The organism is Agrobacterium sp. RC10-4-1 (assembly GCF_014138475.1).
Lineage (GTDB): Bacteria > Pseudomonadota > Alphaproteobacteria > Rhizobiales > Rhizobiaceae > Agrobacterium > Agrobacterium pusense.
In genome coordinates, this window is the sequence record NZ_JACJIT010000013.1 from 1 (window position 1) to 46,750 (window position 46,750).

The window sequence follows — 46,750 nt, forward strand, 5'->3', positions numbered from 1 at the left end:
ACTCGAGCGCCTCGCAAATGGCTGGCCTAGTAGCGAAATCGATGTCCTTATGCCGTGGAGCTACAAGGCCTGAACGGCCTCAGCTTGCCGCTTACCTTCGAAGGACTTCCTGAACTCGCGCCTGCTCGATCGAGAACAACATGTTTGTGGAGCGGAACGCTGAAAGAACGGCCTCGGGATCAGCGTCTCCAACCAGGGCCTGCTGAAGCGAGCCAGACTTTTCTAATACCTGCTTGGCTTGGATCTTATAGGGGCGCTCACTGAACGCATCGCTATGGAAGCCGCCTGGATAATAGTGCAGGAAGAGCTTCCTGGCCCCGTCCATCCCGACATAGCGGCCCATTGCTTCACCAACGCTCTGAAGCAACACACGCCATGCTGCGTCAGGATCAGGTTCCTCAGAAACTCTCTTTCTGTTGGCTAGGCCGAAAAACCGGCCGTCTCGTTCGACTAAGTCGAAAGTCACCTTCCCGATTTTCTGGGATCGGATGGTCCTAGGTGGTGCCATCTGCTGCTAGTCACTTTCGTGATCGTTTGTTTGTGCTTCTTCAGACGTACGATCGGGACCGCTTCTGCCCGCTGCGCAGTCTGTGCCACGATAGTTCGTCACGAGGCACAAGGAAAGCCCGGCCACAGGACTACAATCAGGACTTATCGGACCCTAAAGGATTACCAACATTGAAAACCGGCCGCTTAACCGTATGGTTGTCGGATCCACGCGATTCGAGCTCATGCCGCCCGAGGTTTTACGTGCTAGCCGACACATTCGAAACTACGCAATCCGCCGCACGAAGTCCACGCCTTCAGAAGGTGGGAGGAAAAAACGGGATCGAAGGCGAGTTTTTCATTCCTGCCTATCAACGAGGTTACCGCTGGGGGGGCCATGAAGTTGAAGCTCTGCTCAGCGACATTTACGCCGACGGCAGCCGCGCGCCAACCGACAATTACTGTCTGCAGCCCGTAGTGGTGAAACGGCGTGCTGTCGACGGAGCCTATGAACTGATCGACGGCCAGCAACGTCTAACGACCCTCTACTTAATCTATCGCTATCTCAACACCGAAGTCGGGTTGGAATCTGGTCACCGATTTTCCCTGATGTACGAAACGCGGCCAGCGAGCCAGGAATATCTGCGGTCTCTCGATGCGGAGCGGATGAGCGACAACATCGATTTCTACCATATGCACGAAGCCTATGAGTGCATCCGGGGCTGGTTTGCCGCGACGGCGGCTCGCCTGGGTACGTCCTCTAAGCTTATCGCGTTCAAGGTCCTAGACTATCTCGAAAACCTGGTTTACGTCATATGGTACGAGCCCGACAACATCGATGCGACCACTCTCTTCATTCGCCTGAACGTTGGACGCATTCCCCTGACCAATGCAGAATTGGTCAAGGCGCTGCTGCTTTCGAAGGATCTTGACGCGCACAATTTTCAGCGGCGTGTAGAGATTGGGTCGCAATGGGACGCTATCGAGCAGGACCTTCAGCAGCCAGAGTTCTGGGCTTTCCTGAGCAATAACGATGGTGGGAACTACCCGACGCGTATCGAACTCTTGTTCGATCTTATGGCGAAACGCCCGCCAAATGAGAAAGACCGCTTCTTTACGTTCTTGCATTTCAAGAACGCATTGGACGGAAGAATCAAAGGCAACTCGTTGAGCGTGTGGGCGACAATCGTCCAGTGCTACCAAGTCCTCCGGGAATGGTTCGAGGACCGCGATCTTTACCACAAGCTAGGCTATCTCATAACAACAGGGACTTCTCTGCGGCAGCTGCTGGATCTGTCGGAGCTGGAGAAGACGAAGTCGGCATTTGGCCGTGCCGTCGACCGACTTATTATCAGCTCGATCGGGCTGTCTCCCGCAGGCATCATGGAGCTGAACTATGAAACCGACGCCCGGAAATGCGAGAGTGTACTGCTCCTGTTCAACGTCGAGACCGTAAGGCGACTTAAGCATTCGAGCGAGCGGTACCCATTTCACGCCCATAAAAATGAGAAGTGGTCTCTGGAGCACATTCACGCTCAGAATGCGGAGTCGCTGACCACCGCCGAGGAATGGCGTCATTGGCTAATGGATGGGAAGGCGGCGCTGGAGAAGGCGCGCCTTGACGAAAAGGTTTCGGACTCAGAAAGGAAGGATGTCATTTCAGAAGTGGATAAAGCGCTGTCCGTCCAGTTGACCGAAAGCAGATTCACTAGGCTTTCCCGGAGGGTGACGGCTCTGCTTACCCCGGAGGGTGACGACGACTCAATTCATGGAATTGCTAACCTCGCTCTTCTTTCGAGGCCCATCAACAGCAGCCTCGGCAATTCAGCCTTCGCCGTGAAAAGATTGAAAGTGGTCGAACTTGATCGCAAAGGAGCGTTCATACCGATTTGCACCAGGCAGGTTTTTCTGAAGTATTACGTCGACGCTGGAAGCGAACAGATGCACTTGTGGAGCCGCGACGATCGGCAAAGCTACCTGGAGGCATTGATCTCAACAGATCGGGGCGTAGGAAACTATCTGGTTGGTGCTCAATGACAAAAATTTCGTTCCGCAATATGCTTCGTTCTTCGGACATCGCGACCATCGAAATCCCTATAATTCAGCGAGACTTCGCGCAGGGAAGGCAAAACATCGAGGTCAAGCGGATACGACGTTCCTTCCTTGATGTCCTTAAGCAGGCACTGACAGGAGAGGAAGAAATCAGCTTAGACTTCGTTTACGGAGACACTAAGGACGGGTGCTTTATTCCGCTCGATGGGCAACAGCGGCTGACATCGTTGTACCTATTGCATTGGTATTTGGCAGTCCGCTGTCGTGTCCCAGATGGAGAGCGGGATTTCATCCGGCGATTTACCTATCACACACGATTTTCGTCACGCGACTTTTGCGCGAAGATCGCAACGATTTGCCCTGTACTGAACGACTGTCGAATTTCTGAATGGCTTCAGGACCAGCATTGGTTTGCCGGATCGTGGAGGAAGGACCCTACGATCCAGTCGATGCTGGTTGTGCTCGACGACATCCAGGCATTGTTCGCCGACGTCGGTGATGACGCCTGCCATTTCGCATGGACCCGCCTGACGTCCGAAGACAACCCCTGTATCACATTCGAACTCCTCTCGCTCAAAGAGATGGGACTGACCGATGAGCTCTACATAAAAATGAACTCGCGCGGGAAGCCGCTCACCGAATTCGAGCACTTCAAGGCGCAATTCGAACAGGTGTTAAAAGAGTTCGAGGAAGCGTTGCCTGCGACAAGTAAACAAGCCGGCCGGTACGCGGAGTTCACGAGAAAGATCGATCAGGAATGGGCCGATCTGATCTGGCCTTTCCGAGGTGCAAATGACAATGCCGATGAAGAGTTCTTGCGCCTTTTCAGGTTCATTACTGACATTACGATTTGGCGTCTTGGCCTTGAGGACCGCCCTGCGGATGAGGATCTAGAAGCCACTGCCAAGGCGGTCTACGGAGGCCCCGAAACAGAAGTCACGCTTGCTGCCCAAAATGGTCTGTTCTCAGCACTGGACGGCCTCCATGCGGAGCTCGCTTCCGCAACGACGATGACAGATATCGACAAGTGGTTTCGAGAGCTTTTTGCGGACGACAAACATAAGGCGGGTGCCGTAACTATCTTCGGTGACGTCAATCTCCTCGAGGACTGCTGCAGAAGCTACGGGCTAAGCCAGGGGCGTAATCGAGCCTTCAGCTTGCCGAGAACCCTCCTACTTCATGCGGTCATCGAGTACATCGTCGCCGATCCTAGGCCTTCGCGAGGCGAAATAAACAAGAGGATACGTTGCCTACGAAACGTAATCTTCGCGTCCCAAAACGAAATTCGCGTGGAGATTTTCCGCGCGCTTCTTGATGAGGTCTCTGCCTATATTGTCACGGGAGATTTGGCGGCGCTCAAGAGCTTCAATCGAGCGCAGGTCGATGAAGAGGTTGCAAAAGCGTCTTTTCTGTTGGCGAACCGATCGGTCGAACTGGACGAGACGATGTACAGGCTCGAGGACCACGACCTTCTTCGCGGCAATCTCGCGATGTTTGACCTGAATGTAGACGAGGCGGTGTTTATTAGGCGCGCCCGCGCATTCGACGCTGTTTTTGCGGGGAAGACGTCTTACGAGGAGATATCCCAAGCACTTCTGGCGTGCGGCGACTACTCGCAGAAGATTGCTGGCGACCGTTTTCAATTCGCAAGTCCATCGCTCCCGAGTGTCTGGCGCGACCTCTTCGTGGCTCGGAGCAGACCGGGAGTTAACAATACTAAGGTTACGCTTACGAAGCTCTTAGACGCAGTGAACTACGAAGGCCACGTTGATATCGGAGCGGCGCTTCGCAAGATCTCGGAAGACTATCTGCGCGAGGCTGTGGCGTCGAAGAAGTACGACTGGCGATATTATATGACGAAATACCCGGCAATGCGCTCGGGGAAGAGCGGCATCTTCATTTCATCGAGCTATCAGATGGGCTTCGACCTTTGCATGATGGAGCAAACGCGGCTGAGCAGTTATTACTCCGACCCCTATGCGCGCGCAGTCCTGGAACTGGCTGGCGTGCCGCAAGATAAGCATTTTTCAGTCTGGCATTATGGTTATGCTGGGTATGAGGCGGATAGTCGCTGGAGTCTTTACTCATTGAACAATCGGCACTTTATGCGGGTCACCCAAGAAGGTTTCGAGATCAAATCCGGTCGAAAGTCGAGGATCCAGGCGATTTTGGAGGAACACGGAGTTGGCGCCGACGGGAATCTGACCGTTCGCCAATCAACAATCGCTGGTATCCTGCTCGACAGAAAGGACCGCATTGTGATGGCTGCCGATCTGGTACGGCAAATAGTCGAAGGCGAAGACTAGACTCGGTGCGAGCACCGCAATGACTAGATTTCTGTACGAGCGGCGCGCCCTTTGGGAAACCAACGCAGATGGCTGCTATAGAAGGTAGCCTATTCAATATCTTAGGCTACGGAGTGTGAGGGTTCTAGGTTCGATTCCCTTCAAGAGCTTCACCGCCGCACCCATTCTCAGGCGGCTTTTGCCAGCCGCCGGATCGTCTGCGGCGGGTGTCCGTATTGGCGCATGAACGCATCGCGCATTCGCCTTAGATCAACGAAACCGCTTTCCTGCGCAATCTTCTCCATGGGATGACGGGTCTCCTCGATCATCAGGCGGGCGGCCTCAAGGCGGATTTGCTCGACCGCCTTGGCAGGCGTCTGGCCGGTTTCCGCATGGAACGCGCGGCTGAACTGGCGAGGGGAGAGTGCCGCAACCTCGGCCAGTTCCTCCACGGTCAACGGGTTTGCGAGGTGGGTTCTCGCGTGGATCAACGTCTTTTGAATGCGGTCGCTGCTGGGGGCGAGCTGAAGCAGTTCCGAATGCTGCGACTGGCCGCCGGCGCGGCGATGATGCATCACCAGCCGCCTGGCGATGGCGCTTGCCACGTCGCGTCCTAGATCTTTCTCGACCAAGGCCACCGCGAGGTCAAGGCCCGCGGTCAGGCCGGCCGATGTCCAGACCGGTCCCTCGTTGATGAAGATGCGGTCGTCCTCAACCCGCACATTTGGAAAGGCTCTGCGCATCTCTCTGGCATAGGACCAATGAGTGGTCGCGCGCCGACCGTCGAGAAAGCCCATCTGCCCCAGCAGAAACGATCCGGTGCAGAGCCCCGCGACCCGTCGCGATCCCTTGGCCATTGCGCGTAACGTCTCAAGCGTTGCCTCATCATGCTGCGGAGGGGGTACGAGACCCGCCATTAGAAGCAGCGTATCCACCTGTCCCACATGGTCGAGCTTGGTCGTCGGCACGGCAAAACCACTGGATGACATGACAGGTCCGCCTTCGACCGAGGTGATCGAAAGGGTGTAATAAGTTTCATCCTTCAACACATTAGCCAGCTCGAAAGCGGCTTGCACGCCGAGCGCCAGAAACTGGAAGCCCGGCGTCAGTACCATGGAAACGTGAGGCATTCACCCCTCCAAGTTCTATGTCCGAAAAACGTAGTTTATACGTCATATCGGACAAATGTCATTTGGTCCATAACGTCCTTGTCGAAAGCGATGGCGCTTTCCCCGCAAACAAGGAACAGACCCATGACCACCAAGGGAACTGCACTCATCACCGGCGCCTCCACCGGCATCGGCGCGATCTATGCCGACCGCCTTGCCGCGCGCGGCTACGACCTGATCCTCGTCGCCCGCAACAGGGACAAGCTTCAGACGCTTGCCTCGGCGATCTCGGACAAGACGAACCGTGCCGTCGAAGTGCTTGCCGCCGATCTGGGCGACGCGGCCGATCTTGCCGGTGTCGAGAAGGTGCTGCGCGAAGACGCCAGCATCACGGCGCTGGTCAACAACGCCGGTATCGGCACCCACACGACGCTGCTGGAAAGCGATGTCGATCGCATGGAAGCCATGGTCCGCCTCAACGTGACTGCCTTGATGCGTCTGACCTACGCGGCAGTGCCCGGCTTCGTGGCGCGCGGCGGCGGCACGGTGATCAATATCGCCTCGATCGTGGCGGTTGCGCCGGAACTGCTCAACGGCGTCTATGGCGGGACAAAGGCTTTTGTGCAGGCGTTCACCACTTCGCTCAACCACGAACTTGCTGATCGCAACATCCGCGCCCAGGCCGTTCTGCCCGGCGCGACACGGACCGATTTCTGGGCCCTTGGCGGCCTGCCGGTCGAGCATCTTCCCACCGAAATCGTGATGCAGGCAGAAGACATGGTCGACGCCGCCCTTGCCGGCTTCGATCAGGGCGAAACCAGCACCATTCCCGCGCTCCGGGATATCGAACTGTGGACTGCGTATGAGTCGGCACGTCTCGCCCTTGGCCCGCAGCTCTCCGCCACCCGGCCTGCTCCGCGATTCACGACGGCAGCCTGAACACGTTCGAACCCTCTCCAGAATGAAGGAATGATCCTATGAAACTGACTGGCAACACCATCTTCATCACCGGCGGCACAAGCGGTATCGGGCGGGGCCTTGCGGAAGCTCTTCATCGCCTCGGCAACAAGGTGATCATCTCCGGGCGGCGCACCGCGTTGCTCGACGAAGTGACCTCAGCCAACCCCGACATGGCGGCGATCACGCTCGATGTGTCGAGCCTCGACAGCATCCAGTCCGCCGCGCGGCAACTGATCGAAAACTATCCCGACCTCAATGTGGTGTTCAACAATGCCGGCTTCATGCCCTTTGACGATGTGTCCGGCCCGGTTGACGACGCCGTCGCGCAGGACCTGATCGCCACCAACCTGCTCGGACCCATCCGTGTGACCTCGGCGCTGATCGAACATCTGAAGACGAGGCCAGAGGCAACCGTGTTGTACACCAGCAGCGTGCTTGCCTTCGTTCCGATCGCTACAAATGCGATCTATTCGGCGACGAAGGCGGCGCTCCATTCGTTCGTCCTGTCGCAGCGTTTTCAGCTACGCGACACCAGCGTGCGCCTGCAGGAAATCGCCCCGCCATGGGTGGATACCGACCTGATCTATAAAAGCGGTGACCCGCGCGCCATGCCGCTCCCCGATTTTATCGAGCAGACGCTCGTCGCGCTCGCCACAGATGCCCCCGAAGTGATCGTCGATGCCATCAAGCCTCTGCGCGACAACCCGGGCGCGAACGAACATGGCTTCTTTGAAGCGTTCAATCGCAGCATCGTCGATAACCCAATCCCGGTCGGTGCCTGAAACAAAGGCCGATGTGGTTCCACTCGATCGACATCGGCCAGAATCTTGCGGCGAGCATGACTTCACTGAAAAACGCCACCTCTAAAAGACTACCTGGGCAAAATATCCTTGAGAACCATTGTCTTGTCTTTCGGTACTGAAGTGGTTGAAACAGGTTTGTTTCTGTTGACCCAGAAGATGGAGGAAAAAGGCCGAACACAGTAGTCACTCACTGTTCTCAGGATTTACGAGGCGAATTTCTGAATGTCCGGTAAGAAGTCCCCAACGGCGGTCACGCATGTCGAATTTGACGGCGGTTGTGGGCCGGCGCTCGTAAGCGGGTTATGATATACGTAAGCCGACATGTTCCCCGAGATGAACTGTGTGATATTTCAATCATTTTCGGAGTGTACGTCCGTCGCCTTCCTGAGGAAGTCGAGAAATTCGCGCATTCCCGCTCCGATATGGCGGTGTCTCGGATAATAAAGGCAGAGGCCAGGATAGGGCGGCGTCCACTCGGCTAGCACCTGCCTAAGTCTCCCGTCGGCGAGTGCGTCAGCCGCCATCCATCGCGTCACATAGGAAAGCCCGCAACCGTCCAGAGCTGCGGCCAGTAGAAGCCGGGACTGGTCGACGACGAGATTGCCTTTCGTCGACACGACGACATCCTCGCCGCGGCGCTGGAACTCCCATCGATAGATCGACCCGCCCGCCATTCGAAGCTGGACGCATGGGTGAAGCGCGAGGTCCGACGGCGTCGTGATCGCAGGAGCACCATCGAGATAGGCAGGCGATGCCACGACAATGTGTTGCTGGTCCGGACCGATCGGGATGGCAACCATTTCGTCAGGAACGAGTTCGGCCGCCCGGACGCCGCAGTCGAATCCTCCTTCGGCGATGTCGACCAACCTTCCCTCGGACCTGATCTCGAACCGCATTGCGGGCTGAAGCTTCATGAAGCGGGTGAGCAGCGGCATCAGCACCTGCTCCGCGGCGTTGGCGTCGCAGTTGATCCGCACGAGCCCGGACAACGACGTAGTCTGTTCGTGCAGTTCCTCGACTGCGAGGCCGATTTCCGCAAGCGCCGGCATCAGTCGCTCCGCAAGTCTACGCCCCGGTTCGGTCAGCGATACGTTCCGGGTCGAACGGTGGAAGAGCTTCACCTTGAGACGTCTCTCAAGTCCGGCGACTGCATGGCTCAACGCGGACGCGGTCTGGCCGAGCGTTCTTGATGCGGCACGAAACCCACCGTGCTCGGAAACGGCAAGAAAGGCCGCAAGCTCGCCGGGGGGGAGCGAGCTCACTGTACGAATTATCTCATCATTGCGTGTAGTGTTGGGCATCTAGTTCACGAATGCCACGCGCTTATCTTCCGGGCAAGTCGAATGTCTGAAGGAGCATGACCATGACTTCACCCATCCCATTCGGGTTTTCATCGACCGCGGCCGACGTTCTGGAAGGCGTTGACCTTGCCGGGCGAAACGTTGTCGTGACCGGAGGTGCTGCGGGCATCGGACTGGAGACGAGCCGCGCCCTCGCGGCCGCAGGCGCGGCTGTGACGATTGCAGCCCGCCGCCCGGACGAGGCCGAGAGAGCTGTCGCCGAGATGAAGCGCGCAATGCCCGAGGCTCGGCTGCGCGTTCGCCGCCTCGATCTCGCCGATCTTTCTTCCGTGCGGGAATTCACGCTGAGCTGGGACGAGCCTCTGCACGTCCTCGTCAACAACGCAGGCGTCATGGCCATCCCGGAGCTGCAGAGGAGTGCGGAAGGGCGGGAGATGCAATTCGCAACCAACTACGTAGGCCACTTCGCGCTCGCACTCGGCCTGCGGAAGCATCTGGCCAGAGCGAACGGCGCCCGCGTCGTTTCCGTCGCCTCGACCGGCAACCTGTTTGCGCCCGTGTTCTGGGACGATCCGGACTTCCGCTTCATTCCATACGATCCGCTGCTCGCCTATGGCCAGTCGAAGACGGCCTGCATCCTCATGTCCGTTGGGATCAAGCGGGCGTGGGCATGCGACGGCATCACGTCGAACGCTCTCAACCCCGGAGCGATCGCCACGGGGCTACAGAAGCACACCGGCGGCCTTCGGACGCCCGAACACCTGCGCAAGACGATAGAGCAGGGGGCGGCCACGTCAGCTTTGCTCGCGGGATCGCCGCTCGTGGAGGGAATTTCCGGCAGATATTTTGACGACTGCCAGGAGGCGCCGGTCGTTGATGAGCGCGGAGCCGGGCCGTTCAAGGGCGTAGCAAGATACGCGGTTGATCCACAGAATGCTTTTCGTCTCTGGGAGATGGCGACGCGGATGATCTTATCGCCGCTGTAGTTGAAGTAACTGCCGGACCGCGAACGGACCGGCAGGTCGGCTTTTTCGGAGCGTTGCGACGCGATCAGGCCTTTGCCGCCACCGGAAGACGGAACGGCGCACCAAGCCGATTGAAGGCGTTCATCGCGGCGATCGTGATCGTCAGATCGACGAGGTCCTTGGGTTCGAAGGCGGCCGCGGCGGCGGCATAGGCCTCGTCCGACGCATGGGTCTGGCTGACATTGGTCACTTCCTCCGCCCAGGCGAGTGCGGCCCGCTCCTGGTCGTTGAACAGGTGAGGCACCTCGTCCCACACCGGAACCAGCGTGATCTTGTCGACGGACATCGTCTTGCGCAGATCACGGCTATGCATGTCGATGCAGTGGGCGCAGCCGTTGATCTGCGACACGCGCAGAAAGACGAGGTGGATCAGCTCGGTCGGCAGGTTGGTCTTGGCTGTGACATAGTGGTGGACACCGAAAAGCGCCTTGGCACCGTCGGGGGCGACTTCGGACCAGTTCAAGCGAGACATGTATCTTTCTCCTTCATTGAGGGCACGGTTTTCCGTTCGCCGGAGAACCGCCGTTGCGTGATGTATGGTTTAGCGAATGGTTGCCGGAGGACGCGCTACGGCTTGCGCGGCGTCGTCAGGACGGTGTCGTCGGTATCGACGACGAAGACGGCGAGCAGCTTCGCCGGGTCGGTCTTGCTGGCATTGGCGCTGACGTCGTGGCGGTCGCCCGGCAGCTCGGTGAAGTTCTGGCCGGCGGTAAAGGTCTTCGTCTCGCCACCGTTTACAGCGCTCTGGATCGCTCCCTCGAGAACTGTGGCGTAGATAAGCGCGGACTTCGCATGCGTGTGAGCCGAGCTGTAGCCGCCGGGGCCGTATTCGACGAGGACGCCCTTGACGCTCTTGCCGGGGACGTCGGGCAGGGGGTGCTCGTAGACGAGCGTCACCTTGGCATCCTTCGTGTCGTATGCGAGTCCCAGCTTTGCAACGTCATGAGCTGACGCGGTGGCAAGGGAGGCCGCAAATGCCGCAGCCGCGTATGAAATGGTCTTCATGATCGTAGGCTCCTTCTATGCCTTTAGCCATTCGGCGACCGTGACACCGCCCTTGATGTAGTCTCCACCGGGAACCAGAGAGCCTTTGGCGACAGGTGCGCCGAAGTATTCGACTGCGGCGTCTGCGGTCACCGGACTGCCGTCGCACTTCGAACCGAGATACGCCCGGATAAAGGATTCGAACGGTGCGCGCTCGGGTCCGGCAAGATCGACCGTTCCGTTCTTAGGCTCGCCGAGCGCGGCCTCCACCAGGGCTGCGGCGACGTCGTCGGCAGCAATCGGCTGGAAGTCGATATCCGGCACCTTCACCATTCCGTCGGCGGCATATGCGCCGGCCAAGGTTTCGATAAACTCGTGGAACTGCGTTGCTCGAACGATGCTATAGGCCTGGCCCGACGAAGCGACGGCCTCTTCCTGCGCCAGCTTACCTGCCATGTAAGGATTGGCCGCGAGCTGGTCGGCATTGACGATCGAAAGGACGACGTGGTGGCGCACGCCTGCAGCGAGCTCAGCATTCGTCAGGTTCCGGCTCGACGTTCCAAAGAAGTCGGTGATCACGGCCTTGTCGAACGACATCATGTTTGAAACGTCGATGACAGCGTCGGCGCCCGCAAGCGCCTCGGCCAGCCCTTCGCCCGTGTAGGCATTGATCCCGTTGCGGGAGCTTGCGACGACGGCTTCGTGGCCGGCGTCCTGTAGCAACTTCACTGCCTTCGAGCCGATCAGGCCCGTGCCGCCGATGACGGCGACCTTCTTTAACGTACTCATTTCTGCTTTCTCCTATGACGAGGCGCGATTGCCCGTCTTGCGTTCGTGGAGTTTCAGGAAGGCGCATCCGCGGGCGGCGATCCCGCCGTCGTCGTCTGCGCCGAGATCCGCCAGAAGGTCCGCGACGGATACCTTGGCGAGTTCTGCGCGATAGGCCTTTTCAGCCTTCAGCATCGCGGCGTTGATCTGGCAGGGCTTTGTGAAGTAGCGCTGCGGCAATGGGTTCGGTCCCCGCTGGCGGATCTCGGCGCAGCGGAAAGCGGGCGCCGGTCCTTCGACCGCGAGGACGATGTCGAGAAGGCTGATGTCCTTTGGCGTTTTCGCCAGCCGATAGCCACCCTTCGGCCCCGGCGTCGTCGCAACGATGTCTGCGCCGGACAGCGCCTGCAGGTGCTTCAAGAGATAGCTGGTCGACACGCCGTGCAATTCGGCAAGTGCCGACGCTGACATGACGCCGTCTTCCGACAGACCCGCCAGAAATGCGGTGCAGTGAATGGCCTGCTCGACGCCTTCGCTCAATTTCATGTTGCATCTCCTAATCGTGGATATAAAATGTCTATGATTGTGATCGGAGTCAACCCGTGATCACATCAAGTGCTCGAAATTCCGAATTTGAGATCAGAAAACGGAGTTTCGACCCCTTGATGCCTCGCCATAGTCAGGACGCTCGCAGGGGCAGAACAACAACGAAGGACATTTAATGACTACCAAGCTCGCACTCTCCTCGACGCCGGAAGGTATCGTCCCGGCGCTCCTTGCACACCTGAACTCGCTCGACGTTGACACCATGCTCGGTTTCTACGACCCGGAAGGATTGATCGTAGACGCCGCAGGGGTCGCTCATGTCGGCAGGGAGGCGATCGGCAGGGAGCTCTCCAAGTACTTCAGCCTCGGCCTTCAGATGTCGATCACGCAGCGTCACCTGTTCGTGGCGGGCGACATCGCGTCCCTCATTCTCGATTGGTCGTATATCGGCACGGCGCGGGACGGCACGGAGATCAACATGGGGGCGACCGCAACCGACATCGCCCGCCGCGGCCCCGACGGTCTGTGGCGCTACCTGATCGACAACCCTTTCGGCTCGATGCAGAGGAGCGCCAGCTGATGACGGAAGCCGCGGAAGTTCTGACCGAAGCGACAACGCTCGCATTCCGCGGCGTCCTCACAACCGGCGTCTATTGCAGGGTGACCTGCATCTCCCGTCCTCCCCGGCCAGAGAACATGCGCTGGTTCGGGTGCGTCTCCGACGCACAAAGAGCAGGCTTTCGACCGTGCCTGCGATGCCGTCCCGACGACGAGGAATTCGCAAGGAGGAATGCCGATCTGGTGGCTGAGGCGTGCAGGCTGATTGATGCCGGAGACAGCTCGCAGACCGTCGCGGCGCTCGCGCATGCGCTCGGCGTCAGTGAAGGGCACTTCCACCGAACGTTCCGTGCACACACTGGAATGACCCCGCGAGCATACATGCTCGAGAGGAGGGCTCAACTCGTCCGGGAAGGACTAAAACCGGGCAGGACCATTACATCGACGTTCTATGACGCAGGATACGGTTCCAGCGGAAGGTTCTACGCGGTATGCAGCCGCGCGCTCGGAATGGCTCCGGCAGACTACAGGGCGGGCGGGCGCAGGGAAACGCTGCACTTTGCAGTCGGCCAGACATCGCTTGGGGCGATCCTGGTTGCATCGAGCGCCAAGGGCGTTGCGGCAATTCTCCTTGGGGATGATCCTGCCGCCCTCCTGACAGATCTTCAGGATCGATTTCCAAACGCGAACTTTGTCGGAGGGGACGAACGATACGAGGACACCGTCGCCAAGGTTGTTGGAATGGTTGAGCGCCCAGAGGTCGGCTTCGACTTGCCGCTCGACCTGCGTGGGACTACCTTCCAGCGTCGCGTCTGGCTTGCGTTGCGAGATATTTCTCCGGGCGAGATCATCAGCTATGAAGATCTCGCTGCTAAGGTCGGACGTCCGAAGGCGGGTAAGGCTGTAGCCAGTGCCTGCGCGAGCAATCCTCTCGCCATCGCTATTCCCTGCCACCGTGTTGTAAGAAAAGATGGAGCGTCATTCCGCTATACCTGGGGAATTGAGCGGAAGGCTGAGCTGCTGCGAAGAGAGGGACGGCAGTAAATTGAAATTATGTTCCCGGACGACTGCGCCACGGTGGCTGGCCCTAAGTGGGAGTGAGTTCCCAATATCTCTACGAACGGGAGCTGAGGACGGCACCTCATTACTGATCTCGCGAGAGATTGATGAAGACATTAGTCGACTTGCCGCGTCGCTTAAGGCGGCGCGACCTCAGACGACCCGGAATATAAGGAGCGAGGAGTGGAGGGTTCTTGTCCGAGATTGGATCGGACCCGCGCTCGCTTCGACAAAGCTGTCGCAGCAAGCCGACATTGCGGCTTCCGAAATCCTGGCGGCGGTCACCGTGGCAATCGACGACCATCTGACGGGTCTCGCCGGCCAGGAATACATCTTCGGCACGACGCTCTTCTCAAACCGGGATGTACCGTCATTCCGAATTGGCCCTGTGCGGATAGAGCCGCGAGATGATTGGCTGACGCGCAAAGTCGCAGACGGCGACATTCCGAACGTCATCGCAAGAAGAGTTCGCCGGGTCTGGTCGGGAGGCCGGAAGCCAGCACCTTTACGAAAGGCGCTCGATAATCATCGCGAAAAAGACATCTACAATGTTATCGGGCCGTGCCCTTACGTGTGCAGCGTCAGTGTCAAAGGGTTCGAGCGGAAGGCCGGATTGCAGGCCGCCGCAAACGCCGCTCGGTTGGCTTTAACGTGCATAGCTATGATGTGGGAGCCTGCCTCCCGGGCACTTGATGGCTTCCGCATGCGCTATGATGGTCCACTGTTCCTTCAGTACGCTCTCCGCTATAGCGCTGGGAAGATCTCGCTGGCGGGTCACGATTGAAGGGGACGCCGTCAGGCCCACAGATCGATCCCGCGGATTGGGCAACCTTATTTACAAACTTTCAAACCCTCGTCATCGCGACCGAAGGTGTCCTCGACTATTTTCTGCATCCGCAAAGCATCAGTAATCGTCCGGTTATGTTGAACACGCTGCTTCAGTCGCTTCTTTGGTTCCACGAAGGTTGCAAAGAACCGGATGATCTCAGAGCCGTAGTGGATTTTGCCGCAAGCCTTGACGCCCTGGGAAAAGGAAGGAAGGTCGGCGGCATCCTGACAATGCTTGAGGCTCGTCTCGGAATTGTGAGAACGGACCCGATTAATGGCAATCTAGATGCGCCAACGTTCAAGTCTGTTGTCCAAGACATCTATGAGGACGGCCGAAGCCGAGCTATCCACGGAACGAACAACAAAATCGGTCACGATTGGGAGCGTACTAGGGCTCTGTCCGAAACCATCGCGAGAATGGCTTTGATAGCGTGCATGGATTGGTCCGTGGCGAACCCGACATCGAACGAGCCGGACGATTTCAAAAAGTGATCTTGAAGTTCGTTTGAACGGTCCCTGAGAACCGTGTTGCACAGATTGGCGGTTCCAGCGAGGTTTATACGTGGAAGGATCTGCCGACGCGGGACGACATCACCCCGGCGATCGCTATCGGTACAACAATTTCAACCAAAACTACCGAGGTTTTTGCCGACGTCGATATCACGAGGGCCGCCAGCGCGGCCAAGATTGGTTCACACCGGATCGTCATATCGATATGGCCGTCATTCAGCAGCGTGTGGTAACCATACCGACACGGAATCATGGAACCGCTTCCTCATGCCAATCTATAGTAGCTGGCACTCTAACGTGAATGCAGTAGCTGGATAGTGCAACCCAACGAACGGTCGGTTTGCCTCCCATCAAGCCTAGGCCGAGCAAGACGTTAGAAAATGGCTTTCCGTAGCGATCTTCAAAGCCCGCGTTTGGCGACGGTGCGGTCTCAGTTCCCTTGCTAGCGGGAAACTAACTTGGAAATGGAGGTTTCGACAGCGTTGCAGTGTTGAGTTGCTACAGAGCTGTCGTTGCCACGATTGTAACGTACACGCATCAACCCCAACGGCCGAGAGTCCGGGCCTTTTAGGATAACATCATGCCCCGAAGGCAGCTTCTTGAAGCCGATCTCCATCCATTCTCCCGGCTCTACATTGCCCAGATAAACGACATTCCGCGAGGCGATCATCCCGGTATGCGTCTCTCCTGCTTGGAACAATCCCCGGTCGGCTAAAGCGCTGTAGCTCGGGAAATAGAGAAGTCCTGCGGCATTGAAGTCGGTCGTGGGGCACGGCAGGACCTTTTGCGTTCCCGACATTCCGGAGAGGTCTAGATGGCCGTTACGAATGTCGCGGGTGGTGGCTGAGGCTTTCTCGGCAACGCGACGAACCTCGAGGGGAGCCTCAGGCGGCATCGCCAACGCTCGCGGGCTCCGCCGGACGACAGATCGGTTGATCCCCGGTTCGGAGCGTCCCACAAAGGTCGAGACCAATATCATCCGGCCTACACTATCGCCGCCAGCGGTGATGCGGATAAGTGACGCCAGACGCCCGTGCCCGACGCGGTAGAGATTGGCGACCAGTGTCATCTCCCCGCCCAGGCGGGGGAGATGGGGTCTTACCAGTCGCAAGCTGGTCGCACAAAAAGCCGCATAGAGTGGCTCGCCCTCTGAGCAAGTGAAGACCGCATCCCGCTGTCCCATGGCGCGCGCAATCAGCCGCCAGTGCAAATCACCGGCACGTCGCTTGAGCCATTGCTCCGAAATGCCGCTGTAGCCCATTTCCGCCATTCCAAGCACGTGGCGTTCAATGACCTCTGCCCCGTCGTATTTGGTGAGTGGGAACGTGCTCATGCAGCGAGCCTGTCTTTTTGGAGAGCAACTATTTGTTCGGCGAGATACCGGCTGTCCTCGTCGATGCCAAGAAATCGGCCGGAGCCCCATGTGTTCAGCCAGCCAAGACCAATAAAATACAGACCAGGTGCATCGGTTACACCGCGACGGAACACCGGCTTGCCTCGCTGATCCAGGCAGTCGACCTTCAGCCACGAATAATCCGGGCGGAAACCGATCGCCCAAATGATCGACGTTATGCCTGCCTCCGCCAGATCAACTTCGGTGATTTCTTGAGCGGGACGCCAGACCTTTTCAAATGGCGGCTCCTCTGGCACATCGATTGCTTGCGCGGTAATCCAGGCATCGATCTGCTTACGTATACCCAGGTAGCTCCGGTCAGCATCATCGAGGTTCTTCTCGAGGTCGGGCAGGAACGTCATCGTTGTGCCGGAGCCGCCCGCGACCGATCCGTATAGCCGAACGCCCTCCAGGGCGTATTTGCGCAGATCGATCTCCTTCCCACCGTCGCGGCCAGACATGTAATGGTTCGTCTGGGTGAGCGCTTTTACCGGATCGGGATGGCTATCGATCGTGACGGCATAGGTGCCGGCATCGTAAAGCCAATCTGTCGCGTCGCGCCCACGATATTTGCGCGGGCTGCGCGGAGCTGGCCCTACAGCAAGATGCGCGGGTCGACCTTCCAGATGGAAATCGTCCATGATCTGCACGCCGGATTGTCCTGTACCCACGATCAGGGTCCCGCCATCGGGCAGCTGCGAGGGCCGCCGGTAGTCGCGCGAGTGCATCTGGAAAACCGAAGTGTCCAGATCGGACGCGTAGGGAGGCACGATCGGGTTGTCATAACCGCCTGTCGCGATAACGACCTGGTCCGCAGTCATGGTGCCGATGCTCGTCTCGATCCGGTATCCGCCCCCTTCGCGCGGGGTGACCTCGCTGACATCTACCCCCTCCCGGAGTGGCGGGTTGAAGCTTTCGAAGAAGCCATCGAGATAGTCGACGATCTCTTGCCTGACCATGAAGCCATCCGGATCTGCTCCCTTATAGTGCCAGCCGGGCAGCCGACACTGCCAGTTTGGTGTAACCAGACAGAAACTGTCCCAGCGGTTGTTGCGCCAGCTTTCGAACTTCCGGTGGCGCTCGAGGACGACATGTTCGATGCCTTCCTGCATCAGATACCAACTGACAGAAAGACCGGCCTGGCCGCCTCCGATGATGAGAACCGGTACGTGTGGTACAGTATCGTTCGTCATAACAAACCCTTTCATGACATCGAGAGGCAGGTGACCTTGGCGTCAGCCGGCTGAGCGGCAGCTGTCGTTTCGATCTTTGCCAGTTGGTCGAGTGCGGAGGAGCAGGCGAAGCCGAATTTAGCCGTGACGCGGTCCGATGCTTCGTTTAGACCGGTGCGCGCACGTTCGACAAATTCAGTCAGCGGATACGTGCATCCGGCTTCGAGATGGCGCGTTATGGCGGTCGAGGGCGAGTAGCAGCTCTCCTCCATGCCATCAGGCCATCGAATGGTAAAGCGTACTTCAGGCATGGGCGATCTCCTTTGCGAGCGCGATATAGGGGGCTGCCGCGTAGTCCCAGAAAGTTGCCCGGGCGCCACCGCTCGTTAGATCGATCCGGGAGCTGTCCGTTGCATGACCGATGGCAGCTGCGCTGATGCCCCGAGCAGCAAACACGTCGCAGACCTCTTCTGCCCGTTCCGGGCGGACCGAAAGGAGAAAGCCGAAGCTCGGGAAGCTGCGCAGCCAGCGTTCGAGTTGAACGCCTTGCGGAAGCGGGATGTCGGCCAGCGCGATATCGAAGCCGCAGCGTGACGATTCCGCTAGCATCAGCGCTGTGCCAACAATACCGCCCTGACTGATGTCTTTTCCTGCATCAACCAGACCGGCCTCGGCGAGCTCCGGCAGGATCTCGTAGTCGCGGCGCAGCCGTTCATGGGGCGCATCAAGGGCGGCGCACCAGTTGTCGAAACTTGGCCGATACTGCCCGCGATGATCGATGGCTGCGATAAGCAGATCTCCAGGGGCGGCCGCAAAGCTGGAAATCAGCTTCTTTGCACGTCCCATCACCGAAACGGCGAGATTGAGATCTTTGCTTCGGAGGTTCGTGTGACCACCGACAATCGGCACGCCGTAGGTCATCGCTGCATCCCGTAGCCCGGTGAGCAGGGGCTCGGCAGACGCCGCGTCCGGTGCCCACACGGCATCGAGCAGCGCGGTCGCACGCCCTCCCATGGCAGCGATGTCCGAGAGGTTCACCATCACGCCGCACCACCCGGCGAACCACGGATCGTCTTGCACGAATTGCGGAATGAAACCTTCCCCCGCCAGCAGATCCCAGGTCCCATCCGGAGCCGCAATTGCGGCGGCGTCGTCGCCCGGCATTCCCGCCGTCCCGGCTGATATCGAGAGCGCTCGTGTCGTGCCTGCTATGCCAAGTTTGCTGCGGATCGAGGGGTGGGCTGCGAGTGCTGCCGCCAGGGCATGTACGTCCATCATGGCCTCCGTGCTCTGGCGGACCAGCCGATGGTCGGGTCGCATATGGGGGGATAGTGATCGAGTGAAGCCAGCATGTGCATGTGGCGCACGCCATGCAGTTCGATCTCTCCTTGCGGCTCCCAATGCAGCCGGCGAAAAAGAGGTACGTTCTGAAGCTGGACATGGGCGTGAAACTCACTGCACCCGAGGCCATTCGCGGTACTCACCGCCAACCGGATCAGCTCTGCTCCCAGCCGACCGACCCTGCGGTATGCGGGAGCGACCGCAAGGCGCGAGCCCCACCAGATACCGGGCGTGGGCTCGTGGATCCTGACAGTCCCCACAACTTCTGCAGGTTCGGCCGCCAACGTAGCGATTGCCGCAAGGGGGAGGGCGCTAGCGTCGATTTCGTCGCGGTCATCGCCGACGAAAATACGCTGTTCCTCGACAAACACCTGATGTCGGAGACGAGAAACCCCTTGAAGTTCCCAGGGCTCGGATGCTGCCCGGATCAGGAACTCCGGGCTGATAAACTCTGAATCATCCATGTGGCTCATGCCGGGATCCTCAGCTTTTCATAGGTCGAAAGGGCCGAGCAAGCGCCGCATTTGCCGCAACCGGCCTTGATGTCCGAGGCCTTCAACCCGCCGTCGATGACGATCTGGGACAATGGCGCAAGGATGGATGCCATAAAATCGGATTTCGGTGCGGGGTGACTTTCGAGCGGCGTTCCGGAGATCGGTACGAACGGTACGACGAATGGGTAGACGCCCATTGCAACCAGACGCGTGGACATATCGAGGATGGCTTCACGCGTATCGCCGAGACCCGCGAGGATATATGTCGAGACCTGCCCCCGCCCGAACACTTTCACTGCTGCTTCGAAGCTGGAGAAATACTTTTCAAGCGGAACGCTGGCCTTGCCCGGCATGATCCGCTCCCGGACTTCGGGTGTCACCGCTTCAAGATGCATTCCAAGCGCGTCCGCGCCCGCATCCTTCATCCGTTCATGCCAGATATCGTCTTCCGGCGGCTCGCATTGCACCTGGATAGGCAGGTCGACGACGGCCTTAACCGCGCGCGCGCTCTCTGCCAAAACGGCAGCACCACGGTCCTTGCCCGCAGGCGTGCCGGTGGTCATCACCATGTGCTTCACGCCGTCGAGTTCGACGGCCGCCTTTGCGACTTCCGCCAGTTGCGCGGGAGTTTTGTGCGCGACAGTCCGGCCGGCTGCAAGGCTTTGGCCGATCGAACAGAACTGACAGGTCTTCTTGCGGCTTTCATAGCGGATGCAGGTCTGCAGAATGGTCGTGGCGAGCACATCACGCGAATGGAGAACAGCGATCTTGTTGTACGGAATGCCGTCTGCAGTCGTCAGATCATAGAATCGCGGACGATTGGGAAATCGAATTCGGGCGACCTCGGATCCTTCCCTGGTGATGCGCGCACGGCCGTCGGCATCGGGCGCCTCCACCAGATAGGGACTGTCGAATGCAGGTGCGGTATGTACCGGGACCATGACGGTTGTGTCGCCGAAATTGACGGCCTTATGGTCCGAGGGGCCTGCGCCGCCGCGCCTGCTCTCGTGGCCGGCCCGCGGATCGACGAGACGCATTCCTCGCGTCTGGAGGTCGTTGATGAGTTCCGGATCTATCGATGGCCCGTCACGCATCCTGAGCCTCCTCAAATGGCTTGTCTTGCTCTGCGTCCAAAAAATTGCCTGAAAGGCCGATCTGCTCGAGTGCGCGTGCAGGCCTTGTGTCATGGACAAGGTGCAGTAATTCGGGCCGTGCATAGTGCCCGACCGAATCCATCATCCGCTTGCGCTTGGTGATGAGCCGCATGTCCAGATCGCCGATCAGGATGCCTTCGCCCGAGGTCAGGGGCGGAGCGACGTGGCGGCCTTCCGGTGTGATGATGCAGGTCATGCAGCCATCGCGCAGCCCCTTCTGCAAGGTGGGATCAGGGTGAATGGACGCGATCTGCTCTTCGCTCAACCAGCCGGTGGCATTGACTACGAAACAGCCCGATTCCAGCGCGTGGTGCCGCATCGTGACTTCGATCTGTTCGCCAAAGATCGGGCCGACCAGAGAGCCTGGAAAATGAGAAGCGTGAATTTCCTCGTGCTGCGCCATTAGCGCGTATCGGGCCAGGGGGTTGTAGTGCTCCCAACATGCCAAGGCACCCATGCGGCCGACGGCGGTCTCGACCACTTTCAGACCGGCGCCATCGCCCTGTCCCCAGATCATCCGCTCATGATAGGTCGGCGTGATCTTGCGGCGCTTGAGTTTCAGGCTGCCATCCGCGTCGAAGATCAGCTGGGTGTTGTAGAGCGAGCCGTGGTCGCGCTCATTGACGCCAAGGACGATGACCGCATTGCGTTTGCGCGCGGCGTCGGCGACGGCCCGTGTCTCTGCTGACGGTACCGTCACTGCTTCTTCATAAAGCCGCAGGTGCTCGGGTCCCTGCTGGACAGGCGGCAGAACGAAGCTGAAATACGGATACCAAGGCACAAAGGTTTCTGGAAATACAATCAGCTCCGCGCCTTTGTCAGAGGCTTCGGCAATCGCATTCAGGACCCGCTCGACGGTGCCAGCGCGTGATGTCAGGTCGGGCGCGATCTGGACTGCGGCTGCGCGTACTATTTTGGGCATGACTGGCTCCTTCGCATTGCCTGGAACGAAGCACCCCGTTCGCTGCGGAACGGGGTGCCGAGGTCAAATCAGACGGTCCATGTATCGATGATCAGGGCGTTGGCCTTCTTGTGCAAAAGCACGCAGTCCAGCACGTCCTGTGGCAGGATCGGGATGATGCCGGGGATCAGAGCCGGTTCGCCGTGCCCATAGAGGGCTTGGAGTGCGAAGCGACATGCGTAGACCTTGCCGCCTTCCTTCATGAAGCGCTCGAGGTTCTTGTTGAAGTTCAGATGACCGGGAAAGGCCTCGTCGCCGAGCTTGGGGAAGCCGCGCTGGATCCCCAGTGTCACGCCCGGGCCGTAAAGAAGGATCGAAGTCTCGTAGCCTTTCCGCTGAAGGCGAATCGCGTTGAGGATGTTCACGAGCCCGATAGAGCCTTCGAACGCCACCGTGTGGAAAGTCACGAGCGCCTTTTCACCGGGATCGGCTTTAACATCCTCGAAAACCTTGGACTCGTAGTCGACAAAGAAGTCGCCATCCTTGTGCGGCGGCTGCGTTACTTCAGGCATGTCTGCATCTCCTTACAGCGGGGTTGATGCAGCAACGATACGAATGAAATTGTATGAATCAATAAGCAGTTCAATATGCATACAATAATTTATTGGCGAAAGACAAAATTGCAAATATCCTATGCAGCCTGCTCATTAAATATTCGCATTTTTGGCCATTATGAACGATTTGTAGGCTAAGATACTTTGGCAATTTGCTGCTTGAACAGTCGGCTTTATATCCATACAATATGAAACAATTATCAATAGGGCATATTAATATGTTAAAGTGGCTCCCGGAGCTTCGCCCAGACGGCAAGCCTCGATATCTTCAGATTGCGGACGCCATCGAGCTGGCAATCAAGCGGGGCGATATCGCTGCCGGTGACCGACTGCCGCCGCAGCGCAGGCTCGCTGAGCGTCTGGGCATCGACTTCACGACGGTCAGCCGCGCCTATGCTGAGGCGCATTCTCGTCGTCTCGTTGAGAGCCATGTCGGGAGAGGAACTTTCGCACTCGGCCGGCCGAAGGAGGAACATCGGATCGATCCACGTCGGGCCGGCGACGAGGATTTGTCAATGAACATGCCTCCCGAGCCGCAGGATCCCGATCTCGTGGGACGGATGCAGGAGGGGCTACAGACAGTTTCGGCTAACCTTATTTCCCTTCTCCGGTACCAGTCGACGACCGGAGGTGAGCAGGACAAGGCCGCCGCCTCCTCCTGGCTCTCGAAAAGGGGGATGGTACCGAGCCTCGAGCGGATCGCAATCACGCCGGGGGCGCATGCAACGATGACGGCGCTTCTTTCAACGATGACCAGACCGGGTGACGTCATCTTGTGCGAGGCATTGACATATCCCGGGCTACGAGCGATCGCAGCACGCATGGGGCTGCAGCTTGTAGGCATCCCGATGGACGCTTCCGGCATCCTCCCGGATGCGCTTGATGCCGCTATCCATTTGCACCAGCCGAAGGCTCTGTATCTTAACCCGACGGTCCAAAATCCCACGACGCTGACCATTCCGCGCGCGCGCCGAATGGAGATCGCCGAAGTTCTCTTGCGACACAGACTGCCCTTGATTGAAGATGATGCTTACGGTTTCATACCTGCAGTCGCGCCCGTACCCTTCGCCACGCTTGCTCCCGACCTAACCTGGCACATCGGGGGCTTGGCCAAATGTCTCGGCGCAGGCTTGCGGCTTGCCTACACCGTTTCCCCAAACGCTAGGGCTGCATATTCTCTGGCCCAGGCAATGCGAGCGAGCGCCGTCATGCCGTCGCCGATCTGCATGGCGCTCGCTACACGGTGGATCGAGGATGGCACCGCCGACGCCATTCGCCACTTCGTCCGGTCGGAAAGCGCAGTCCGGCAGAAGATTGCCGCCGACGCGCTTCCGGGACTGGACATCGAAGGCGAACCGGAGGCCTTCAACATATGGCTCAAGCTACCCAAGGGCGCCAGCAGGGCGGAACTCATGGGGCGGATGGCTGGTCGCCATGTCGGCCTAATGCCGTCGGACGCATTTACCGTTCTCGGCACACCCGACGAGCATGTTCGGGTATGCCTAGGCGGCGTTATCAATCGCGAGCAACTGCGCGCCGGATTGCTTTTTATGGCGAATTCGCTGTCCGAAGCTGGCTGGATGGGCTGAAAGTGCTCGTCAGCCTCCTTTAATGCCATTGGTGGAGGATGTTCCTTTCGATCTGATTGATTATAGGCGCATCCGGAAACCGGAGCGACAGCTATTGGGCGGCCGAATGAGTGATGGGGTGCGTCCAGCAGTGTCTTCCGCTTTAACGCCATTCGACCATGCACGGCATTGAGGTACCCGCGAGGCTGTCGCGAGTTGCCAGGTGCGTGGTATGATTGACAACCGAGATTACAGTCGCCAGGCTTCTCGGATCGGCCAAGGCCCGATCAGGATCACCGCGGATCCCAGGAAAATTCCATCCGGCATCCCCCCGGTTCATAGATCATGAAGTGGATTTTTGGCCCGGCGCCAGAAGGTTCTGGACTAAATTCGGTGCTAACGGCGGGCCACTCCCTGGTCTTGTCGTAAAGCAGTTGAAGGTCCTCAAGGGTACCCACCTTCAGAGCAAGATGATGAAGCCCGACATTTTGGCGACGGTCGAAACCGTTGCAGTGGGATTGATCTTTGACCTGCCAAAGCGTGACTTTGAGGTGGCCGTCTGTAACGAATGCCGCTGGATAGTCGGGCTTTTCGCCGAATAATCTCCAGCCAAGGCAGTTCGTGAAGAAGGCGAGGGAAGCGCTCAAGTTCTTAACGGTTAGCCCGATGTGATCGACGCCGGTTGTTACACTTACCGTTGGACTGATATCGCCCATCTAAAATCTCCTTTTGTTGGCAGCATTATATGAGTATTAGGGCCCTTAGGCTTCGGTCCGAGGAGGTTTAGCTTCCCAGCGGGGTGGTCTGGACGCTTCGGCACAACCTCGAGTTATTGTTTGGGCTCTCGGCCCAATGACCAGTATCCGGATAGCCCGTGGATTTATAGGAGCTTTCTTTCCTGATTTTGCGGCTCGAAGAGCACCGTGATCATATCGGATGATAACCAAGCGTTTCAGCACGATGCGCTTCCTCGGGCCATGGAGCGGTGGAGGCAATCCGCAGCGAGCCTGAGTTAGTCTCCATTCACCCTCCCATATCCACCATTTCGTGTGCGAGGGCGTTTGCGGTACAATTCCCGCAGTAATGTCGTGGCCGCACTGGCGGTACCGTCGTGCCTTTCGCCACCAAAAACCATCGTCCAACGCCCATAGTTTTTACTGAACGGCGGATACCCAGGCGCTGCTGAGGTTGCCGACAGTATCCCAGCGGGGCGGCCGCACGCGTTGCCTGCTTTTGTCCGTCCGTTTCGAACGCCGGCGCCTCGGTTCGCGACCATAAAAGCCCGTCGGAAAAATTCCACACCGCGCAAAAAAAGTCGTTGACACCCAACATCACCATAGCTACTGTACCAATCAGTCAAGAGTTGACCGAGCAGTACACATCAACGATTTACAAAGGAAATCCAACATGTCACGTCCTCCTCTCCCACCGTTCACTCGCGAGACCGCAATCGAAAAGGTCCGTCTGGCCGAAGACGGCTGGAACAGCCGCGACGCCGCCAAGGTCGCGCTTGCATACACCGTCGACACCCGTTGGCGGAACCGTGTCGAATTCGCCACCAACCGCGAAGAAGCTCAGGCTTTTCTGGAGCGTAAGTGGAACAAGGAGCATGAATACCGCCTCATCAAGGAGCTCTGGGCTTTCACCGGCAACCGCATCGCAGTACGTTACGCCTACGAATATCGCGACGATAGTGGCCAGTGGTTCCGTGCCTATGGTAACGAGAACTGGGAATTTGCAGAGGACGGCCTGATGGCGCACCGCCACGCATGCATCAACGAAATGCCGATTGCTGAAAGCGAACGCCTGTACCATTGGCCGCTCGGCCGTCGGCCGGACGACCATCCCAGCCTCAGCGATCTGGGCCTCTAATCATGGCCCGCATGGTCGCTGAAAGATCCGACGCCATCGCCTCCCTGGCCGAAGTTTTTCGCGAGCATGGATACGACGGTGCGAGCCTTGCCTTGATCGGCAAGGCCACCGGCCTGGGCAAGGGTAGTCTGTATCACTTCTTCCCGAATGGGAAGGAGGAGATGGTCCGGGCCGTGCTCGCCGAGATCGAGCAATGGTTTGAAGATTCCGTCTATTCTCCCCTGCGAGACGGAGACGATGCCAATGCCGCGATCGCGACAATGCTCGATGAAACCGCGAAATACTTCCGATCGGGCAGGCGCGTCTGTCTCGTTGGTGCCCTGGCTGTCGCCAACACCAGAGACCTCTTCGCCCAGGCTATCCGGGATTACTTCGTCGCCTGGGTAGACGCTCTGCAAGCAGCGCTCGTCCGGCAAGGCCGTGACGCTCAGCAGGCACGCCTCCTCTCGGAAGACGCCGTTCTCGCCATCCAGGGCGCGATCGTCCTTTCCCGGGCGCTCGACGATCCCGCGGTCTTCCAACGCGCAATCGACCAGCTTCATGCTCGATTGGCACTCGATGGAAAGACGCTCGACGACAACGCCCTGGGTAGCAGGTCGCTTTGATCCCTCGCTTCCCGGCTTGAGGTTTTGATTCCAGGGGCCCGCCGCCGTGGCGGGCCCGCGGGCTGCGGGGGCAGCAAATTTCAGGATTTCATCGTCTTCGCGAAAACCCTGAAGATTAGTTGACGACGCAAATCGCTGCGACAGGGCCGCAAGGTGGTCCGCACCAAAAGAGATCAATAAAATGAAGACCTTCCTACTGGCTACCGCCATCGGTGCGCTTGCCGCGAGTTCTGTGCTCGCTTACGACACCGAGGCCAGGACCGGCCTCAGAGCGAGGCTTGCGGTCAACATCGCTGAAATGGCCGCCGCGGCATGTGCCGTAGACGGTTACAATGTGTCGGCGGCGGTGACGGATCGATCTGGAGCCCTCCTCGCCCTGATACGCTACGAGAAAGCCAGCGCAGGCACAATCGACGCGTCCGTGCAAAAGGCATTCAGCTCGGCATCGTCGCACAGCCCCACTAGCGCGATGGTCGAGAACCTTGTCGGTAGCCCGAATGAGGCGGCGTTCACAGACATTTCAGGCCACTTCGTCTCCGGGGTGTTCCTATCAAAGTCGGCGAGGAGACGATCGGCGCCCTTGGCGTTGCGGGCGCGCCGAATGACAGCTTGGACGAAGACTGCGCCAATATCGCAATTGAGGAATTTAAAACGCGCCTCAAGTGAGACTTCTACAACAATACGCTTCCTGAAGCCCGCCTCTACGGGCTCGGTGACTTGGGAGATTGGCTATGAATGGTGCGGAACTGCTCGTTCGGGCCCTTGAGAATGAGGGCGTAGAGAAAATTTTTGGCATCCCCGGGGAGGAAAACCTCTTCGTGGTCGAAGCCCTGCGGCAGTCATCGATCCAGTTGATCGTCACTCGTCATGAGCAGGCGGCAGCCTTTATGGCCGCAACGTATGGCCGGCTGACAGGAAAGCCGGGCGTCTGCATTACCACGCTAGGGCCGGGCGCCTTGAACCTTTCCACTGGAGCGGCATATGCCCTTCTTGGCGGGATGCCGTTGATCCTCATTACGGGGCAAAAGGGCGTCATGTCTTCCCGGCAGGCACGCTTTCAGGTCGTCGACGTCGTCGCCAGTATGAAGCCGCTGACAAAACTCACGCGGCAGATCATCTCGCCCAAGATGGTCCCCACCGTGGTTCGGGAGGCCTTTCGGGTGGCGCAGGAGGAGCGCCCCGGTCCAGTGCATCTCGAATTACCCGAGGATGTGGCCGCGTCGGAGGGCGGGGATATCGCCATGGTTCCTATGCATGCTCTCGATCTTCCGGTAGCGAGCGCCCAGTCGATAGAGCAGGCTGCGGCAATGATCGCGGCTGCAGAAAGGCCCCTGATCATGCTCGGCGCGGCAGCTTCGCGTCCGCGATCGACGGCTGATCTTGCGAATTTTGTGATCCGCACCGGAATACCTTATTTTACGACCCAGATGGGAAAAGGGACCGTTCCCGGGGGCATGGACCTCTATCTGGGCACCGCCGCGCTCTCCGAACGAGACTACGTCCACGAGGCCATCGAGCGGTCCGATCTCATTATCACGATCGGGCACGACACGATCGAGAAGCCTCCGTTCATCATGAATGGCCAGGGAGCAAAAGTGGTTCATGTCGGCTACCAGCCCGCTACTGTCGAGCAGGTCTATTTCCCCCAAGCCGAAGTAATCGGGGACATCGGGCCTACCCTCAAGCTCCTGGGAGACCGCCTCGAGGGCCGGATTCCGAACGCAGAAGCGCTGATCTATCTTAGAAGAGGCATCCTCGCGCGCGTTGCCGATCGGGAACTTGAAGCGCGCTTCACGCCGCAACGGATCGTCCACGATGTCCGGGCGGTTATGCCAGCCGACGGAATCCTCGCGCTCGACAATGGCATGTACAAAATCTGGTTCGCTCGCAATTACCGGACTCATGTTGCGAATACGCTGCTTCTCGACAATGCCTTGGCGACGATGGGGGCCGGGCTCCCTTCGGCAATGATGGCCTCCCTGCTTTACCCGACCCGACGTGTTATGGCCGTCTGCGGTGATGGCGGTTTCATGATGAACAGCCAGGAACTTGAGACCGCTGTACGTTTGAGGCTCAACCTCGTTGTCCTCCTGATCAAGGACGATGCGTACGGTATGATACGCTGGAAACAGGCGCTCGATCAGTTTACCGACTTCGGGATGACCTTCGGCAACCCCGATTTCGTCAAATACGCCGAGGCTTATGGCGCGCTGGGGACACGTGTCGAGCACGTCGAGGATCTGAAGTCAATTTTGGACGATGCATTCAAGCGGGGTGGCGTGCATCTCGTTGAAGTTCCAATCGACTACTCAGAGAACGAGCGCGTACTGGTCCGGGAGCTGGCGGAGAGGCTGCCGGTAGTCGAGGATGTTCAGTGAGCCAGTCAGCCCCACCTGCCGTTCGGGTTCGATGCGAACTCGGATGGAAGAAATAGAACGGGCGACCACGGAGACGTCCGGATAGTTGATCGACAAAAGTTACCCCTCGTCGGGTGACCCTGCTCAGGATCACGATCCAAGCCACCCGACGCGCTGACGGTCTGAAACTAGGCGTCGTCGAACATCCCCGTCGGGAGCCCGTCCATGCTGTAGCTGTTCTTCTCGCGGCGATAGATCTCGATACCGTCTGGACCCTTGGCATCGGTCCACTGGTCCAGGCTTGGCCGCTCGCCCTTGTAGTCAAAAAGAGGGACTCCAAAGCCGCAGGACGTTTGGACGAGATCGATGTCCAGCAGAATGAACTGACGGGCTCCGGAAGGCTCAGAGCCGCCATAGTGAGCGATCAGGATGTTGCCGTATTCGGAACTGTCACGGCGGATGGTTCGTCCGCGACCGTAAAGGCGCAAGATCATCGGTGGCCCTTCGACGGCACAAAACATGATCGTCAGCCGACCGTCCGCGCGCAGATGCGCTGAGGTCTCGTTTCCGCTGCCGGTTCGATCCAGGTAGACAACCGTGTGACCATCGATCACCCGCAGGCATCCTGTCTCCCGAGGCGAAATATTCACCCGGGAATCGCCGGTGGCAGAGGCTGTAAAGAAAATGTGCTGCCGACCAATGAAGTCTTTGTGACGAGCGTCGATGCTCTCGAATTGCTTTGCCACCGCCGATGCGCCTCGTTTTTATATTGAGATGGGTGCAAATAGCCACTTGCAGGGCTGGAAATCAAGCGCGCGAGCCGCTGGAGGGGCCACGATGGGGAAAGTTCGCGGTGTCACCGAGCGGGATTGGTAGAATTGCCGGGGCGCCATGAGCCAGATGCGGGACTGCTCCGCGGCAGCCGGCGTTCCGAGTTTCGTTGCGATACCTGCCCCATGACTTCCGACGGTTCGCACCTACACACCGAGCGCGGCCGAGATATTGCTCTAAAGCCTTTGGAAACTAGCTTTCGGGATGTGAGATGGGAGGGACGCTGACGCCCCTCCCGCGTTTTCACCGGCCTGAAGGACCAAGGTATGGGCCACCGATAGCGGTTCGCGATCAGCTCTTGATGAAAGCCAGCAGGTCCTGATTGAGGACGTCGGCATTGACGGTGAGCATGCCGTGCGAGAAGCCAGGGTAGGTCTTGATCTGGCCGTTCTTCAGAAGCTTGATCGACTTCCTGGCGGCATCGGCAATCGGTACGATCTGGTCGTCTTCGCCGTGCAGCACGAGCGTCGGCACAATGATCGCCTTCAGGTCTTCCGTCTGGTCGGTTTCAGAGAACGCCTTGATGCCGTCGTAATGAGCCTTGGCACCACCCATCATGCCCTGGCGCCACCAGTTCTGGATCACGCCTTCCTGAACCTTGGCGCCGTCACGGTTGAAGCCGAAGAACGGGCCTGCCGGAACATCGCGAAAGAACTGCGCGCGGTTGGCAGCAAGTGCCGAGCGGAAACCGTCGAAGACTTCGATCGGCAGACCCTCGGGGTTGGCGGCGGTCTTGACCATCAGCGGCGGAACGGCCGAGACGAGAACAGCCTTGGCAACACGGCCCGAGGGCTGGCCATGCTTTGCGACATACCGGGCAACTTCACCGCCGCCAGTGGAATGGCCAATATGGACAGCGTTTTTCAGGTCGAGTGCCTGGACGACGGCGAAGGCGTCGGCGGCATAATGGTTCATGTCGTGACCGTCGGCGACCTGGGCAGACCGGCCGTGGCCACGCCGGTCGTGAGCAACGACGCGGTAGCCCTTCGAGAGGAAGAACAGCATCTGCGCATCCCAGTCGTCCGACGAAAGCGGCCAGCCGTGGTGGAAAACGATCGGCTGAGCGTCCTTCGGACCCCAATCCTTGTAAAAGATGTCTACGCCGTCTTTGGTTGTTACGAAGCCCATGTCGATATCTCCTTGTGCCGAATTGTTTGTGGAAGAGTTGTGTGAGAAGGCGAGCGCCGGAATGCTCACGCTGGCAAGTGCGATGCTTCCGATCAGTACGCTGCGTCTCGACACGAAAAACCGATCTGTATCGGATGCCATTGCATTTCTCCTGTCGCGCTGTGTTTGCGAATTCCGTATTTGACAAAGAGAAAGTATCGCCATCTTCTGGCAGAAACACGTGGCGGAAATGACTTTATCCGAGGCAAAAGTGGCAAAACGCAAAGAACCTGATTTCATAGAGGTGGGGCTGCTGGTCTACCCGGATTGTCAGTTGGCCGCCGTCTACGGATTGACCGATCTGTTTCGCGTTGCCAGCGAATGGTCGACCAATCTGCAGGCGCCAACGAGCCTTCGCACTATCCGCGTTAGCTACTGGAAGATGGAGGACGGGGATGTATCCTGTACATGGGATTCACACCCCGGAATCCCACACTCGCTAAGCTACATCATCGCACCGCCAAGCATCGTCATGCCGGAGAAAATGCAGAGCATGAGCCCCGCATCGCAATGGCTCGCGTCCCAACATGCGCGTGGTGTAACCGTCTGCTCGATCTGTGCCGGAGCGTTTGTCCTTGCCGAGACCGGGCTCATCGACGGCCGGCGCGCCACAACCCACTGGGCTTTTGCAGAAAGGCTTGCCGAACAGTTTCCCAATATCGACGTCTCACCAGATAATATGATCATTGACGACGGTGACGTCATCACCGCGGGCGGTATTCTCGCCTGGGCGGATCTCGGACTGCTGCTTGTCGAGAAGCTGTTAGGGCAGGCGGTGATGCTGGAGACAGCTCGCTTTCTCGTCGTCGATCCACCGCGTCGCAGTCAGAGCCAATACAAGGCTTTTCTTCCGCGTTTCGACCATGGCGACAAGGAGGTTCTGCAGGTCCAGCACCAATTTCATGCGACACCAGAGCTGCAAAAATCGATTGGCGAGCTGGCCGACAGTGTGCGTCTTTCGGAACGGACCCTACAGCGCCGCTTTCACCGCGCGACACGGCTGAAGCTGACCGAATATCTGCAGAACGTCCGCATCATGAAGGCGCGGCAGTTGCTGGAAACAACGAACGGTTCCGTGGAGAGCATTGCCTGGGCGGTTGGATATACGGATCCGGCGGCATTTCGGAAAATATTCGGCAGGTTGACGGGCGCGAAGCCAAACGTCTATCGCGGCGACGCGCGGCTTTGATCGTGTCAAGGATGTAGCCGGCCGCTGATCGTCGGCCCGCCGGAAATTGCCGCTTGCGGCCGCGAGGTGTGCGGTGGGGCCGGCTTAACATCAAACTCTATAGGCGCACCGCACCCGGTTATCGAAAGTTTCCGACGTTTCGGTCTATCGCGGCTCACCAGCATAGCCGATTGTGAACCCGCACCTGGAAGCCTTGCCGGGTGCCCGGCTCTCCCGACGACAAACCGCGCCAGTGCGGGCGGGCACTGGCGCGGTCGATCAGAGCGGGCGTGTTGGTCAGAAGCCAAAATCGCTCAAGGACGGGTAGTCGTCCGGGCGCCGGCCGAGCGGCCAACGAAACTTGCGATCCGCTTCGGCGATCGGCATCTCGTTGATGCTGGAGTGGCGATGCGACATCAGGCCGTCTGCAGCAAAGAGCCAGTTTTCGTTGCCATAGGCGCGAAACCACTGCCCGCTGTCGTCGCAATATTCGTAAGCATAGCGCACGGCAATCCGGTTGTCCGTGAATGCCCAGAGCTCCTTGATGAGCCTGTACTCGTGTTCTTTCTTCCACTTGCGCGCCAGAAAGGCCTGAGCCTCCTGCCGATTGGTGGCGAATTCCACGCGGTTGCGCCAGCGGGTGTCGACCGTGTAGGCCAGTGCAACGTTGGCTGCATCGCGCGAGTTCCAGCCGTCTTCGGCCAGTCGAACCTTTTCGATTGCGGTTTCCCGCGTGAAGGGGGGGAGAGGGGGGCGCGTCACTGGCGTTGCCGTCGTGATCTGAGCGGCTTCGGCAAGCGCCGACCCAGCGAGGGCCACAGCGGGCAGTGCGGCAATAAAAGTGCGGCGGTTCATAAGATTCACCTGTCAAGAAATGGGGGCTGTACAGTTTCGCACGGAGGAGAGGCTAGGAAACGTCCCGCCTGGACGATCGACCGCGCCATCGCCGCGAGCCACCCGGGGATCCGAGTTGTCTGCACATCAACTCGGATCGGGTGGGGGGTCGAGCGAGGCGGTCCTCGCGCCGGTGACCATACGGCCTTCGATGCGTCGCCTCGCGGCCCAGAGGGGGCAGCCCGAGCGCCCAGAGCGCCGCGCTGCCTTTTGGCGCCGTCAAAACGGCTTGGTCGGGAGGTACTTGCCGTCGAGCGTGATAACGGCTCGGGAGCCGCCTTCCGGATCTTCAACCTTTTCGATGTTGAGCTTGAAGTTGATGGCGCTGATAATGCCGTCGCCGAATTTCTCGTGGACCAGAGCCTTGAGCGTGGTCCCATAAACCTGGACCATCTCGTAGAAGCGGTAGATGGTCGGGTCGGTCGGCAGGCCGTTGCCGATGCTGCCGCGGACCGGAACCGTCTGAAGCAACGCAACGGCGTCGTCGTCGAGATCAAGCGTCTTGCCCACGGCCTTGGCGGCGTCAGCCGGAAGCGGATGCTGGCCGAGCAAGGCGGCGGTGACGAAGGCCTCGGACAGGCCGGTGCCTTGGGTGATCTGGGCAAAGCTCAGGTCCTTCTTGAGCTTCGATGCCAGGATGATATCGGTCAGGTCCTGACGGCTGTTCTGTGTGGCTTGGGACTGTAACATTTGGGTGCTTTCTCTTGTTGGGATTAGGATGTTGGACTTGAGAGGTCAGGCAACGCGTCTTGCTTGATATTTGATGGCCTGGACCTCGGGATTATCGGCGAGCGAAACGAAGGCGCCCCTGCTGCCATCGAAAGCTTCGATGTTTCCGCTCGCGATGTCGTAGATCCAGCCATGCAGGGTGACGCGGCCCTCCTCGAGGGCGAGGCGCACCGATGGGTGGGTCTGGATATTGGCGAGCTGAGCGATGACATTCTCACGTACCATGGATGCGACCTTGGCGGGCTCGTCCTTGTGCTGGCGGGCCTCGTTCACCACACGGGCGGAGTCGGCGTAGCGCAGCCAGCTGCCGACAGCGGGCATGTGGTCCAGGCACTTACAGGTCGCGATGGCGGTCATCGCGCCGCAATCAGAGTGGCCGCAGATCACGATGTCAGAGACTTGCAGAGCCGCGACTGCGTATTCGACCGAGGCGGAAACGCCGCCCGGCTCCGGGCCGTAGGACGGGACGATGTTGCCGGCGTTGCGGATAACAAAGAGGTCGCCCGGTTCGCGTTGGGTTACCAGTTCAGGCACCAGGCGGCTGTCCGAGCAGGAAATGAACAGAGCCCGCGGGTTCTGCTGATTCGCCAAATCCTTGAAGAGCTTAACCCGCTCAGGAAAGGCTTCCTTCTGGAATTTCAGAAAGCCGTCAATAATGTCTTTCATCGCTGCAATCTCCGTTTCGCGATCTGTTGAGGTGAAAGCTACGGGCCGCATGGCATAATGTAAAAGTCTCGTTTATTATGCACTGGATTAGATAATCTTATAGGTTTGAATATGCTTTCTCGACAGGTTCGCTATTTCCTTGCAGTGGCGGAGCACCAAAGCTTCACGCGGGCCGCGGAGGCCCTGCATGTCTCGCAGCCGGCGCTTTCCCAGCAGGTCAGGCTGATGGAGGAGAGCCTTGGCGTGCAGTTGTTCGACAGATCAGGGCGCACGACACGACTGACGGATTCCGGAGAGGTTTATCTTCAATACGTGCGCCGTGCTTCGCAGGAGTTCCGGGAAGCCAAGCGCGCCCTGCACGATGTGGACGATCTCAGCCGTGGAGCGCTGCGGGTGGCGGTGACGCCAACGTTCACGACCTATCTGGTCGGCCCTCTCGTCGAGGCCTTCCACAGTCGCTACCCGAATATCTCCCTCAACCTGCGGGAGATTTCCCAAGAGCATATGGAGGATCTGTTGCTGTCGGACGAGATCGATGTCGGGATCGCTTTTGCCGGCACGTCGACAGCAGACCTTGATCTTGACGCCCTGCTGGTGGAAACCCTGGCCCTGGTCGTCAGAACCGGACATCCTCTGGCAGGTGAAACATCGATCGGACTTAAGGTCCTGAGTGCTGAGTCCTTGGTGCTGCTCAGCGCAGAGTTCGCCACGCGCGAGCAGATCGATCGTTTCTGCCGTCAGCACGGCATTCGGCCGCATGTCCGGATGGAGGCCAACTCCATCAGCGCAGTGATCGAGATTGTCCGCAGGACAAATCTCTCGACACTCCTACCTGCAACGATCGCCTTCGCCCACCAGGACCTGAAGGCAATTGCCCTCGATCCGGTGCGCCTGCAGCGCACCGCCGTGTTGATGCAGCGTCGAGACGCCTACCGGAGTGCTGCGGCGAAGAAATTCGTTGCCCTGGCAAAGGAGGTCGCGGCCGGGTTGGAAGGGTTTAAGGCTGCGTGACGCCGCCGCGCCGGTGATCAGCCGCAGAAAGCGACATCCACACTCACTTTGCGGATCATCTTCGCCACTTGCGGTAGAGCCCTCACGATCGCGCCTTTGTTGGTTCCGATGAACACATCCTGCATGGGGAGGCGGGAGTGCGTCCGTAGCAAATGCACCGTGCCTGCGTTCAGCTGCGCATGAAGCAATCTGCCTGGCAGGATGCTAATACCCGTGCCCGCCTCGACCAGATTGAGGATGGCGCCGAGGTTGTTGCAGACGTTGAGGCGAAGGCCAAGCTCGCGGTTACCGCTCAGGGCATTGGTCGTCAAAGTGTGGAGATTGGACGGCGCGGGGGTTGAGAATATCCTCTGTCGGAGAAGCATAGCGTCCGTGACGAACTCGCGTGGCATATCGAGTTTGGGGCTGGCAAACCATTCCACCGTCTGACGGCCGAGTAATTCCAGCGCGACGTTGTCGTGCTCGGGCGGGGTCGACAGGACGGCGATATCGAGAAGCCCTTTGGAAAGCTGTCGGGCGAGATTATGGCTTGTGTCGACGGTGGCTGCGACGCGGGTCTCGGCAAAGCGGCCGTCGAGTTCGTCCAGCAATGCGGGCAGGCACACGACGGCGAAACTGTCCATCACACCTACTCTGAGCGTTGGTAGGCGGGTGTTACGCGTTTTGATATTGGATTCGATGTCCCGGGCAATGCCGATCATCGCCTCGGCGTAGTGTTTAAGAGCCTCACCCTCGCTGGTTAATTGCAGCTGGCGCTTCTGCCTGATGAAGAGCGGCACGCCGAGTTGCTCCTCCAACTCCTTGATTCGATAGGACACGGTTGGCTGGGTGATGCTGAGCTTCTCCGCCGCCGCGTTGAAGCTGCGCAATTGCGAGGCCCAGTAGAACGCCTCGACCGCCGAGAAGCTTAGAGCCATGTGCACCTATAGAAAAATTCGATCGATATCTGCGAATATCCTAATTGGATTTTGAATGCAATCGCTCTTAAGCTCATCTCATAAGCAATTCATCCAGGTGGCCAAAAAATGTACAAAACCATTTCCCGCGCGCATATTCTCGAAGATTTGCCTGAGATTGCGGATATTCAGTCCGCTGAGTTGCGGGAGAAGGTTATAGACGCCTGGGTGTTTGCTCTTGAGCGTTCGTCATTCGATCGGATCACCGACATTCAGGGCGAGGGCAGCCCGAACATCTTTTCGCTGAAGCGCGGTACACAGGATGCGCATCTGCGCGGCGTCACCCGTCTGGCTCTGTCGATCTATGAAGAATTCAAGGCAACCTATCCCGAAGCCAAGGTCGATCGCGACATCATTCTGGCCGGCGGTCTTTGCCACGACATCGGCAAGACCTGGGAATTCGATCCGGTCAAGCTGAAGCGCTCGGCCGAGCGCGGCGATCGCTACGGCGACCCGACATACCGTCATTCCGCCTATGGCGCACATGTCTGCCTGTCCGTCGGCCTTCCCGACGAAATCGGCCATATCTGCATGGGCCACGCAATGGAGTTCGGTCAGATCGGCCATAGCACGGAGTGCTTTATCATCCGGCAGGCCGATCATACCTGGTGGCTGGTCGCGGCAGCACTCGATCTTTGCCATCCCGACACGATCGCGCAAGCGGGCAAGAATATCCGCATCCGACCGCTCGGGACCGAGTGAAGACTGGAACTGTAGAGCGCGAAAGCCGAGGTTAGCATGGAATACACCTTCCAATTCGGCCCATTGGTAAATTACCTACCGCAGTTCATCAGTGGCTTCTGGCTGACGATGCTGCTGGCGTTTGTGGGCATTTTCGGGGGCATTGCCCTGGGCGTCGGCTGTGCCGTCGCCTCTACCTTGCCGGGCTTCCTGCCGCGCTTCCTCGTCCGCTGTTACGTGGAGGCGATGCGCAACACGCCGCTTCTGGTCCAGATCTTTGTGATCTTCTTCGGACTTCCGAATATTGGTGTGCGGATGTCGCCGCTGACCTCGGTCTTCGTCGCTCTCGTTCTCAACAATGGCGGCTATATCGCCGAGATCGTCCGCGGAGGCATCCAGTCGACGCATCGCAGTCAGGTTGAGGCAGCTGAAAGCCTAGGTTTGACGTATTTCCAGACGCTGCGCTTCGTCATCCTGCCGCCGGCGCTCGAGAAGGTGTTCACGCCCGTCGTGTCGCAATGCGTGCTGCTCATGTTGTCCACCAGTCTCGTGTCGGCGATCGGCGTCGAAGATCTGACAGGGGCTGCGATGATCGCCAGTTCGGAAACCTTCCGAACGATGGAGGTCTATCTCGTGATTGCCGCGGTTTACGTCCTGATGAATTTCGTCTTCCGCGCCATCCTGAACCTTGCCGGGTTGCTGATCTTCCGCCGCTCGCGCCGCAATCTTTTCCGGGGGATCTGACATGCGTACTTTTGGCTCGCCGGAATTCCTCTTCATCTTTTACGCGCTGCGCTGGACATTGACGCTGACTGTCATCGCTTTCGTGGGCGGGGGCCTGGTCGGCATCGCGCTCGCCGTGATGCGCATCTCGTCTTCGAAGGCTCTGCGCGTCGCGACCTCCGCCTATATGCAGTTCGTCCAGGGTCTGCCGCTGCTTATCCTGATGTTCATCTGCTACTACGCCCCATCGCTGTTCGGCTTCGAAGTCAGCGCGATTGCAGCTGCCGCCGTCGCATTGACCATTAACTCCAGCGCGTTTCTCGGCGCCATATGGGAAAGCGCGCTTCGTGCAATTCCAAAGGCGCAGTGGGAAAGTGCCGATGCCCTGGCGCTACACCCCTACAAGGTCCTTCGCTATGTGATTGCACCGCAGGCCATCCGGCTGGCAATGCCCTCGACCGTCGGCTTTCTCGTGCAGATTATCAAACAAACCTCGATCGCCTCCATCATCGGCTTCGTCGAGATTACCCGCGCCGGCCAGCTCGTCAGCAATGCGACATTCGAGCCACTGAAATCCTTCCTGGCCGTAGCCGCCTTTTATTTCGCTGTGTGTTTCCCGCTCACCCAGCTCAGCCTTTGGCTCGAGAGCCGCGCTGCTAAGCGGGGAGCCCGCGCCTGAACCACCTCATCATCAACGACACGAAGAAGGTCGCTGATCATAACCGGAACCCAAAACTGAGAGGATACAACATGCCCCTGAAATCCCTATTCATGCCCCTGATCGGTCTCGCCATCGCTCTGGGCGCCACTGCGGCCTCCGCCGCCTCTCTCGACGAAATCATCGCCCGCAAGAAGGTCATGATCGGCATAGATCTCTCGGTCCCGCCCTTCGGCATCACGAACGCCGAAATGCAGCCTGATGGTCTCGACGTCGATGTCGCCAAGCTGCTCGCCAAGGATCTCGGCGTCCAGCTGGAACTCGTGCCGGTCACCGGCCAGAGCCGCATTCCGTCGCTGCAGACAGGCAAGGTCGACTTCGTCGTCGCAAGCTTCGGCATCTACACCGAGCGCGCGCTGTCGGTCGCCTTTTCCAACCCCTATGGTGGCCATAAGTCGGTGATCATCGCGCCGAAAGGCACCGAGATCAAAAGCCTCGCAGACCTGAAGGGCAAGAAGGTCGGTGTGCCGCGTGGAACTGCGCATGAGAAAGTGCTGTCGGCAGCCAATATTCCTGGAATGGAGCTGATCCGCTTCGACGATGACAGCACGACGCTGAACGCGCTCGTCGCCGGTCAGGTGGATGCGATCGGGACCGTAAACTATATCGGCGCGCAGCTGCAGGAGCGCTATCCCGACAAGTTCGAGGAAAAGACGACCTATCTGCAGAGCTTTTATGGTGTGGGCCTGCGTCGGGGCGATCCGGACCTCCTGCACTGGCTGAACACGGTTCTCTTCGTTCACAAGCAGAGCGGCGAGCTCGGCCAGATCTACGAAAAGTGGATGAAGACGCCGATGCCTGAACTGCCGTCCTTCTGACCCCAATGGCCGCAGAGGGCAGCCTATGCCGCTGCCCTCGCATTTCCATCGAGAGGTAAACATGTCTGTCGTAGTCGCAAATAATATCCGCAAGAGCTTTGGGCCGCTCGAAGTGCTCAAGGGCGTTTCCCTGAATGTCGAGGCCGGCGAGGTTATCGCGTTGATCGGGCGGAGCGGTTCCGGCAAGAGCACGTTCCTGCGTTGTCTCAATGGGCTGGAGACGGTTGATAGCGGCCTCATCCAGATTGCAGGCCATGCCATGTCACGCAAGCCGGCGGCCCTGCGGGAACTCCGGCGCGACGTCGGCATCGTTTTCCAAAGCTACAATCTCTTCCCGCATCTGACGGCAGGCGAAAACATCATGCTCGCCCCCGTTCAGGTGAAAGGCGAGACCAAGGTTGCTGCGCGGGACGAAGCGCAGCGCTGCCTGTCCATGGTTGGGCTCGGCGATCGCTTCGATGCCTACCCGGACATGCTTTCGGGCGGCCAGCAGCAGCGCGTGGCAATCGCTCGCTCGCTTGCCATGCGCCCCAAGGTCTTGTTGTTCGACGAGGTGACATCGGCTCTTGATCCGGAACTCACCGGCGAAGTGCTTGCCGTCATAGAGGATCTAGCGCGCCAGGGCATGACCATGCTGCTCGTGACCCATGAAATGGGCTTCGCGCGCCGCGTCGCCAACCGCACGATTTTCATGAAGGACGGCATCATCCACGAGGAAGGGCCCTCCGCCGAATTTTTCACAAATCCCAGAACGCCCGAGCTGCAAGCCTTCCTCAGATCAGAGATCGGCTGACCGCCACAAAACGCATTTTGGCTATCACATGGAGCCCCCCGGTCGGGAGGAGAGGAACAGCTGTGTCAAAAAAACGGAAAATCGCACTGATCGGTTGTGGCGTTATGGGCCACGCGATTGGCTCACGGCTTCTGAAAACCGGTCATACCGTCATCGCCTTTGACGTCGATCCGTCCAAGGTAGCGCAGATGACGGCCCAAGGCGCGGAGGCAGCCGCGTCCGCATCGGAGGCGGCGTCGCGTTCAAACGCCGTGGTTCTCAGCCTCAATTCCGCAGCGATCGTTCGCGACGCCGTGTTCGGGGCAACCGGCGTCGTCAAAGGTGCTGCAGCCGGAACCGTGATGATCGACATGTCATCGATCGACCCGATCCTGACCAGGCAATTCAGCGCGGATGCCGCAGCGGCAGGTCTGAAGTGGTTGGATTGCCCGCTCTCCGGCGGGGCGCCAAAGGCTTACGAAGGCAAGTTGACGGTGATGGCCGGTGGCAATTCCTCCGATTTCGCCGAGGCGAAGCCGATCCTCGACGACCTGTGCCAGAACCTGACCCTGATGGGCCCAAGCGGCGCTGGCCAGACGACGAAGCTGATCAATCAGGTCCTGTGTGCGCTCAATTTCGTCGCCGTGGCCGAAGCCACCAAACTGGCGATCGACTCCGGCGTCGATGCGCAGCGGATCCCCGCGGCGCTGAGCGGTGGCCGTGCCGACAGTGCGATCCTGCAGGAGTTCATGGGCAAGATGGCGCGTAACGATTACTCGCCGACCGGCCGCATCGACAACATGGTCAAGGACCTTTCCGCCGTGCAGTCGCTGGCCGTCCACACAGGCACCGCGATGCCCATGACGTCGCTTTGCATGGAGATCCATCGGCTGATGGTGTCCGCAGGGCTCGGCGCGGCCGACAATGCCGCACTGATGAAGTTTTACGATGGCCCGAAGGCCTAAAGGAGGAATGACATGCTGATCCGCTACGCCGAATTCGTCGGAACGATCAAAGCCGGCAAACAGGAAGAGTTCTACGATTTCGTAGAGACCACGCTGACGCCACTATGGACAAAATTTGACGGTGCAGTGAACGTTTCCGTCTGCCGCGAGCTCGAACGCGACGAGGGCGCGCCCTCCATGCCCCTGCTTCTAGCCATCACCTATCCGGACCAGGCCGCGCTTGAGCGCGCCATGGCGTGCGATGCACGCTTCCAGTCGCGCGAACAGACGCAGCATCTCCTGACCATGTTCGAGGGCAAGGTTTATCACCGCGTTACCAGCGCCGCGATCCGCGATCTCCTAGCACAGGCGTGAGTGCAATGACGTTCCCGCTTTTCGACCTTACAGGTCTGCGAGCGCTCGTCACGGGTTCCTCGCAGGGGATCGGGCTCGCGCTTGCGCGCGGGCTCGCCGAGCACGGTGCTGAGGTCGTGCTCAACGGCCGCGATCGCAGCAAGCTGGACGCCGCGATGCGCGAGCTGGCGGATGCCGGCGCCCGGGTTTCGGCCAGTGACTTCGATGTGACGGATGCCGAAGCGGTCAAGCGCGGCGTCGATGCGATCGAAAGCGATGTTGGTCCAATCGATATCCTGGTCAACAATGCCGGGATGCAGTTTCGCAGTCCACTGGAAGAGTTCCCGGCGGATCGTTGGGAGCAGTTGCTGAAGACCAATATCTCCAGCGCCTTTTATGTCGGGCAGGCGGTCGCCAAACACATGATAGGCCGCGGCCGCGGAAAAGTCGTGAACATCGCATCGGTGCAGAGCGAACTCGCCCGTCCCGGGATCGCGCCTTACACCGCGACCAAGGGCGCGGTGAAAAATCTGACCCGTGGCATGGCGACCGATTGGGCGAAATACGGGCTGCAGATCAACGCGCTGGCGCCCGGTTACTTCAAGACGCCGCTCAATCAGGCGCTGGTCGATAATCCGGAATTTACCGCGTGGCTGGAAAAACGCACGCCCGCCGGTCGCTGGGGCAATGTCGAGGAACTGGTCGGCGCCGCCGTCTTCCTGTCGTCCCGAGCCTCATCTTTTGTGAATGGACACACGCTTTATGTCGACGGCGGTATCACAATCAGCCTTTGATCCGGTAGCATTGGTCGGGCCTGTTGTGGTCATGGGCGTCTCGGGCTGCGGTAAAACCTCGGTGGGGGACGGCCTTGCCCGCCGCATCGGCGCCGATTTCATCGAAGGTGACAGCCTTCATCCTGCGGCGAATGTCGAAAAGATGCGGGCAGGCTCACCACTAGATGATGCCGATCGCTGGCCCTGGCTCGATGCGCTTGGTCGGGCGCTGGGTGCCGACGGCAATGTCGTCGTCTCCTGTTCGGCGCTGAAGCGGTCATATCGCGATCGGCTTCGGGCGCTGGCCGGCAGGCCAGTGGTCTTCATCTATCTGCACGGCGACCGCGACGTCCTGGCCGCACGAATGGCCGCGCGCAGTCACGACTACATGCCGTTGTCGCTCCTCGACAGCCAACTGGCGACGCTTGAACCTCCTCACGCAGAGGACCGGGTTGTTGCGATCGAGATCAATCAACCGCTGGAGGCGATCGTCTGCTCGGCGCTCGAATATCTGGCGTCGCCAAACGGTCCTTGAGACCCGATACAAAACAAATGGAGGAAACCATGAGCAAACCGAACATCCTGATGATCGGACCCTATCCGGAATGGGATATGGTCGAATTGGAGGCGCAGTTTGAAGTACACAAGCTTTATGAAGCCCCCGATCGCGAGGCGTTTCTCGCGCAGCGTGGCGCCGATATCCGCGGCATCGCCACGCGCGGCGAGTTGGGCGCCTCGGCCGATCTCATCGGCAAGTTGCCAAAACTGGAAGTGATCTCCGTCTACGGCGTCGGGTACGATGCGGTCAATCTCGATGCGGCCCGCGCCCGGGGCATCCGCGTCACCAACACGCCAGATGTCCTGACCAACGATGTCGCCGATCTCGGCATTGGCATGATGCTGGTCCAGTCGCGCGGTATTATCGGCGCGGAGACTTGGGTTAAGAATGGAAGCTGGGCGGAGAAGGGGCTCTATCCGTTGAAGCGCCGCGTCTGGGGCCGCAAGGCCGGTGTTCTCGGCCTCGGCCGTATCGGCTTCGAAGTCGCCAAGCGTCTCAAGGGTTTTGATATGGATATCGCCTACAGCGATGTCTCTGCGAAGGATTTTGCCAAGGACATGACCTTTATCGCCGATCCGGTCGAACTCGCTAGGCATTCCGACTTCCTGTTCGTAACGCTCGCCGCCTCCGCCGTGACACGCCATATCGTGTCGAAGCCGGTGATCGAGGCACTTGGTCCGGAAGGCATGTTGATCAATATCTCGAGGGCGTCGAATATCGATGAGGATGCGCTTCTCGACGCGATCGAAAGCCGCAAGCTTGGCTCTGCCGCACTCGACGTGTTCGAAGGCGAGCCGAAGCTTAACCCGCGTTTTCTGACGCTCGATAACGTGCTGCTGCAGCCGCATCATGCATCGGGCACGGTCGAAACACGCAAGGCAATGGGCAAGCTGGTGCGCGACAATCTCGCCTGCCACTTTGCCGGCCAGACCCTGCCGACCCCCGTTTTGTAAGGAGATCCCGATGAAAGCCGTCGTCATCCACGCCGCCAAGGATCTTCGGATCGAGGAACGCGAAGTCGAAGCGCTTCAGCCAGGACAGGTCGAGGTGGCCATCGAAGCCGGCGGAATCTGCGGTTCCGACCTGCATTATTACAACCATGGTGGCTTCGGCACGGTGCGCGTGCGCGAGGCTATGATTCTTGGCCATGAAGTGGCCGGGACGATCGTCTCTCTTGGCAAGGCGCCGGGCGAAAGCGTCTCCGGTCTTGCTGTCGGCGACCGTGTTACGGTCTCGCCGTCGCGGCCCTGCAACGCCTGCGACTATTGTCTCAAGGGCCAGCAGAACCATTGCCTGAACATGCGTTTCTATGGCTCGGCCATGCCAATGCCGCACATCCAGGGCGCGTTCCGCCAGCGTCTGGTGGCCGAAGCCTATCAGTGCCACAAGGTCGCCGAGGGTGTCTCGATCAACGAGGCGGCGATGGCCGAGCCCTTCGCAGTCACTCTGCACGGCGTCAACCGCGCCGGTCCCCTGACCGACAAGCGGGTTCTGGTGACAGGCTGTGGGCCGATCGGTGCGCTCGCGATCATCGCAGCCCGCGCCCATGGTGCCCGCGAAATCGTCGCCACAGACGTGATGGAAACGGTTCTCAACAAGGCGCTGGAGATCGGCGCCGACCGCGTGATCAATGTCGCCGATAATCCGGACGAACTGTCGGCCTATTCGGCCAACAAGGGCTATTTCGACGTGCAGTTCGAGGCGTCGGGTAATGAGCGTGCGGTACGCTCGGGTCTCGGAGCCCTACGGCCGCGTTCCACCCTCGTTCAACTTGGGCTTGGCGGCGATGTCTCCATTCCGCAGAACATGGTCGTTTCCAAGGAAATCGAGATGAAGGGTACGTTCCGCTTTCATGAGGAGTTCGGCCTGGCTGTCGCGCTGATCAACAAGCGCCGCGTCGACCTGAGGCCGCTTCTGACAGGAACCTTCCCGCTGGAGGATGCAATTGCCGCATTCGAAACCGCCGGCGACCGAAGGAAGTCGCTGAAGGTTCAGCTTTTATTCTGACATGTGCGCCATAAAGGTTGTTATGTAAACCGATGGTATCCAGTACAAAGGTCGGCGCCTAGAGGATATGTCACCGGTGACTTAGTCCAGTCTGCTTGGGCTCTTTAAAGCATTGATGCACTGCGCTTTTTGACCTCTAACGAGTAGGAACTGCCGCCGGGTCTTTAGTTCGTGTCCCATCAAGGCAGCTAAGCGTTCAAAGCGACATCGGCCAAGTATGAGCGATGGCCACAAAGCTACATATGTGTTAATGTGGGTTTTCTGGGTTTAGGAGTGCGTCAGATGAGCCGATTGACGATCGACATAACGGACCAACAACATCAAAGCCTAAAGGCGCTGGCAGCATTGCAGGGCAAGACAATAAAGCAGTATGCGCTTGAGCGCCTCTTCCCCGGTGACACAGACGCAGAGCGGGCCTTGGAGGAGTTGAAGACGTTGATGAGCATGCGCGTCAATGAGGGGCTTGCCGGAAGACTGTCGACTAAAACCGTGGGTGAGATTCTTGACGAGGAGATTTCCGAGGGTCGTGCTTGACTGCCTATATTCTTACCGCGGAACCGGAATCAGATCTACGTTCGGTAATCCGTTACACGCGTACGCAATGGGGTGGTGCGCAGGTACGTCGCTACGTCTCAGGTTTGGAGCGAGGTATCGCAAACCTTGCCGAGGGCAGAGGTTTGTTCAAGGATATGAGTGCGCTTTATCCGGCGCTAAGGATGACGCGATGTCAGGACCATTACGTCTTTTGTCTGCCTCAACAGGATGCGCCCGCCCGCATCGTAGCGATTTTTCACGAGCGAATGGATCTGATGAAGCGTTTAGTCGATCGTCTGAAGGAATGACGTTTGGACGGAGGCGAGATGTGAGCGCAAGACAGACGAGATCGTCGTTATTGAGCGGGTGAAAGAAGGGGCCGTCAGTTCTGATCCCTTCAAGAGCTTAACTCTAGCAATCATTTCAGATAGCGCTTGTACGGAGGGGGTTGATTATCTCAATCCCCTAGAAATCTCGCTCATTGTCGGGGCAACAACACAGTTATTCGATCGAGTGATTGCAGCCACGATCGTGTCCAACGCACTACGCGGGCGGGCCGTTGCCCTTCTTAGTGCCATCATCTCTCCCCACACAAGAGCTGCCGTCCCGTCAAATGGAAGAATGCGACCAGCGAAGAGTGACTGGGGCCCCTCTTTGCCTCCAAACCAAGTCTCGAGAGCAGCTCGCTTTTCCCCAGCAGACTCCTCGAGTATTCCACGGTATATCTCGGTTATAGTGAGTGATGCGATGAACAAACCGTCGTCAACTTGTTCAGCCATCTCTCCTGCCGCTGTTTGCTGTTTATCGCGTGAGAGGTGCCATGCCGTTATGGTGAGTTTTCATCAGTCTGGCGTGACAAAGCGAGGGGTGGGCCAAACGAGGCGCTCCAGCAGGAGCGCCCAAGCTACTATAAGCATCAAGCGCGACACTAGACGGAGAGCGCCGTGCTGCAGCTTTCGACGATGTCGCTGTCGACCGGTGTCTGCCCCGGCATGGATGCCCACCCGCCAGCTTCGATGAACTGACGCTTTGCAAAGCTATCTGAGAGAGCCTTAAACTCGATCATTTTTTCGGTTGCGTCCGGTGCAGCCTTGAAGCGTTCGACGCATATGGCTGATGCGAGCTCACCACGGGCCGTCTTGCCCGCGGCGGTCGCTGCCTGGAGTGACGATCCGCCGGTCACCCAACCGCCCCAGTTAAAGCCAACGACGATGGTCGCGATTGCCGTCGCCGCACATGCCCACACAAGAATGGTCTTGGAGGGCTGATACGAATTGAAACGCTCGAATATTGATGTCTTGCTGTCCTGCACGGTCATGGGATTCTCCTCGTTGGGGTCACTGATCCAAATTTCAGAATAAGCGTTACATCATTCCGCCCATGTCAGGCATGCCGACGCCTGCACCATACTTTCTGGGAAGATCTGCAATCATGGCTTCTGTCGTCACGAGAAGGCCGGCAACGGAAGCCGCATTCTGCAGGGCTGTCCGAACCACCTTGACCGGATCAACGATACCCATGGCGATCATGTCGCCGTACTCAGACGTCTGGGCGTTGTAACCAAAATCGTCGGTGTTACTTTCGAGGATCCGGCCAACAACGATCGAAGCTTCGTCACCAGCGTTGTCTGCAATCTGGCGAACCAGAGCCTGCAGGGCGCGGCGGATGATGTTGATACCAGCTTCCTGGTCGTCGTTTTC

The 46,750-nt window shown here is 58.9% G+C and carries 53 protein-coding genes and 1 pseudogene; 30 read left to right on the forward strand and 24 right to left on the reverse strand.

Annotated features, from left to right (window positions below):
* Positions 1–91: 91 nt before the first annotated feature.
* Positions 92–343 (reverse strand): hypothetical protein, encoded by a 252-nt coding sequence (locus FHW77_RS25230; protein WP_182590940.1) that lies wholly within the window; start codon positions 341–343, stop codon positions 92–94.
* Between the two features lie 407 nt (positions 344–750).
* On the opposite strand from FHW77_RS25230, the gene FHW77_RS25235 reads away from it, so the two are divergent.
* A complete protein-coding gene (locus FHW77_RS25235) occupies positions 751–2,523 on the forward strand; it encodes a GmrSD restriction endonuclease domain-containing protein (RefSeq protein ID WP_182590941.1) in 1,773 nt (590 codons plus the stop codon).
* Positions 2,520–4,844: a DUF262 domain-containing protein gene (locus FHW77_RS25240; protein ID WP_182590942.1), complete on the forward strand. Its 2,325-nt coding sequence runs from the start codon at positions 2,520–2,522 to the stop codon at positions 4,842–4,844. Before FHW77_RS25235 ends, FHW77_RS25240 begins: the two co-directional genes overlap by 4 nt.
* A 167-nt stretch (positions 4,845–5,011) precedes the next feature.
* Here FHW77_RS25240 and FHW77_RS25245 read toward each other — a convergent pair whose 3' ends face one another.
* The gene (locus FHW77_RS25245) at positions 5,012–5,953 is read right to left on the reverse strand and encodes a GlxA family transcriptional regulator (protein ID WP_182590943.1); all 942 of its coding nucleotides are present in this window, start codon (positions 5,951–5,953) and stop codon (positions 5,012–5,014) included.
* A gap of 123 nt (positions 5,954–6,076) precedes the next feature.
* Between FHW77_RS25245 and FHW77_RS25250 the strand changes: the two genes are divergently transcribed.
* Positions 6,077–6,871 carry an SDR family NAD(P)-dependent oxidoreductase gene (locus FHW77_RS25250; RefSeq protein WP_182590944.1) on the forward strand — a complete coding sequence of 265 codons (795 nt, stop codon included), beginning with the start codon at positions 6,077–6,079 and terminating at the stop codon, positions 6,869–6,871.
* A gap of 38 nt (positions 6,872–6,909) precedes the next feature.
* Positions 6,910–7,674, forward strand: a complete 765-nt coding sequence (locus tag FHW77_RS25255) for an SDR family oxidoreductase (protein ID WP_182590945.1) — start codon at positions 6,910–6,912, stop codon at positions 7,672–7,674.
* Between the two features lie 371 nt (positions 7,675–8,045).
* Here the strand turns inward: FHW77_RS25255 and FHW77_RS25260 are convergent, their stop codons facing one another.
* Entirely contained in the window at positions 8,046–8,957 is a 912-nt protein-coding gene (locus FHW77_RS25260; RefSeq protein WP_210277079.1) for a LysR family transcriptional regulator, read from the reverse strand.
* 101 nt (positions 8,958–9,058) lie between these two features.
* On the opposite strand from FHW77_RS25260, the gene FHW77_RS25265 reads away from it, so the two are divergent.
* The gene (locus FHW77_RS25265) at positions 9,059–9,982 is read left to right on the forward strand and encodes an SDR family NAD(P)-dependent oxidoreductase (protein ID WP_182590947.1); all 924 of its coding nucleotides are present in this window, start codon (positions 9,059–9,061) and stop codon (positions 9,980–9,982) included.
* 64 nt (positions 9,983–10,046) lie between these two features.
* On the opposite strand, the gene FHW77_RS25270 is transcribed toward FHW77_RS25265, so the two are convergent.
* From FHW77_RS25270 to FHW77_RS25285, 4 genes are all read right to left on the reverse strand, one after another.
* Positions 10,047–10,493: a carboxymuconolactone decarboxylase family protein gene (locus tag FHW77_RS25270; RefSeq protein WP_182590948.1), complete on the reverse strand. Its 447-nt coding sequence runs from the start codon at positions 10,491–10,493 to the stop codon at positions 10,047–10,049.
* Between the two features lie 95 nt (positions 10,494–10,588).
* Entirely contained in the window at positions 10,589–11,026 is a 438-nt protein-coding gene (locus FHW77_RS25275) for a cupin domain-containing protein (RefSeq protein WP_182590949.1), read from the reverse strand.
* A gap of 15 nt (positions 11,027–11,041) precedes the next feature.
* Positions 11,042–11,794, reverse strand: a complete 753-nt coding sequence (locus FHW77_RS25280; RefSeq protein WP_182590950.1) for an SDR family oxidoreductase — start codon at positions 11,792–11,794, stop codon at positions 11,042–11,044.
* A 12-nt stretch (positions 11,795–11,806) separates the two neighbouring features.
* Positions 11,807–12,319 (reverse strand): RrF2 family transcriptional regulator, encoded by a 513-nt coding sequence (locus FHW77_RS25285; protein WP_182590951.1) that lies wholly within the window; start codon positions 12,317–12,319, stop codon positions 11,807–11,809.
* 175 nt (positions 12,320–12,494) lie between these two features.
* Here FHW77_RS25285 and FHW77_RS25290 point away from each other — a divergent pair, with 175 nt between their 5' ends.
* The 4 genes from FHW77_RS25290 to FHW77_RS25305 all read left to right on the forward strand — a co-directional run bounded on the left by FHW77_RS25290 (position 12,495) and on the right by FHW77_RS25305 (position 15,256).
* On the forward strand, positions 12,495–12,899 hold the full coding sequence (locus FHW77_RS25290) for a YybH family protein (RefSeq protein WP_052686827.1): 405 nt from the start codon (positions 12,495–12,497) through the stop codon (positions 12,897–12,899).
* Positions 12,899–13,921, forward strand: a complete 1,023-nt coding sequence (gene ada, locus FHW77_RS25295) for a bifunctional DNA-binding transcriptional regulator/O6-methylguanine-DNA methyltransferase Ada (RefSeq protein ID WP_182590952.1) — start codon at positions 12,899–12,901, stop codon at positions 13,919–13,921. Before FHW77_RS25290 ends, ada begins: the two co-directional genes overlap by 1 nt.
* Before the next feature lie 301 nt (positions 13,922–14,222).
* Positions 14,223–14,720, forward strand: a complete 498-nt coding sequence (locus tag FHW77_RS25300) for a hypothetical protein (RefSeq protein WP_182590953.1) — start codon at positions 14,223–14,225, stop codon at positions 14,718–14,720.
* Positions 14,717–15,256, forward strand: coding sequence for a hypothetical protein (locus FHW77_RS25305; RefSeq protein WP_182590954.1), 540 nt, complete (start codon positions 14,717–14,719; stop codon positions 15,254–15,256). Before FHW77_RS25300 ends, FHW77_RS25305 begins: the two co-directional genes overlap by 4 nt.
* A 460-nt stretch (positions 15,257–15,716) precedes the next feature.
* Here FHW77_RS25305 and FHW77_RS25310 read toward each other — a convergent pair whose 3' ends face one another.
* From FHW77_RS25310 to FHW77_RS25345, 8 genes are all read right to left on the reverse strand, one after another.
* Entirely contained in the window at positions 15,717–16,607 is an 891-nt protein-coding gene (locus FHW77_RS25310; RefSeq protein ID WP_286086161.1) for a Pnap_2097 family protein, read from the reverse strand.
* Positions 16,604–17,860, reverse strand: coding sequence for an MSMEG_0569 family flavin-dependent oxidoreductase (locus FHW77_RS25315; RefSeq protein ID WP_182590956.1), 1,257 nt, complete (start codon positions 17,858–17,860; stop codon positions 16,604–16,606). Before FHW77_RS25315 ends, FHW77_RS25310 begins: the two co-directional genes overlap by 4 nt.
* Positions 17,861–17,871: 11 nt before the next feature.
* Positions 17,872–18,150 (reverse strand): MSMEG_0570 family nitrogen starvation response protein, encoded by a 279-nt coding sequence (locus tag FHW77_RS25320; protein WP_034499393.1) that lies wholly within the window; start codon positions 18,148–18,150, stop codon positions 17,872–17,874.
* Complete coding sequence (locus FHW77_RS25325; RefSeq protein WP_182590957.1) at positions 18,143–19,114, reverse strand: sll0787 family AIR synthase-like protein; 972 nt, start codon at positions 19,112–19,114, stop codon at positions 18,143–18,145. The genes FHW77_RS25320 and FHW77_RS25325 overlap by 8 nt, the downstream gene beginning before the upstream one ends.
* On the reverse strand, positions 19,114–19,653 hold the full coding sequence (locus tag FHW77_RS25330; RefSeq protein WP_182590958.1) for an MSMEG_0567/Sll0786 family nitrogen starvation N-acetyltransferase: 540 nt from the start codon (positions 19,651–19,653) through the stop codon (positions 19,114–19,116). The genes FHW77_RS25325 and FHW77_RS25330 overlap by 1 nt, the downstream gene beginning before the upstream one ends.
* Positions 19,650–20,768, reverse strand: coding sequence for an MSMEG_0568 family radical SAM protein (locus FHW77_RS25335; RefSeq protein WP_182590959.1), 1,119 nt, complete (start codon positions 20,766–20,768; stop codon positions 19,650–19,652). The genes FHW77_RS25330 and FHW77_RS25335 overlap by 4 nt, the downstream gene beginning before the upstream one ends.
* Positions 20,761–21,750, reverse strand: a complete 990-nt coding sequence (locus FHW77_RS25340) for a Nit6803 family nitrilase (RefSeq protein WP_182590960.1) — start codon at positions 21,748–21,750, stop codon at positions 20,761–20,763. The genes FHW77_RS25335 and FHW77_RS25340 overlap by 8 nt, the downstream gene beginning before the upstream one ends.
* 68 nt (positions 21,751–21,818) lie before the next feature.
* The gene (locus FHW77_RS25345) at positions 21,819–22,301 is read right to left on the reverse strand and encodes an MSMEG_0572/Sll0783 family nitrogen starvation response protein (RefSeq protein ID WP_013637302.1); all 483 of its coding nucleotides are present in this window, start codon (positions 22,299–22,301) and stop codon (positions 21,819–21,821) included.
* A 260-nt stretch (positions 22,302–22,561) separates the two neighbouring features.
* Here FHW77_RS25345 and FHW77_RS25350 point away from each other — a divergent pair, with 260 nt between their 5' ends.
* Entirely contained in the window at positions 22,562–23,932 is a 1,371-nt protein-coding gene (locus tag FHW77_RS25350) for an aminotransferase-like domain-containing protein (protein WP_182590978.1), read from the forward strand.
* A gap of 272 nt (positions 23,933–24,204) precedes the next feature.
* On the opposite strand, the gene FHW77_RS25355 is transcribed toward FHW77_RS25350, so the two are convergent.
* Positions 24,205–24,627, reverse strand: coding sequence for a VOC family protein (locus FHW77_RS25355; protein WP_064264024.1), 423 nt, complete (start codon positions 24,625–24,627; stop codon positions 24,205–24,207).
* A 691-nt stretch (positions 24,628–25,318) separates the two neighbouring features.
* Here FHW77_RS25355 and FHW77_RS25360 point away from each other — a divergent pair.
* The 5 genes and pseudogenes from FHW77_RS25360 to FHW77_RS25375 all read left to right on the forward strand — a co-directional run bounded on the left by FHW77_RS25360 (position 25,319) and on the right by FHW77_RS25375 (position 28,766).
* Positions 25,319–25,783: a nuclear transport factor 2 family protein gene (locus FHW77_RS25360; RefSeq protein ID WP_064264026.1), complete on the forward strand. Its 465-nt coding sequence runs from the start codon at positions 25,319–25,321 to the stop codon at positions 25,781–25,783.
* A 2-nt stretch (positions 25,784–25,785) separates the two neighbouring features.
* Positions 25,786–26,388, forward strand: a complete 603-nt coding sequence (locus FHW77_RS25365) for a TetR/AcrR family transcriptional regulator (RefSeq protein ID WP_064264027.1) — start codon at positions 25,786–25,788, stop codon at positions 26,386–26,388.
* A 298-nt stretch (positions 26,389–26,686) separates the two neighbouring features.
* Positions 26,687–26,815: pseudogene (locus FHW77_RS27010) on the forward strand (heme-binding protein); the annotation flags it as partial.
* 143 nt (positions 26,816–26,958) lie between these two features.
* The gene (locus FHW77_RS27015) at positions 26,959–27,054 is read left to right on the forward strand and encodes a hypothetical protein (RefSeq protein WP_353618999.1); all 96 of its coding nucleotides are present in this window, start codon (positions 26,959–26,961) and stop codon (positions 27,052–27,054) included.
* 65 nt (positions 27,055–27,119) lie between these two features.
* Positions 27,120–28,766, forward strand: a complete 1,647-nt coding sequence (locus tag FHW77_RS25375; RefSeq protein ID WP_182590962.1) for an acetolactate synthase large subunit — start codon at positions 27,120–27,122, stop codon at positions 28,764–28,766.
* 167 nt (positions 28,767–28,933) lie between these two features.
* Here FHW77_RS25375 and FHW77_RS25380 read toward each other — a convergent pair whose 3' ends face one another.
* A complete protein-coding gene (locus FHW77_RS25380; protein ID WP_064264033.1) occupies positions 28,934–29,491 on the reverse strand; it encodes a pyridoxamine 5'-phosphate oxidase family protein in 558 nt (185 codons plus the stop codon).
* Positions 29,492–29,867: 376 nt separating this feature from the next.
* Positions 29,868–30,704, reverse strand: coding sequence for an alpha/beta fold hydrolase (locus tag FHW77_RS25385; RefSeq protein ID WP_182590979.1), 837 nt, complete (start codon positions 30,702–30,704; stop codon positions 29,868–29,870).
* A 229-nt stretch (positions 30,705–30,933) separates the two neighbouring features.
* Here FHW77_RS25385 and FHW77_RS25390 point away from each other — a divergent pair, with 229 nt between their 5' ends.
* The gene (locus tag FHW77_RS25390; protein WP_182590980.1) at positions 30,934–31,932 is read left to right on the forward strand and encodes a GlxA family transcriptional regulator; all 999 of its coding nucleotides are present in this window, start codon (positions 30,934–30,936) and stop codon (positions 31,930–31,932) included.
* Positions 31,933–32,208: 276 nt separating this feature from the next.
* Here the strand turns inward: FHW77_RS25390 and FHW77_RS25395 are convergent, their stop codons facing one another.
* The 3 genes from FHW77_RS25395 to FHW77_RS25405 form a co-directional block, all read right to left on the reverse strand.
* Positions 32,209–32,673, reverse strand: a complete 465-nt coding sequence (locus FHW77_RS25395; protein WP_182590981.1) for a nuclear transport factor 2 family protein — start codon at positions 32,671–32,673, stop codon at positions 32,209–32,211.
* A 351-nt stretch (positions 32,674–33,024) separates the two neighbouring features.
* Positions 33,025–33,495, reverse strand: a complete 471-nt coding sequence (gene cynS, locus FHW77_RS25400) for a cyanase (RefSeq protein ID WP_112989850.1) — start codon at positions 33,493–33,495, stop codon at positions 33,025–33,027.
* 45 nt (positions 33,496–33,540) lie between these two features.
* Positions 33,541–34,200 carry a carbonic anhydrase gene (locus FHW77_RS25405; RefSeq protein WP_182590963.1) on the reverse strand — a complete coding sequence of 220 codons (660 nt, stop codon included), beginning with the start codon at positions 34,198–34,200 and terminating at the stop codon, positions 33,541–33,543.
* Between the two features lie 111 nt (positions 34,201–34,311).
* Between FHW77_RS25405 and cynR the strand changes: the two genes are divergently transcribed.
* Entirely contained in the window at positions 34,312–35,211 is a 900-nt protein-coding gene (cynR, locus tag FHW77_RS25410; protein WP_182590964.1) for a transcriptional regulator CynR, read from the forward strand.
* 17 nt (positions 35,212–35,228) lie between these two features.
* On the opposite strand, the gene FHW77_RS25415 is transcribed toward cynR, so the two are convergent.
* The gene (locus FHW77_RS25415; RefSeq protein WP_182590965.1) at positions 35,229–36,128 is read right to left on the reverse strand and encodes a LysR family transcriptional regulator; all 900 of its coding nucleotides are present in this window, start codon (positions 36,126–36,128) and stop codon (positions 35,229–35,231) included.
* A 108-nt stretch (positions 36,129–36,236) separates the two neighbouring features.
* Here FHW77_RS25415 and FHW77_RS25420 point away from each other — a divergent pair, with 108 nt between their 5' ends.
* The 13 genes from FHW77_RS25420 to FHW77_RS25480 all read left to right on the forward strand — a co-directional run bounded on the left by FHW77_RS25420 (position 36,237) and on the right by FHW77_RS25480 (position 45,358).
* Positions 36,237–36,869: an HD domain-containing protein gene (locus FHW77_RS25420; RefSeq protein ID WP_182590966.1), complete on the forward strand. Its 633-nt coding sequence runs from the start codon at positions 36,237–36,239 to the stop codon at positions 36,867–36,869.
* 36 nt (positions 36,870–36,905) lie between these two features.
* Positions 36,906–37,592, forward strand: coding sequence for an amino acid ABC transporter permease (locus tag FHW77_RS25425; RefSeq protein WP_182590967.1), 687 nt, complete (start codon positions 36,906–36,908; stop codon positions 37,590–37,592).
* Position 37,593: 1 nt separating this feature from the next.
* The gene (locus FHW77_RS25430) at positions 37,594–38,250 is read left to right on the forward strand and encodes an amino acid ABC transporter permease (protein WP_018901714.1); all 657 of its coding nucleotides are present in this window, start codon (positions 37,594–37,596) and stop codon (positions 38,248–38,250) included.
* Between the two features lie 71 nt (positions 38,251–38,321).
* The gene (locus tag FHW77_RS25435) at positions 38,322–39,107 is read left to right on the forward strand and encodes a transporter substrate-binding domain-containing protein (RefSeq protein WP_182590968.1); all 786 of its coding nucleotides are present in this window, start codon (positions 38,322–38,324) and stop codon (positions 39,105–39,107) included.
* A 61-nt stretch (positions 39,108–39,168) separates the two neighbouring features.
* A complete protein-coding gene (locus tag FHW77_RS25440) occupies positions 39,169–39,900 on the forward strand; it encodes an amino acid ABC transporter ATP-binding protein (protein WP_182590969.1) in 732 nt (243 codons plus the stop codon).
* A gap of 62 nt (positions 39,901–39,962) precedes the next feature.
* A complete protein-coding gene (locus tag FHW77_RS25445) occupies positions 39,963–40,844 on the forward strand; it encodes an NAD(P)-dependent oxidoreductase (protein WP_182590970.1) in 882 nt (293 codons plus the stop codon).
* Positions 40,845–40,856: 12 nt separating this feature from the next.
* Positions 40,857–41,198 carry a hypothetical protein gene (locus FHW77_RS25450; RefSeq protein WP_182590971.1) on the forward strand — a complete coding sequence of 114 codons (342 nt, stop codon included), beginning with the start codon at positions 40,857–40,859 and terminating at the stop codon, positions 41,196–41,198.
* 5 nt (positions 41,199–41,203) lie between these two features.
* On the forward strand, positions 41,204–41,971 hold the full coding sequence (locus FHW77_RS25455) for an SDR family oxidoreductase (protein ID WP_182590972.1): 768 nt from the start codon (positions 41,204–41,206) through the stop codon (positions 41,969–41,971).
* Positions 41,940–42,485, forward strand: a complete 546-nt coding sequence (locus tag FHW77_RS25460; protein ID WP_286086162.1) for a gluconokinase — start codon at positions 41,940–41,942, stop codon at positions 42,483–42,485. The genes FHW77_RS25455 and FHW77_RS25460 overlap by 32 nt, the downstream gene beginning before the upstream one ends.
* A gap of 29 nt (positions 42,486–42,514) precedes the next feature.
* The gene (locus FHW77_RS25465) at positions 42,515–43,462 is read left to right on the forward strand and encodes a 2-hydroxyacid dehydrogenase (protein ID WP_182590973.1); all 948 of its coding nucleotides are present in this window, start codon (positions 42,515–42,517) and stop codon (positions 43,460–43,462) included.
* Positions 43,463–43,472: 10 nt separating this feature from the next.
* Entirely contained in the window at positions 43,473–44,516 is a 1,044-nt protein-coding gene (locus FHW77_RS25470) for an L-idonate 5-dehydrogenase (RefSeq protein WP_182590974.1), read from the forward strand.
* A 282-nt stretch (positions 44,517–44,798) separates the two neighbouring features.
* Complete coding sequence (locus FHW77_RS25475) at positions 44,799–45,050, forward strand: type II TA system antitoxin, ParD family (RefSeq protein ID WP_182590975.1); 252 nt, start codon at positions 44,799–44,801, stop codon at positions 45,048–45,050.
* Positions 45,047–45,358 carry a type II toxin-antitoxin system RelE/ParE family toxin gene (locus FHW77_RS25480; RefSeq protein WP_182590976.1) on the forward strand — a complete coding sequence of 104 codons (312 nt, stop codon included), beginning with the start codon at positions 45,047–45,049 and terminating at the stop codon, positions 45,356–45,358. The genes FHW77_RS25475 and FHW77_RS25480 overlap by 4 nt, the downstream gene beginning before the upstream one ends.
* A gap of 620 nt (positions 45,359–45,978) precedes the next feature.
* Here the strand turns inward: FHW77_RS25480 and FHW77_RS25485 are convergent.
* Both FHW77_RS25485 and FHW77_RS25490 read right to left on the reverse strand, forming a co-directional pair.
* Positions 45,979–46,368 (reverse strand): hypothetical protein, encoded by a 390-nt coding sequence (locus FHW77_RS25485; RefSeq protein ID WP_182590977.1) that lies wholly within the window; start codon positions 46,366–46,368, stop codon positions 45,979–45,981.
* A 46-nt stretch (positions 46,369–46,414) separates the two neighbouring features.
* A partial coding sequence (locus FHW77_RS25490) for a TCP-1/cpn60 chaperonin family protein (protein ID WP_286086163.1) occupies positions 46,415–46,750 on the reverse strand: 336 nt, incomplete at its 5' end.

Excerpts from the sequence above, each read along its gene's own strand:
- FHW77_RS25230 (WP_182590940.1), bottom strand. The coding sequence starts at position 343 with ATGGGCCGCTATGTCGGGATGGACGGGGCCAGGAAGCTCTTCCTGCAC.
- FHW77_RS25240 (WP_182590942.1), top strand. The coding sequence starts at position 2,520 with ATGACAAAAATTTCGTTCCGCAATATGCTTCGTTCTTCGGACATCGCG.
- FHW77_RS25245 (WP_182590943.1), bottom strand. The coding sequence starts at position 5,953 with ATGCCTCACGTTTCCATGGTACTGACGCCGGGCTTCCAGTTTCTGGCG.
- FHW77_RS25250 (WP_182590944.1), top strand. The coding sequence starts at position 6,077 with ATGACCACCAAGGGAACTGCACTCATCACCGGCGCCTCCACCGGCATC.
- FHW77_RS25255 (WP_182590945.1), top strand. The coding sequence starts at position 6,910 with ATGAAACTGACTGGCAACACCATCTTCATCACCGGCGGCACAAGCGGT.
- FHW77_RS25265 (WP_182590947.1), top strand. The coding sequence starts at position 9,059 with ATGACTTCACCCATCCCATTCGGGTTTTCATCGACCGCGGCCGACGTT.
- FHW77_RS25270 (WP_182590948.1), bottom strand. The coding sequence starts at position 10,493 with ATGTCTCGCTTGAACTGGTCCGAAGTCGCCCCCGACGGTGCCAAGGCG.
- FHW77_RS25275 (WP_182590949.1), bottom strand. The coding sequence starts at position 11,026 with ATGAAGACCATTTCATACGCGGCTGCGGCATTTGCGGCCTCCCTTGCC.
- FHW77_RS25280 (WP_182590950.1), bottom strand. The coding sequence starts at position 11,794 with ATGAGTACGTTAAAGAAGGTCGCCGTCATCGGCGGCACGGGCCTGATC.
- FHW77_RS25285 (WP_182590951.1), bottom strand. The coding sequence starts at position 12,319 with ATGAAATTGAGCGAAGGCGTCGAGCAGGCCATTCACTGCACCGCATTT.
- FHW77_RS25290 (WP_052686827.1), top strand. The coding sequence starts at position 12,495 with ATGACTACCAAGCTCGCACTCTCCTCGACGCCGGAAGGTATCGTCCCG.
- ada (WP_182590952.1), top strand. The coding sequence starts at position 12,899 with ATGACGGAAGCCGCGGAAGTTCTGACCGAAGCGACAACGCTCGCATTC.
- FHW77_RS25310 (WP_286086161.1), bottom strand. The coding sequence starts at position 16,607 with ATGAGCACGTTCCCACTCACCAAATACGACGGGGCAGAGGTCATTGAA.
- FHW77_RS25315 (WP_182590956.1), bottom strand. The coding sequence starts at position 17,860 with ATGACGAACGATACTGTACCACACGTACCGGTTCTCATCATCGGAGGC.
- FHW77_RS25320 (WP_034499393.1), bottom strand. The coding sequence starts at position 18,150 with ATGCCTGAAGTACGCTTTACCATTCGATGGCCTGATGGCATGGAGGAG.
- FHW77_RS25325 (WP_182590957.1), bottom strand. The coding sequence starts at position 19,114 with ATGGACGTACATGCCCTGGCGGCAGCACTCGCAGCCCACCCCTCGATC.
- FHW77_RS25330 (WP_182590958.1), bottom strand. The coding sequence starts at position 19,653 with ATGAGCCACATGGATGATTCAGAGTTTATCAGCCCGGAGTTCCTGATC.
- FHW77_RS25335 (WP_182590959.1), bottom strand. The coding sequence starts at position 20,768 with ATGCGTGACGGGCCATCGATAGATCCGGAACTCATCAACGACCTCCAG.
- FHW77_RS25340 (WP_182590960.1), bottom strand. The coding sequence starts at position 21,750 with ATGCCCAAAATAGTACGCGCAGCCGCAGTCCAGATCGCGCCCGACCTG.
- FHW77_RS25345 (WP_013637302.1), bottom strand. The coding sequence starts at position 22,301 with ATGCCTGAAGTAACGCAGCCGCCGCACAAGGATGGCGACTTCTTTGTC.
- FHW77_RS25350 (WP_182590978.1), top strand. The coding sequence starts at position 22,562 with ATGTTAAAGTGGCTCCCGGAGCTTCGCCCAGACGGCAAGCCTCGATAT.
- FHW77_RS25355 (WP_064264024.1), bottom strand. The coding sequence starts at position 24,627 with ATGGGCGATATCAGTCCAACGGTAAGTGTAACAACCGGCGTCGATCAC.
- FHW77_RS25360 (WP_064264026.1), top strand. The coding sequence starts at position 25,319 with ATGTCACGTCCTCCTCTCCCACCGTTCACTCGCGAGACCGCAATCGAA.
- FHW77_RS25365 (WP_064264027.1), top strand. The coding sequence starts at position 25,786 with ATGGCCCGCATGGTCGCTGAAAGATCCGACGCCATCGCCTCCCTGGCC.
- FHW77_RS25375 (WP_182590962.1), top strand. The coding sequence starts at position 27,120 with ATGAATGGTGCGGAACTGCTCGTTCGGGCCCTTGAGAATGAGGGCGTA.
- FHW77_RS25385 (WP_182590979.1), bottom strand. The coding sequence starts at position 30,704 with ATGGGCTTCGTAACAACCAAAGACGGCGTAGACATCTTTTACAAGGAT.
- FHW77_RS25390 (WP_182590980.1), top strand. The coding sequence starts at position 30,934 with ATGACTTTATCCGAGGCAAAAGTGGCAAAACGCAAAGAACCTGATTTC.
- cynS (WP_112989850.1), bottom strand. The coding sequence starts at position 33,495 with ATGTTACAGTCCCAAGCCACACAGAACAGCCGTCAGGACCTGACCGAT.
- FHW77_RS25405 (WP_182590963.1), bottom strand. The coding sequence starts at position 34,200 with ATGAAAGACATTATTGACGGCTTTCTGAAATTCCAGAAGGAAGCCTTT.
- cynR (WP_182590964.1), top strand. The coding sequence starts at position 34,312 with ATGCTTTCTCGACAGGTTCGCTATTTCCTTGCAGTGGCGGAGCACCAA.
- FHW77_RS25415 (WP_182590965.1), bottom strand. The coding sequence starts at position 36,128 with ATGGCTCTAAGCTTCTCGGCGGTCGAGGCGTTCTACTGGGCCTCGCAA.
- FHW77_RS25420 (WP_182590966.1), top strand. The coding sequence starts at position 36,237 with ATGTACAAAACCATTTCCCGCGCGCATATTCTCGAAGATTTGCCTGAG.
- FHW77_RS25425 (WP_182590967.1), top strand. The coding sequence starts at position 36,906 with ATGGAATACACCTTCCAATTCGGCCCATTGGTAAATTACCTACCGCAG.
- FHW77_RS25430 (WP_018901714.1), top strand. The coding sequence starts at position 37,594 with ATGCGTACTTTTGGCTCGCCGGAATTCCTCTTCATCTTTTACGCGCTG.
- FHW77_RS25435 (WP_182590968.1), top strand. The coding sequence starts at position 38,322 with ATGCCCCTGAAATCCCTATTCATGCCCCTGATCGGTCTCGCCATCGCT.
- FHW77_RS25440 (WP_182590969.1), top strand. The coding sequence starts at position 39,169 with ATGTCTGTCGTAGTCGCAAATAATATCCGCAAGAGCTTTGGGCCGCTC.
- FHW77_RS25450 (WP_182590971.1), top strand. The coding sequence starts at position 40,857 with ATGCTGATCCGCTACGCCGAATTCGTCGGAACGATCAAAGCCGGCAAA.
- FHW77_RS25455 (WP_182590972.1), top strand. The coding sequence starts at position 41,204 with ATGACGTTCCCGCTTTTCGACCTTACAGGTCTGCGAGCGCTCGTCACG.
- FHW77_RS25460 (WP_286086162.1), top strand. The coding sequence starts at position 41,940 with ATGTCGACGGCGGTATCACAATCAGCCTTTGATCCGGTAGCATTGGTC.
- FHW77_RS25465 (WP_182590973.1), top strand. The coding sequence starts at position 42,515 with ATGAGCAAACCGAACATCCTGATGATCGGACCCTATCCGGAATGGGAT.
- FHW77_RS25470 (WP_182590974.1), top strand. The coding sequence starts at position 43,473 with ATGAAAGCCGTCGTCATCCACGCCGCCAAGGATCTTCGGATCGAGGAA.
- FHW77_RS25475 (WP_182590975.1), top strand. The coding sequence starts at position 44,799 with ATGAGCCGATTGACGATCGACATAACGGACCAACAACATCAAAGCCTA.
- FHW77_RS25485 (WP_182590977.1), bottom strand. The coding sequence starts at position 46,368 with ATGACCGTGCAGGACAGCAAGACATCAATATTCGAGCGTTTCAATTCG.